The following is a 56,954-nucleotide window of genomic DNA, read 5'->3' as shown; positions in this document are numbered from 1 at the left end:
CCGATTTGGGCGGTTGTGGGACTATGGGCCCGCGAAACCCGCGCGGGTGCTGCCTAGCCTTGACTCAAGTGTTTGGCGAAGGAGGTCCACCGATGAACTCGGGTGAACTCATGAGCGAAACCATGCTGACACCGGGCGAGGTCGCTCGGCTGTTTCGCGTCCGCGCAAAAACCGTGGCACGGTGGGCGGACGAAGGAAAACTCGGCGTCATTCGGACTGCCGGGGGTCATCGCAGGTTTCGCTTAAGCGAGGTTGAAGAACTTATGCGGCGATGTGGCTCGCTGCGCGAGGACGAGCACCTCGATTTTCCCCACTAGCCACGCCAGCCTCCATCCAGCTGCCCCGATAAACGGTGATCGCCCCGACGAATCCTCGTCGGGGCGATGCCGTATCAGGGGTGTCGGGCGCTACTTCTTGAACGCCAACCCGATCAGCGCTGCCGCGCCGGCGACCACGACGCCCGCGAGTGCGATCGTCTTCGGATCCCCACGCTTGACGTCTTCGACGAAGACCTTGGCGTGCATCGAGGCGTCCTCGGCGAGCAGCTTGGCCTGCCGGCTGGCGTCATCGGTAAGGGAGACCGCAGCCTTGGAGGCATCGTTCGCAACCGACATGATGCCGGCCTTCGCGCTCTCAATGCCGGCGCGCGGGCTCACACGGTCCGCGAGGGCGTTGACGGAGTCGGAGAGTTCTTTGCGGCGCTTTTCCAGATCAGCCTTGATCTGATCCGCGGAGCGCTTGTCCTCGCTCATGAGTGCAGTCCCTTCTTCACAGCTTCGACGTTCTTCTTCATCCCGCCCACGGGATCGGGGCTCGTGACATCTTTTGCATCTTGCAGCTTCTTGTAGCCAATGAAACCGATGATGGCAGCGATGATCACGAGGATGAGGCCAATGATCAGTGCCGAGAGCCACAGCGGCACCGCGTTCGCCAGGCCGTGGATCGCCGAGTAGAGCAGGACCGGCACGGCATACAGCGCGATTAGGACGCCCGCTGCTGCGAGCATTCCGCCACCGGCACCGAGCTTGGAGACCTTCTCGGTGAGCTGGGTCTGCGCTAGTTTGATCTCGTCTCTCACGAGCGTGGAAAAGTTCTCGGAAATATCTGCGACGAGCTCCCCGATGGACTTCTTTGCCTCCGGGCGAGGTGCGGCGCTCGATGTACCGACTGCAGGATCTGTTCCCTTAACACTCACGTGGGCCACTCCTATGTTCGGGTCGCGAAAGCTGTGCTCTTCCTATCTTTGCCGGTTTGGGCCTCGGATGCACGTTCAATGGTGGGCTGAGACCTTTCGCCCACTTACCAGGCAGAGTCATCGGGTTCACCCAAAGTTTGATTCCGTGTGTTTACAATCGGCAAGAGGTTCGTCAATGACGTCTACTCACGTGAGAACGGCATTTTCCTCTCGTACCAGTCCGATCCTCAGGAGTTACCACCCGTGAGACACCACCGAACTGCGCTCGCGCTTGCCGCGGCCGCCTCACTTGCCCTCCCTGTGGGCTTGGCGACCGTTCCCGCGACTGCAGCCCCCTCCTCTGACCTCATTATTTCTGAGGTGTATGCCCGCGGCGGTTCAACGAATCAGCCCTACAAGAACAAATTCATCGAGCTCTACAATGCCGGCGACAGCGCCATTGACCTGTCCGGCAAGTCGGTGCAGTACCGCTCCGCCACCGGGACGAGCGTTTCCGGAGTGACCGCGCTGTCGGGCGTCATTCAGCCCGGCGGCGTTTTCGTTGTTGGGGCCGGCTCGAATGCCGCCAACGGCGAAGAAACTCCGGTGGATCTGCCCGGCACGCTCAATCTGAGTGGCACCAATGGCGTCGTCATTCTTGCCGAAGGCACCGAGCGGGTTAACGTGCCCGCCGGATCCGTGGTCGTCGATGAGAACATCATTGATCTCGTCGGCTACGGAACTGCCAACGCCTTCGAAACAGCGGCCGCGACCTACACCGGCTCGAATTCCACCCCGGGCGCGATTGCGCGCACGAATTCGACGGATACCGACGATAACTCCGCTGACTTCACCTTTACCGCCGACGTGACCCCCGGCACCGTGCCGTGGGGCGATCCGGTTGACCCCACCGATCCGCCGGTTGACCCGACGGACCCGCCGGTCGATCCGACTGACCCGCCGGTCGACCCCGAGGTCCCGGAAGTGAAGATCTCCGAGATTCAGGGCACCGGTTCGGTGACTCCGCTGGATGGCAAGGTCGTGAAGACCTCCGGTGTTGTGACGGGAACGCACTTCACTGGCGGTTTCAACGGCTTCTACCTCATGGATGAGAACGCCAAGACCGAGGCTCGCACCGCGGGTGACGCGTCCGATGGCATCTTCGTTTACACCGGTCCCAAGGGTCTGGACGTCACGATCGGTGATCGCATCACGCTGACCGGTACGGCAGGGGAGTACTACGAGCTGACCCAGCTGTCGAACCCAACCCTCGTGGAAAAGACCGCGGGTCAGCCGCTTAATCCGATCCCGTTCACCTTCACGGACAACACTGATGTGCGCGAAGCCTACGAGTCGATGCTCGTGGCGCCGCAGGGCGACTACGTGGTCTCCGATAACTACACGAACCTCACCAACTACGGTTCGCTGAAGCTCGCCTACGGCACCTCCCCGATCGTCCACCCGGGTGAGCTGTACAACCCCGTCGCGAACCCCGACGAGTGGGCCAAGCAAAACGCGTTGAAGGACATGCTGACCATCACGCTGGATGACGGCAAGTCGACGGACTTCTCGCGTCAAACCGACCAGCCCATTTCGTACATCGAGGTGGGTGGCGACGCCCGCATCGGCGCCCCGGTTGCGTTCAAGGACTCTGGAGTCCTGCTGGACTACCGCTTCAACGCGTGGAACTATCAGCCGACGCAGCCGATTGACGGCAACGACCGCTCCACCGAGCCCGTGACGTTTGCCAACACCCGCGCCGCGGCCCCGGAAGAGGTCGGCGGGAAGGTGAAGCTCGCTTCGTTCAACGTGCTGAACTACTTCAACGACCTCGGTGAGGACGAGGCCGGATGTGCGTTCTACCGCGACCGGGAAGGCAACCCGACGACGGCGAACCGCTGCACCGTGCGTGGTGCCTACTCGGCGGCGGCGTTTGAGCGTCAGCAGGTCAAGATCGTTGCGGCGATCAACAAGCTGGGCGCGGACGTTATCGCGCTGGAAGAGATCGAAGCGAACTCGGCGGTTGATTCCGCCAAGGATCGCGACGATGCACTTGCCAACCTGGTGGCCGCGCTGAACGCGGATGCGGGCGCTGGCACGTGGGCATTCGTTCCTTCCCCGGCCACCGTGCCGGCAGGCGACGACGTCATTCGCACGGCCTACATCTACAAGCCGGCCGCAGTAAAGCCGGTGGGAGAGTCCAGGATTCTTGATGACGGAGCGTTCCACAACGCGCGCGATCCGCTTGCACAGGACTGGAAGATCCTCAACGTTGAAGCCGGAGAGAACGACACCGTCAAGGACACGTTCACGACGGTCGTCAACCACTTCAAGTCCAAGGGCTCGGGCGTCGATGATGGCACCAACCAGGGCAACGCCAACCCGGACCGCGTGGCACAGGCCAAGGCTCTCGCCACGTGGATGAAGGACAGCGAGCTCCCCGTGTTCCTGCTGGGTGACTTCAACGCCTACACCAAGGAAGATCCGATGCAGGTGCTCTACGAGGCGGGTTACACCGACCTTGGCGATCACTTCGATCTTTCCAAGACCTACCTCTTCGGTGGTCAGGTCGGTTCCCTCGACCACGTCCTCGCTGATGCTGATGCACTGGCGATGGTCGAAGGCGCAACGGTCTGGAACATCAACTCGGTCGAGTCGATCCTGCTTGAGTACTCGCGCCACAACGCGAACATTAAGGATCTGTACGCACCCGACCAGTACCGTTCGTCGGACCACGACCCGGTGATCGTTGGCATCAACCCGATTGTCATCAAGGGAGAGGATCCCGATCCGGAGCCCACGCCTGGCCCGACCGAGCCCACACCTGGCCCGACCGATCCCACGCCTGGCCCGACCGAGCCGACGCCCGGTCCCACGGACCCGACGCCTGGCCCGACCGAGCCGACCGCGCAGCCAACCGATCCGGGCGACAAGCCCACGGTTGAGCCTCCGGATGCGGGTAAGCCGGGAGAACCGGGCCTACCTGGTAAGCCGGGGCTGCCGATCACGGGCGCCGAGATCGTTGGAATCGCGCTGCTTGCACTGGTCCTCATCGGTGCCGGCATCGTACTCATCCGCCGTCGCACCCGTTAAGGACGCGGCGTAGGAGAAACGAGAAGAGGCGGCCACGGATTGATTCCGTGGCCGCCTCCTTTCCATTCCAAGCGCGTTTTCATGTCCCCGAGCGTGAGAAGACCTCCGTCCCACACATTTTTGCGGTTGCTAGGGGAGGAATGGAGAGAACGGGAAAAGGCGATTGCACCGATGTCTCCGTAACGTCACCGATAGCTCAGTTAGCTAGTTGACACAATGGGCGCATGGCAATTTCGAGACGACGCCCACTCCTGGCGATAGCGGTCGCCGCGGGCACGATCGCCCTCGCCTCCTGCTCGGCGCCCAGAAGCCAGCCGGGCAGCGAGGCCACGTCGGAAAGGACTCCATCAGCTATGAGTGCGAAAAGCGCTAGCACCGAACCCCTGCTAACTGCGGCGGAGAGTGGTGATGTGGCGAGCGTCGCGGACCTTATCGCGAGCGGAGCCGATCTAGAGGTACGAGATTCGGCAGGGCGCACGCCGCTGCTGCTTGCTGCCACCAATGACCACGTTGACGTCGCCAAGCAGCTCATCGCCGCCGGAGCCGATCCGAACGCCGTTGACGATCAACGCGATACGCCCTGGCTGGTGACGGGCGTGACCGGCTCGGTCGAGATGGCCGAGGTGCTCGCCGCGGCCGGCGCCGATCTCTCGCTGACGAACCGCTATGGGGGAGTCTCGGTGATTCCCGCGAGCGAGCGCGGGCACCTCGACTACGTTCGCTGGGTCCTCGCTAATACCGAGATCGACGTCAACCACGTGAACAATCTCGGGTGGACGGCGCTGCTGGAAGCCGTGATCCTGGGCGACGGTAGCGAGACCTATCTCGAGGTGGTCCGAGCGCTGCTGGCGGGCGGCGCCGATCCGGCGCTGGCCGACCGCGACGGCGTCACGCCGCTGCAGCACGCGTCATCGCGCGGGTATGAGGAGATCGCCGCGGCGCTGAAGGCGGCCGGGCAGTAAGCCGGCGCCAATAGGCAAAGCGAAACGCCCCTGGAAAGCCAGGGGCGTTAGGCGTGGCTCCGACCGGCGTCGATCCGGTGACCTTCCGATTTTCAGTCGGACGCTCTACCAACTGAGCTACAGAGCCCGTGAACACAATCACCCGGTGCATGACCGGGTGAATCGTGATCGCGACCCCGACGGGACTTGAACCCGCGACCTCCGCCGTGACAGGGCGGCGCGCTAACCAACTGCGCTACGGGGCCTCATGGTGGTGAGACCTATAGTACTCGTACCCCCAACGGGATTCGAACCCGTGTTACCGCCGTGAAAGGGCGGCGTCCTAGGCCACTAGACGATGGGGGCCAGTTCGGGTCCGACGCTCGCTAGCGGGCTCCGAGACCTCGATTAGCATACGCGGAAACTGCCGGTGAATGCAAAATCGGTAGGGGGGTGTTTCCCCTCACACCTCGCGTGCGGCGCGGTAGCCTGGCAGCCAGGTACACCCCGCAGGCGACAAGGAGAGCGATGGCCATCGAGGACGATCTCACCGACGAAGAATTTGAGGCGCTCGTCGAGGACGGGTTGCAGCTCATCCCGGGCGAACTGCTCGATCTGCTCGATAACGTCGCCATCATCGTCGAGGATCACCCGCCCGCCGATCTGCGGCCCGACACCCTCGGGCTCTATGAGGGTGTGCCGCTGACCGAACGCGATGATGGCTGGGCCGCCGGCGCGCTGCCCGATCGCATCTTCATCTATCAGCGGCCCCTGCTCGCCATGTGTGATTCGCGCGCGGAGCTGGTCGACGAGGTGGCGATCACGGTCATCCACGAGATCGCGCATCATTTCGGGATCGACGACGAGGCGCTGGCCGCACTGGGGTGGGACTAGCGCGGGCGGCTAGCCTTAGAGGCATGGTTGTGTTCGAAACTCCGACGCCGACGGAAGAAGCGACCGAGGCCGCGATCGATATTTTGACGCTCCTCGGCTTCGCCGGGATCGGCGCCGCTGCGGCGGTGCTCGTCGCGATCCTCGTAGGGGTCATCGTCCGCGTCGTTGCTAAACGCCGGCCGGGACTGTCCGCGCTGTCCAAGCACGCGCGCCGCCCCTTCCAGGCGGCACTGCTCGTCATCGGCATCTGGTTTGGTGTCCTCATCCCGACGACGGGCTCCGCCGGCAAAGTCTGGCGCCTGCTGTTCAACCACGTCTGCATCCTGCTGCTGATCGCCGCCCTCGCGTGGCTGCTGATCTCGGTGATCGCCGCGATCGAAGACATGGTCGTGAGCCACCAGGCACGTTCCTCCTCCCCGCGCCACACCGCGCGCGTCAAGACGCAAATGCAGGTGCTGCGGCGCGTGGGCTCCGCCATCATCGTGATCTGTGCGCTCGCGGGCGCGCTGCTGACCTTCGATGGGGCGCGCGCGATCGGGGCCTCGCTGTTCGCCTCCGCCGGCATCATCTCCGTCGTCGCCGGTCTTGCCGCCCAATCGAGCCTCACGAACGTTTTCGCCGGCATGCAGATCGCGTTCTCCGACGCCATCCGCGTCGATGACCTCGTCTCGATCAACGGCCAGCTCGCCACGATCGAGGAGATCACGCTCACCTACGTCGTCGCGCGCACCTGGGATGACCGGCGGCTCATCCTGCCCTCGACGCGCTTTACGACCGAGCCGTTCGAAAACTGGACGCGGCTCGAACCCAAACTGCTCGGCACGGTTGAGCTCGACGTCGATTGGCTCGTGCCCGTGGAGGCGCTGCGCGCCGAACTCATGCGGATCGTCAGCGAATCCGACCTGTGGGACGGCCGCTCCTGCGGCCTGCAGGTCACCGACGCCACGGAGGCGCGCATCCGGCTGCGGGCCGTCGTCTCGGCCGACAGCTCCGGCGCGCTGTGGGACCTGCGCTGCACCGTGCGCGAGCAGCTCGTGCACTGGCTCGTCGCCGAAGCCCCCTACTCCCTGCCGCGCACGCGCATCGAGCCCGAGCCCTATCAGGCCCCGAGCTTTGAGGAACGCGAGAAGTTCAACGAGCAGATGCGCAAAGCCTGGGAGGCGGAGAAAAAGAAGCGCGAGCGCGACAAGGACGACACCCTGGAGCTGCTCGATTTCGCCGTCAAGACCGAGGACGAGCACAAGCGCAAGCTGCGCCAGGAGGCGGCTCGGCGGGCCCGGCGCCGCGCCGAGAAGGCGGACCGGCGAGCCGCCAAGCTCGACCTGCGCAAGCTCGGGCCGACGGTCTGGCGCGAGCCCGTGCCCAGTGCGGATGCGACGCGCGTGTTAACAGAGGACGATGTGAAGTCCCTGCACGATGCGCTCGGCGAGGCTCAACCCACGACGGCCAACGACCGGCTGTATTCCGGTTCGAAGGACGCCGAGGAGCGCGCCGAGCGCATGAAGGGCCCCTCCAAGGAGGAGATGGCCGAGCGGGAAGAGACGGCAGAGCGCCGTCGCAAGGAAGGACACGAGCATGACTGATCCCGTCAATAAGACCGATGAGCAGTGGCGCCAGGAGCTGAGCGACCTGGAATACCACGTCCTGCGCGAGGCCGGCACCGAGCGGCCCGGCACCGGCGAGCTGCTGCACGAAAAGCGCGAGGGCATCTACTCCTGCCGCGCGTGCGGCGCCGAGCTCTTCCGCTCCGATACGAAGTTCGACGCACACTGCGGCTGGCCCTCCTTCTACGATCCGATCAACTCCGCGGCCGTCACGACGCGCGAGGACCGCTCCCACGGCATGGTCCGCACCGAGGTCACCTGCGCGCGCTGCGGCTCCCACCTCGGCCACGTCTTTCCCGACGCGCCGCACACCCCCACCGGCGAGCGCTACTGCATGAACTCGGTCTCGCTGCGCTTCGAGGCGGAATAAGTGCGGATCGCGACGTGGAACATCCAGGCCGGGCGCGGCGCTCGCGGCAGCATCTATGCCGGCGGCGACGTCACGCGCGATAGCCTGGTGCGCCTCGCTGAGACGATCGCCGAACACGAGATCGACGTCATCGCGTTGCAGGAGGTCGATCGCTTCCAGGAGCGCACCTCGCGCCTGGACCAGACCGCGATCATCGCCGAGGCGCTCGGCGCGGCCGACGCGCGCTTCGTGCCGCACTACGTCGGCCAGGCGGGCTCGCTGCGCCTGCCACCGCCGCGGCTATTTTCGGATACGCCCGGCTTCGGCGTCGCGATCATCTCGCGCCTGCCGGTCGTTTCTTGGCATGCCCGGCGCTTCCCGCTGCGGCTGCCCAAGATCCAGCTCTCCTCCGTCGACGAGCACCTGTGGAACCGGCTGCGCATCTACGACACGACGCGCTCGCTGCTCGCCGCCACGATCCGCGAGGGCGACGCGCTCGTCTCGCTCGCCAACCTGCACGCCCCCGCGGCCGCCGATGTCGCGCGCGCCCAGCAGATCCAGGCCGCGCACTCGTTGCGCTCCCTGCCCGGCACGCGCATCCTCGCGGGCGACTTCAACGTCGGCCCATCCGACGTCGCCGCCACCCTGCCGGGCACCAACCTCGTGACCGCGCCAACGTTCCCCAATCCGAACGCCGCGAGCCAGATCGATCACCTCATCGCCGACACGCCCGTGACCTGCGGCGGCGCCCACGTGTGTCAGATGCCGTTTTCCGATCACTGCCTCGCGTGGGCCGATATCGCCCCGAGTCAGGCAGCCGAGCAATGAAGCGCGCGCGGGCTGCCGGCGCATCGGGGGCGCTCGCACCCGCGCTCTTCATCGCCCAGGGCTTCACCCAGTACATCGGCGCTTCGCTCGCCGTTGTCCTGTTCGCCCTCATGCCCGCCACGACGGTCGCGTGGTGGCGCCTCGCCGTCGCCGCCGCCGTCCTGCTTGCCTGGCGCCGCCCGTTCGGCGCGCGCGTGAGATGGTCCCGACGCGATATCGGCCATGCCGCCCTGTTCGGATTCTTCCTCGCGACGATGAATATCCTGTTCTACCTCGCGATCGCCCGAATCCCGATGGGCCCCGCCGTCGCCCTCGAGTTCACCGGTCCTGTCCTCGTTGCGGCGCTCGCGGGCCGCGGCTGGCGCGATCGAACCGCCATCGCCCTGGCCGCGCTCGGGGTCCTGGCGATCGGAGGGCTCGGACTGGACCGCAGCGAGCCGGGCGTCATCGGCGGCATCCTGTTCGCGCTCGCCGCCGGGGTGGCCTGGGCGCTGTACATCGTCATCGGCCGCTCGCTCGCGACCTCGCGGCAGGCCGCGGCCCCCAATGGGCCAACGGGCATCGATTCGCTCGCCCTGGCCATGGCCGTCGGCGCGCTGATCTATCTACCGATGGCCGCCACGACGATGTCGCCCGCGCTCGGCAGCTGGCGGACTTTCCTTGCCGTCGTCGGGGTCGCGATCCTGTCCTCCGTCTTTCCCTATGCCATCGATCAGGTCAACTTCGGGCGGTTGTCGGCCTCCGCCTTTGCCATCCTCACGGCCCTGTTGCCGGCTACCTCGGTCATCGTCGGGGCCATCATGCTGTCCCAGATCCCGAACGTCTTTGAACTGATTGGTCTCTTTTTCATCTCAATTGCCGTCGCACTTACCGGTAAACGCCGCGAAAACTCGGCATCCTAGCCATTTGAAGTGATCTGTTTAACTCCCTAGCGCGTGCAAAGCTGAACAACCTGTGCAACGGTTGTAGTGTCAACAAACCCTCAGTTAGGAGAATCCATTATGATGCATCTTCTGTGGACCCTCATCATCGGCGCCATTTTCGGTGCCCTCGCTCGACTGTTCATGAAGGGTGACCAGGGCCTCTCGGTTCTCTGGACGGTCATCCTCGGCGCCCTGGGTGGCGTCGCCGGCGGCTGGCTCGCCAGCGAAGTCTTCGGATGGGACGGCAACTTTGCCTACATCCTGTTCGGAATCCTGATGTCGATCCTGTTCATCTCGATCTTCCTCATGGTGACCCGTGGCTCCAAGCGCGTCTAAGACACGCAGCCGAAAACACGTCACGCGGCCCGTCTGCCCTTCGGGGGAGGCGGGCCGTTTGGCATATTCGATGCGCCTAACGACATCCCGCGCCGCGGGCTTTGCGGCACGATAGAACCATGGCAACGACGCAGCGAATCTGGTTCAACGGCTCCCTCGTTACTGACCCGACGCAGGGAATCATTTCTCCCATCGACCATGGCCTGGTGGTTGGCGACGGGGTGTTCGAAGCGCTCAAGGTGGAGGCCGCTGGACCGTTCGCGGTTACCCGACACCTGGAGCGTCTGTCGCGCTCGGCCGCTGCGCTGGGGCTCCCCGAGCCCGACCACGACGCTTGCCGGGCCGGAATTGATGCGGTGCTTGCGGGGCGCGAGTGGGAACTCGGCAAGATTCGCATCACGCTGACCGGGGGAGCGGGACCGCTGGGTTCCGGCGCGGCCTGGGGGCCCGGCACCCTCATCGTCGCGGCCGAAGCCGTCGACCCGCCCGCACCCGAGACGAGGATCATCACCCTGCCGTGGACGCGGAATCTATCGGGCGCGATGACGGGGGTGAAAACGACGTCCTACGGCGAAAACGTGCGAGGCCTCGCCTTCGCCGAGGAGCGCGGCGCCTCCGAAGGCATCTTCGCCAATACCTCCGGCTACCTCGCGGAGGGGACCGGCTCGAACATTTTCCTCGTCTTCGGCGAGCAGGTGGTCACCCCGCCGCTCACCGCCGGGATCCTCGATGGTGTGACGCGCGCGCTCGTGATCCGCTGGTGGAATGAGCAGGCCGCGCTCGAGGTAGTCGAGCGCGACCTGAGTGTGGCCGAGGCGCAGCAGGCCGACGAAGTCTTCATCACCTCCTCCACCCGCGACGTGCAAGCGGTCACGAGCTGGGACGATCACGACTTCCCGGCCGGGGACGTCACCCGCGCCGTAGCGCAGTGCTTTGCGGCCGGCTGGCAGGCCGAGCTGGATCCGCGCTAGCTGCCGCGGCGTGCTGTGAATCGGTGAGCGTCGGGCGCAGCAGCGCCATCGCGATGAGGAGCACGAGGAGGACCGAGCCCTCGTGCACGAGCATGCCGAGCGACATCGTCACGCCCCCAAGGATTACGCCCGCCACGAGGAGCGCGACGGTCACGAGTGCGATCGCGATGTTGACGCGCATCGTTGTCACGGTGCGTCGTGCCAGGCCGAACGCATAGGCCAGCCGTGGCAGCCGGTCGGCCATGAGCGCGATATCGGCGGTTTCGATCGCTGCGGGGGAGCCGGCGGCGCCCATCGCGACCCCGATGTCGGAGGCCGCGAGCGCGGGCGTATCGTTCACGCCATCGCCGATCATCGCCACGGTGTGTCCCGCAGCCTGCAGCTCGGCGACGATCGCCAGCTTGTCCTCGGGTAGCAGCTCCGCTCGAACCTCGTCGATACCGAGGCTCGCGGCGACGCTGTGCGCCACGCGCTGCGCATCGCCCGTCGCCATGACGACGCGGATACCGCGATCATGCAGGGCCGCGATCGCTGCCGGGGCATCGCTGCGAATAGTATCCGCGACGGCGATGACACCGACCGCGCGACCCTGCAGGCCGACGAACATCGCCGTCTTTCCCTCCCGGTGAAAGTGCTGCAGCTGCGCGCCATCGGCCGCCTCGGTGAGCAGCGCGGCGGAGCCGACGCTCACGCGGGCGCCATCAACCGTCGCGATAATGCCCTTGCCCGTGATGGTCTCGGCGGAATCCACGAGCGCGACTGCAAGGCCGCGCTCGCGGGCCCCGGCGATGATGGCCTCGGCGAGCGGATGCTCCGAGGCGGTCTCGGCGCGCGCCGCGAGTAGCAGGATCTCATCGCTCGACAGCGCCGGATCGAGCGAGACGACGTCGGTCAGCACGGGCCGGCCGTTCGTCAGCGTCCCGGTCTTATCGACGACGACGGTATCGACGCGCGCGGCCGTCTCCAGGTATTCGCCGCCCTTGATGAGCACACCGTCCTTGGCCGCGCGGCCAATTCCCGCGACGATCGAGACCGGAATCGAGATAACGAGCGCCCCTGGGCAGGCGATGACGAGCAACGTGAGCGCGAGCTCGATATCGTGCGTGATCACGCCGGCAAGGAGCGCGGCCACGATGACGCCGGGGGTGTACCAGCGCGAGAACCGCTCCAGAAAGGTCTGCGTCTTCGCTTTATCGTCCTGGGCCTCTTCCACCCGGTGGATGATCGAGGCGAGCGTCGAATCCGAGCCGATCGCGAGCGCCTCGACCTGCAGCACGCCGCTGCGCAGCCACGTTCCGGCATAGACCTGCGCCTCGGGCGCTTTCTCGGCCGGGAGCGACTCCCCGGTGATGCTCGCTTCGTCGACGCCCCCGCGCCCGGAGATCACGCGCCCATCGACGGGGATCTGCTCGCCATTACGCACGAGCACCGTATCGCCGACGCGAAGCTCCCACAGCGCACGCGTAACGCTCTCGCCGCCCTGCAGCACCGTCGCGGTCTCGGGCGCCGATTCCACGAGGTCGCTCAGCGCCCGGCGCGTGCGGCTCATCGTCGTGCGCTCCAGGGCCTTGCCGAGCGCGAACAGGAACGTTACGGCCGCCGCTTCCCAATAGTTATGGATGACCAGGGCGCCGGTAGCGGCGACGACGACGAGCAGGTCGATCGAGATCATCCGGACGCGCAGCGCCTGCAGCGCCGAGAGCGCAATCTGCCAGCCGGCGACGATCGCCGCCGCGATCATGAGCGCATCGCCCACGCCGCTTGGCGCGAGGAAGGACAGGATAATCAGGGCGCCCGCCACCCCCGTCGTGCCCCAGGTTGTCCACTTCCGCATCTCGATCCTCCGATCCGTGTCGCGCTCTTAGATCGCCGACGGTTTGGCGCTGTAGCCGATCTCCGCGACGGCGTTCAGCAGGTCGCGCACTTCGACGCGCTGCGGGTCGTGCGTCACGAGGATCCGGCCGGAGGAGAATTTCACTTCCGCCTCGCTCACACCATCGAGCGAGGTCAGCTTGGTTTCGATTTTCGCGATGCAGCTGGGGCAGGAGAGTTCATCGGAGCGAAGAGTCGTTGTCGTGGAGGCCATGTCAGCCACGTCCTTTCGGGTGAGTGCGCCGCCACCGTGGCGGCTCACTTCGACGATAGGAAGGGCGGGCGCAGGCGTCCTTGACCTAGATCAATGAGCGGCGAATTGCTTAGGAGGCGGCCAACCCGGCAAGGGCGTTGCGGTCGGTGATGGCGACCCACTCGCGGCCAGAATCGATCGTGCCGGCGGCTTTCATCTTCGCGAGCGTGCGGGAGGCAGACTCGATCGTCGTGCCGGCCATGCCCGCAATGTCCTCGCGCCGCAGCCGCACCTGCAGCAGCCGCGAGCCGTCGTGCCGGCTGTCCCCGAACTTCGCATCGAGGTGGGCGAGCGTCGCGGCGACCCGCTGCTCGACGCTCGTCGTGGCCTGCGCGGTTTTGCGGGCGCGCGAGCGAGCCAGCTGCTCCTGCTGCATCCGCATGATGGCGAGCGCGATCGTCGGATAGCGCTGCACGACGGTCTCGAGCGCCGTCGCCGGCAGGTAGAGGGTGCACGAGGTCTCCATTGCCCACGCCGACTCCGTCGCGGGACTCGCGAAGGTGTGCAGCGGGCCGATGATGTCGCCGGGGCCAGCAATGTCGACGGTGACCTCGCGGCCATCAATCGTGTCCTTCGTGATCCGCACTCGCCCGGCGACGACCATGAGCGTGCCGTGAGCTTGCTCGCCCGCCAAGATGAGCGGATCGCCGGCGGCCCAGCCGAGCGCCGTGAGGTAGCGGTCGAGATCGAGATGGTCCGTTCGGCTCAGCGCGCTCGTGAGGGGCGAGCGGGCAAGGACCTTCAGCCGGACGTCCAGGGAGCACTCGTGCGGGTGCGCGCAGCTGGAGCGGACGGGGTTGCGGGCCATGCCCTCATGCTAGCCCCGGCGGCTATGGTGGAGCGTAGAAGGAAGGCTGGGCAGATGAGCGAGCAACCGCTAATGGAGTTCGATAGCCACATTGCGGGAAAGAACGCGATGGTGCGGGTTTTCCCGACCGCGTGGAGTGGAAGAAAACGGGCGTGATGTCGACGGGCGCGAAGGCGGCGCTCGGCACCGTGACCGCGGGGATGTCGCTGCTTGCGACGGGCATCCGCGGCAAGTCCGACACCCAGGTCGTCCTCATCGACGCCATCACCTCGGTGACGAGCCAGAAGTCGGGAATGCTCAAGTACGTCGTCGGCATTCATACCGCCGCCGGCGAGATTACGATGCGCTGCAGCAAGGCCGAGGCCGCGCAATTCAAGGACCTCATCGTGCGCCTGAAGGCGGGCGAGCGCCCCCACATCCCGCCGGCCCCACCCCAGCCGGCTCCCCCTACCGATGTGATGGATCAACTGCGAAAACTCGGTGAGCTTCGCGACGCAGGCGTCCTCACCGAGGCGGAGTTTGAAGCGAAAAAAGCCGACCTGCTCGGCCGACTTTAGCGAGGAGAATCAGTGAACGAACGCGTCGCCCTGCTCGATGTCGATGGCACGTTGCGCGTCAAGGACGCGTGGAATCCGGGCGCACTCGAACTCATCGACGACCTGCATCGCGCGGGCATCCACGTCGCGCTGTGCTCGGGCCGCACCACCGGATCGCTGACCTCGATCGTTAAGGACGTTCCGCACGTGGAATTCCTTGCCAGCAGTAGCGGCGCGACGGTCCTGCAGCGCCGCGGCGGACAATGGCACGTCCTGCAGCACACGCCGGTCCCACGGCCCGCGGTGGACCAGGCACTGGCGCTCGCGACGGAGCAGGGCATCGAGGTTTGGGGTTTTACCCCGCGCGAATGGCTGATCGAGCGGTGGTCGCCACGCTCGCGAAACGAGATCCGTCACATCAACGACGAGGCCCGCACTGCGACGCTGGCCGAGTTCGCCGACGACTTCGGCAAAATACTGCTGCTGCCACGAACCCAGCGGGAAGAGGCAGCCGTGCGCGAACTCGGACGGATTAAGGGAGCGGTCGTCGTGAACTCCGGCGGCGACTACACCGACCTCATCTCCGAAAGCGCCCACGAGACCAAGGGCGGTGCAGCGATCCTGCCCGCCCTGAACGCCGAGTGGGATGACGTCATCTCGATGGGGGACAGCGAAAACGATCACGGCATGTTGCAGCGGGCGGGCCTCGCGGTGTGCATGGCACCCCTGACACTCGAGGCGCTCGGCGAGAATCGCGATGACGCGATCCGCCTCAATGCGGCCACAACCGAACAGGCGCGCGAGCTGCTAGCACGCTATATTTAAGCAATCTCACACTTTCTTGCCCAAAGTGGTTGCCTTTGTGCGAATTGTGTTGATAAGGTGCGCTTAGTTAGTTATCCAGTCCGGGAGTAACTGTCCGCAGGCTTTACCGGTTCGGCATCGCTTGGCATGCCGTGAACCGCTCAGTGAGGAGTACCTGTGGAACGGACACCACGCCGCGTGCTTCGCGTCTTGAGCAATAACGCAGTTCTCACTCGCGATTCCGGTGGAGAGATCGTTCTTGTTGGACGCGGCATAGGATTTGGTCGCCAGGTTGGCGACCTCATTGACGAGTCCGCGATCCAGCAAAGCTACGTCGAGCTCGATCCCGAGCGCGTCCAAATGATCAGCTGGATTTCCTCGCTCGGTCCGACCGCCGCCGATGCCATCTCCCGGTCGATTGACCTTGCCACCGATGAGCTCGGGGAGCTTCACCCAGCCGCCTACGTGCTCCTCATGGACCACATCGCCTTCGCTGTCCAGCGCGCCGAAGGTGGCGAGACGATCGAGAACCCGCTGCTACCGCAGATCAGGGAGATGTTTCCCGAAGAGTTCGCCACCGCCCAACTCCTCGTGCGTGATCTGAATGAGGCCTTCACCGTCCAGCTACCCGACGCCGAAGCGGCCTATATTGCCCTGCACCTGAATGCGGCCCGCGCCGGTGAGCCCGTCAAACAGCCGCTGCAGCGCGCGAACCGCCTCGCGGGCATCGTGAACGATGTCGCTCGAATGCTCTCGGTAGGCGATGAGTCCACGCTGGAAGTGATGACCCATGATCTAGTGGCGCTGCATCGGCGCCTGAATACCACGCAGCCGCGCGGGAACGACGTGGCCGCCGTGATCCGTCGGATGCTCGGCCCCGATTACGAGATCGCGGCCCATATTCTTACTCGCCTCCTCGGCGAGAAGTCTGTACCGAGGGCCTTTGAGGGCGAAGCCGCCTACCTCGCAGTACAGGTACATGGTTGGCGAATGGAGCGCCAATCATCATCAGGGAAGGAAACAAGATGAGCATCATGCAGGGCCTGCAACGGCTCGGAAGGGCTCTTATGGGCGCGGTGGCAGTCATGCCGGTCGCCGCGATCCTCATGGGCATTGGATACTGGATCGATCCGACGGGATGGGGCGCCGACAACATTGCGGCCGCAATCCTCATCACCTCCGGAGGTGCGGTCCTCGATAACCTCGGCTGGATCTTCGCGATCGCGATTGCCTTCGGCCTGGCCAAGGATTCCAACGGTGCTGCGGCGCTGTCAGGCTTCATCGGCTACGCCACCGTCACGAAGCTCATTGGTGAAAAGGCCGTTGCCGGCTACCAGGGCGTCGACTACGAAAACCTCGAAGGCGCCGCAAAGCTCGAATGGGTTTCCCATGGTTGGGGAGCTGTCAACGATAAGAACGTCCTCATCGGTATCCTCGTCGGTATTCTCGCCGCCTGGGTCTACAACCGTTTCCACAAGACGAAGCTGCCCGATGCACTGGCATTCTTCTCCGGCCGCCGCCTCGTGCCGATCATGACCGCCCTGCTGTCGATCGTCCTTGCCGGCATCCTGTACTTCGTGTGGCCCTTGCTGTACAACGGCCTGTTCAACTTCGGTCAGTGGATCCAGGGCATGGGCGCCCTTGGTGCAGGCATCTACGGTGTCGTGAACCGCCTGCTCATCCCGACCGGCCTGCACCACGCACTGAACTCGATCTTCTGGTTCGATGTCATCGGCATCGATGACATCGGCAACTTCCTGCGCGGTGGCGAAACCATTGCTGCTGCTCAAGCTGCCACCGACGCCGCCAGCTGCCCCGGCAACTGGACCGGCACCTCCTGTGACGTCGTTGGCGTGGTTGGCCGCTACCAGGCCGGCTTCTTCCCGATCATGATGTTCGGCCTGCCGGCCGCTGCCCTCGCGATGTTCCTGCGCGCCGATTCCAAGCGCAAGAAGACCGTTGGTTCCCTCATGTTCGCGGGCGCCCTGGCCTCCTTCTTCACCGGCGTGACGGAGCCCCTCGAATTCGCCTTCATGTTCGTTGCCCCGCTGCTGTACGTCGTGCACGCGATCCTGACCGGTATCTCGGTTGCTATCGCCGCTGCGATGAACTGGACCGCCGGCTTCGGCTTCTCGGCGGGCTTTGTCGACATGTTCCTGTCGGCTCAGAACCCGCTGGCGAACAAGTGGTGGATGCTGCTCGTTCAGGGTCTCGTCTTCGCTGCGATTTACTTCGCTGTCTTCTACTTCCTCATTCCGCTGTTCAACCTCAAGACCCCGGGTCGCGGCGACGAGGTGGAGGCCTCCGATGACGGAACCGTTGCCGATGACGATTCTTCGGCAGTTGCCCGTCAGGTCATCGCTGGCCTGGGTGGCGCGCAGAACATCGACACCCTCGATTACTGTGCGACCCGCCTGCGCACCGTCGTGAAGGATCCTTCGCTCGTCAATGAAGCGGAGATCAAGAAGGCCAAGGTTGCGGGTCTCATCCGTCCGTCGAACAAGGCTGTCCAGGTCGTTATTGGCCCCCACGTCCAGTTCGTCTACGACGCGGCCGCCGACCAGCTGAAGGGCAGCGGGGTATCGCTGCACGGTGAGCAGGAAATCTGATGGTATTCGGATTTGGTAAGAAGAAGGTCGAACTGCGCGCACCGTTTGCGGGCGAGCTCGTCGCACTAGTCGACGTGCCGGATCAGCTCTTCTCCGAGAAAATGCTGGGAGACGGGTTTGCCATTCGGCCGGCCAAGGACGTTGAAGTCGTCGAGGTGGTTGCTCCCTGTGTGGGCAAGCTCAGCCGCGTCTTCAACACCAAGCACGCGTTCGCGATGGTCTCCGATGAAGGTCTGGAGATCCTCGTGCACATCGGTTTGGAGACCGTCGAGCTGGCGGGCGAGGGCTTCGAGGCCCTCGCCGCCACCGGCGATCACGTCGAGGCTGGCCAGCCGGTAATCCGGATGGACGTCGCCGCCGTGCGCGCCAAGGGGCTCGACCCGGTCACCCCGGTCGTGTGCACCAAGGCCGCCCAGGTCGCCAAGATGACCGTCGACGAAAGCGGTGACGTGCCGGTGTGCATCGTCACCCTCAAGTGAGAGGATCACTCCTATGATCAGCAGAACCGCAACGATTGGAGCCAAGTCGGGGCTCCACGCGCGCCCTGCCGCGCTCTTCGTGAACGCCGTGAACGACTCCGGAGCAGAGGTGACGATTAGCTTCGATGGCAACGAGGCTGACGCCTCCAGCCTGCTCGAGGTCATCACGCTCGGCGCGGAACGGGGCGATGAAGTCACCCTGATGGCAGAGGACTCCGCGGCCAGCGTGCTCGATGAGCTCGTTGAACTGCTGAGCCGGAGTGAGGCATGAGCTCCTCGCTCACCCTGCACGGGATCGGCGTGTCCGTAGGCTCGGCCTACGGGACCGCCGTCCCGGTGCGGCCGGCCCCCGGAATCGATGAGAGCGAACCCGGCTCGAGAGACCCGCAGGCCGATGGGCAGCGCATTCGCGACGCCCTGCGGAAAGTCTCCGATGAACTCATGTCGCGCGCTGAAAACGCGAGCGGCGAAGCCAAGGACGTCCTGCTCATTACGGCGCAGCTTGCCACGGACAAGGGCCTTGTGAAGTCGGTTGACAAGCTTCTTGCTCAGGGCCGAGGCGTCACCGCGACAGTGCACGAGGCGATCGAGTCCTACGTGGACAAGCTCGCCCTACTCGGCGGGTACATGGCGCAGCGAGCGACCGACCTAAAGGACGTACGCGATCGCATCATCGCGGTCTTGCGCGATCTGCCCGCGCCGGGTGTCCCGACGATGACCGAACCCGGCATCATCGTCGCGAACGATCTGGCGCCGGCCGAGACTGCCGTGCTGAAACCGGAACTCGTTCAGGGCATCGTCATCTCCGGTGGCGGTCCCACGAGCCACACGGCAATCATCGCCGCGAGCCTCGGTATTCCCGCAGTCGTTCAGGCCGCGGGCATCGAGGACTTGAAAAGCGGCGAGCTCATCGCACTCGATGGCGGCACCGGCGAGGTGATTCTGCGGCCGAGCGAGGCCCAGCAGGCTGAGTTTGCTGACCGGCAAGAGCGCCGCCTCGCGGCTGCCGCCGCGTATTCCGGCCCGGGCGCCACCTCCGATGGCCACCCGGTCGCGTTGCTCGCGAACATCGGAAACCCCGATCAAGCGCTGCTTGCCGCGGGTCACGACGTCGAAGGAGTGGGCCTGTTCCGCACGGAATTCATGTTCCTGGACCGGCAGGATCCGCCGAGCCGCGAGGAGCAGGCCAAGGCCTACACCAGCGTGCTCGAAGCCTTCGAGGGGCGACGCGTCGTCATTCGCACGCTCGATGCGGGCGCCGATAAGCCGCTCGCCTTCGCTGATCTCGGCGAGGAAGACAACCCCGCGCTCGGTCGTCGTGGCATCCGCCTGACGCGCGTGCGCGAGGAACTCCTCGACACCCAGCTCGATGCGCTTGCCGATGCGTACCAGGCGACCAATGCCGATGTGCGCATTATGGCCCCGATGGTGGCAACGCCCGAGGAAGCCGAGTGGTTCGCGGCCAAGGTTCGCGAGCGCGGCCTACCCAGCGTCGGAATCATGATCGAAACGCCGGCCTCCGCGCTGTGCGCTAGCGACGTCCTTGCCGGTCTCGATTTCGCGTCGATCGGCACGAACGATCTCACCCAGTACACGATGGCGGCCGACCGGATGCAGGGCGAGCTCGGAGACCTCCTCAGCGCCTGGCAACCTGCCGTCCTGCGGATGATACAGCTCGCATGCGAAGGTGCCGACGATGCCGGTGCCACGATCGGGGTATGCGGCGAAGCGGCGGGTGACCCGCTGCTCGCGCTCGTTCTCGTGGGCCTTGGCGTCTCCTCGCTGTCGATGGCTCTCACGCGCGTGCCCGAGGTTCGCGCGGCCCTCGCCCAGCACACGCTCGCCGGCTGCCAAGCCATCGCCGCGGCCGCGCTCGCGACCACCAGCGCGACGGCGGCCCGGCAGGTCGTATCCGAGCACGCATCGATCTGACCCCGCTGTTCGCAGTTGGTCTAGCGCCCAGGCGCGGCTGCGCGTGCTCGGGTCGTTGATGGCCTGCACCAAGGTCATATCGCCCACGACCGTCACCCCGGTTTTCACCTGCCGGAGTTCGCCGTAGCCGGGCGTGGATTCCATATCCTGCGTGGTGCCTTCGCGGGGATAGATAAGCATGAAATCTGCCTCGAGTGTGGCGATATTCTCCGCCGAGACGATGGCCCGCCCAGAGCGCTGCGGGAGCTGCGCAACGGCGTCGGGAACACTCATCCCAAGGTCATAGAAGACCGAGTTTCCGGGCTCTTTGGGGTCGACGACGACGCCGATACCACGAGACTTGATGTACTGCGCGAGGACGCCGCTCGCGCCCGCAAGCTGGGGCATCTCGCGCTTCGCGCTTTCAAACAGGGCGGCGTCCTCAGCGATGACCCGTCTCCGCCTCGGCGCTCTTGTCAAAGACCTTGCCTTTGACCTCGCTGCGTTTGTGACGGTCGATCCGGTCACGAATGGGCCACTAATCGTTCCGCAGTTGCGCTTGCAGTGAAAAACCCCGAACCGGGCAGTTTGGGGTTTGTGGATATGGCGGAGAATTAGATGGTGGGCCCCGTGGGGATCGAACCCACGACCCGCGACTTAAAAGGACGCTGCTCTGCCAACTGAGCTAGAGGCCCGCGATATGACAGTGTAGCGAGCGGGCGGGAAAAAATCAGATTGCTATCCTGCTCGGGGAGTCAGGTCGCGCGAAGGGCACGGCCGACGGACAATGGAATTGCCACGAATACGTGCAAAATTGCGCGTATCGGGAAGGAATGTGTGACACATCGAACCCCGCCCCGGCGGCCCGCAATGTGGGAGCCGACCTACCTCGACCGTGTCGAAGGTGGGGTCGACCCAGAGGCCGCCTTTACCGCCGCATACGAGTCTGCTCGGGTGCTTGTCAGCTACGGCCGTGACACGCAAGACCCCGACGTGCACGCTCGTCTCATGCGCCTGGTCGAAACCGAAGGGATCGAAATCGTCGCAAACCTGTGGGCGCACACCTCCGCAGCATCCCTTCCCGGAGCACTGTGGCGGCTATACGTTGTGCGGGAGTGGATCGTGCGCTCCGATGCCGAAGTCGCGCGCCTGTACAACCGGGGGCTAGAGGCCTCCGAGGTCAACCACGCCGTCGCCGGCGTCCCACCGCTGCACGGCCCCGACGAGGTCCGCGCAACGATCGACCAAATCTTTGGGGGCGTGTTCACCGGCGATATCGACGTCGCTTTCGACCGAAGTGCTGCCCTCATCAGAGTCGTCCTCGCGGGCGCCGACGACAGGACCGAGGGGATCGACCGAGACAAGCTTGAGACGACAGCATCCGACTTGGAGCTGGCAGCCCACCGGCATCGCGCCGGCGTGCTGCTACAGGGGGAAGAATCATGAAATCACTAGCCGACCTCGACCCCATCATCGCGACCAAACTGGTCGCACTCGCCGAGGAAATCGCCGAGCACGATGGCATCGCCGCCTTCGGAGCAACGGCGCTCGCGGACCTGCGACGTCCGCAGCCGAGAGATGAATACGCCGTCCTCATGGAGGGCGAGGAACCGGTCGCATTCGCCTGGTGCGACGGCACGAGTGCGGAGTTCGGCGTTCGCCCCGACCACCGCGGCAAGGGCCTTGGTCAACTTCTGCTGCGCGCCGTGCACAAGCGCTACCCGACGGCCGCCGTGTGGGCCCACGGCAACCTACCGGGAGCCGAGGCCGTTGCGCGCGACGCGGGCCTGCGCCCCGTTCGCGAGCTGTGGTACATGGAATGCGAGCTCGGCCCGATCGAAGAACTCATGGAGCACAACGCCGACGAGATGGCGGCCTCTCTGAAGCCGCCCGCCGGCATGGTGCTGCGCGGCTTCAGGGAGGGCGACGAAGCCGACTGGGTCCATACGAATCAAGCCGCATTCGCCGACCACCCCGAACAGTCCCAGGTCGACGAAGCCGCGTTTGCCGAGCTGCGCGAAGAAAAATGGTGGCAGCCCCACCTGCTGCGTCTGCTGACGATCAAGAATCCCGCACCGGGGGAGCCCGCCATCGCCGGATTTGTGTGGCTCAAGCCCGCCAAGCCAGGTGTCATGGAGATCTTCGTCGTCGGTGTGCATCCCACCCAGCAGCGCAAGGGGATCGGTTCCCTCTTGATGCGCGAAGCCCTGACGACGGCCGTCAACATGGGGGCCACGCGTGCAGTGCTCTACGTCGATGGAGCGGACAAGGTCGCGATCCACACCTACGAGGTGCAAGGATTCGTTCATAAGGGCACCGACGTGCAATACGTTGGTAGCGAGAGCCTAACGCCTAGCGAGGGTGATGATGATGTCGAGTAATGAGGACCGGGCCGAGGTCGCCGATAATCAGAGCGAACCCGACGATCTACACGAGCACACCCTCGAGGCCGGTGTCGCGCTGAGCTCCGGTGAACTCGCCGAAGATATCGCCGACCAGAGCGAAGATTCCCTCCCGCCCTGGGAACAGCCCCTGCCCGAGGGACGCTTTGCCGACCGCGAACTATCCTGGCTTGCCTTTAACGAGCGCGTCCTGGAACAGGCCGAGGACCAAAGCCTGCCGCTGTTAGAGCGCGCCTGGTTCCTCGCGATCTTCGCCTCCAACCTCGATGAGTTCTACATGGTGCGCGTCGCCGGCCTGAAACGCCGCATCGCCACCGGCATGGCCGTCACCGCAGCCTCCGGCCTTACCCCGCGCCAGGTGTTGGACGGCATCTCGGTGCGCGCCAAGGAACTGTGCGAGCGCCACGCCCGGGTCTTTACCGACGACATTTCACCCAAGCTCGCCGCCGAGGGCATCCGGCTGCTGCATTGGCCGGACCTGGAGGACAAGGAGCAGGAGCGCCTCGAAAAATTCTTCCGCAAGGAGATCTTCCCCGTCCTCACGCCGCTCGCCGTTGACCCAGCCCACCCCTTCCCTTACATCTCCGGTCTATCCCTCAACCTCGCCGTCATGCTGCGCCATCCGGCGACGAACAAGGAGCACTTCGCGCGCGTCAAGGTGCCGCCGCTGCTGCCGCGCTACATCGCCGTCGACGCCTCAGGTAAGCCTCGCCGGCCGGAAGACATCGGCTCCGAGGAACTTGCCGATGCCTCCTTTGTGCCCATCGAGGAGATCATCGGCCAGCACCTCGATCACCTCTTCCCCGGCATGGAGATCATCGAGCATCACACCTTCCGCGTCACTCGCAACGAGGACCTGGAGGTAGAAGAAGACGATGCCGAAAACCTCCTCAAGGCACTCGAAAAGGAGCTCGTGCGCCGCCGCTTCGGCCCCGCCGTCCGCTTGGAGGTCGCCGAGGGCATCTCCAAGAATGTGTTGTCGCTGCTGATCCGCGAGCTTGGCGTCAGCGAACAGGACGTCTTCGTCCTTCCCGCACCGCTGGATCTGCGCGGCCTCAACATCATTCACGACCTGGACCTGCCACAGCTGAAGTTCCCAAAATACGTGGCGGTGACAGCCGAACGGCTCGCGCGCGTCGAATCCGCGACGCCTACCGACTTCTTCACCGCGATCCGCGAAAATGAGATCCTTCTGCACCACCCCTACGAGTCGTTCTCGACTTCGGTCCAGCAGTTCTTGACCCAGGCCGCCGCCGACCCCCAGGTCCTTGCCATCAAGCAGACGCTGTACCGTACCTCCGGCGACTCCCCAATCGTCGATGCCCTCATCGATGCCGCCAACGCCGGCAAGCAGGTTCTCGCCCTGGTGGAGATCAAAGCCCGGTTCGATGAGGAAAACAACATCACCTGGGCCCGCAAACTCGAGCAGGCCGGCGTGCACGTCGTCTACGGCCTCGTCGGCCTGAAGACCCACTGCAAGCTCGCGCTCGTAGTGCGCAAGGAAGAGGGCGGGCTGCGCCGCTACTGCCACGTCGGCACCGGTAACTACAACCCGAAGACGGCGCGCGGGTATGAGGACCTTGGAGTCCTGACCTGCGATCGCAATGTCGGTCAGGACCTGACCCGGCTGTTCAACCAGCTCTCCGGCTACGCGCCCAAGACGAAGTTCCACCGCCTCCTCGTCGCGCCGCGATCCATCCGCACCGGCCTCATCGAACGCATTAACCGCGAAATCGAGAACAAACTCGCCGGCAAGGATGCCTGGATCCGCTTTAAGTGCAACTCTGTGGTCGACGAGGCAACGATCGATGCCCTGTACCGTGCCTCCCAAGCAGGAGTGCGGGTCGACATGGTCGTGCGCGGAATCTGCGCCGTGCGCGCCCAGGTTCCGGGCCTATCGGAGAACATCCACGTGCGCTCCATCCTCGGGCGCTACCTCGAACACGCCCGCATCTACGCCTTCGCCAACGACGGCGAGCCCGATATCTTTATCGGCTCAGCCGACCTCATGCACCGCAACCTCGACCGCCGCGTCGAAGCCCTCATCCGGATCGACGACGAGGAGCACAAGCACAAGCTGCTCGACCTGCTCGAGCTGTCGATGGCTGATACGACGATGAGCTGGCACCTGGAAGAAGACGGCACCTGGACCCGGCACGCGACCGACGCCAACGGCGTGCCACTGGTCGACTCGCAGGTCGTCATTATGGATCAGACGCGCGGAAGGCTCGCTGCCCGGTGACCGGGGTAGTCCACGCCGCCGGAGCAGTTCTGTGGCGCGAACGCCGCGGCAAACTTGAAGTCCTTCTCGTACACCGTCCGACCTACGACGATTGGGCATGGCCCAAAGGCAAGGTAGAAAAAGGCGAATCTCTGCCCGCTGCCGCAGTGCGCGAGGTCGAGGAAGAAACCGGCTACCGCGTCGCGCTCTCGCGCTCCCTTGGCACCGTGCGCTACCGCCTGAAGGACGGACGCCACAAGGAATCGCACTACTGGGCCGCCAATGCCGATGCCCCCGTCGGAATTTGGGATCAGGCCCGCGGCAAGGTCAAGCGTGCCCCGAAAAAAGAAATTGATGAAACCCGCTGGGTCGGCGCCAAGCAGGCGGCCAAGCTGCTGACCTACCCGCACGATCGTGAACCGCTCTTCCAACTTCTGGACGAGTACAACGACGACCGCCTGCGCACCTGGACCGTCCTTATCGTGAGGCACGCGAGAGCCAAGAAGCGTGAAGCATTCGACGGGCCCGAAGAGCGCCGACCGCTGACCGAGAAGCAAGGACGCGATCAAGCCAAGCGGCTCATGCCATTGCTCAGTGCCTATGGCGTCGCCCGCGTCATTACCTCGCCGTGGGAGCGCTGCGCCGCAACGGTCGAGCCCTACGCGAACGTCATCGGCGCCGAACTGGAAACCGCCTCAGAGCTGACGGAAGCGGCCCACGAGAAGAAGCCGAAGAAGGTCACGCGCCTCATCCGCGAGGAGATGTTCACCCCGGGGGAGGCCGTCGCACTGTGCACCCACCGGCCCGTGATGCCCACGATTATCGAGGCCCTGACCGAGCACACGCCCTACCGCATCATGGAACAGCTGCCGGAAACCGACCCGTGGCTCAAGCCCGCTGAGGTCCTCGTTGTCCACCTGGCTGCGCACCACAAGGGCCGCGTGATTGTCACGGCAATCGAGCATCAGCGCCCGATCGGTTAACCCCGCGACCGAATTGTGACCTAAACCAAGTCCGCGTTCACGTCGCGTTTACCTTCTTTGACCATTGCGGTCACTTTGGACTCTTACGGTCGACTCGTCGGCCCACACTGGGCCACGATCATTCGAGACGAAGGACGTATATCCATGCGCAACGGTACCCGTCGCTTGACCGCCGTCACCGCAGCCAGCTTCCTGGCCCTTTCTCTGGCCGCCTGCGGGTCCGACGACGCCGTGAGTGGCTCCACCGGCACCACCGGTGGCTCGGACAACGAGACCACCGACACCACCGAGCCGGCTGCCTCGCTCAAGGGCTCCATCGCCGGTGCGGGTGCTTCCTCCCAGGAATCCGCAATGAAGGCGTGGATCGCTGAGTTCCAGAGCAAGAACACCGAAGCCACGGTCGCCTACGACCCGGTCGGCTCCGGCGCCGGAATCGAACAGTTCATCGGCGAGAAGGTCCTGTGGGCCGGCTCCGATGCGGCTCTGGAAGGCGACGAGATCGCCAGCGCTGAAAAGCGTTGTGGCGCCCCCGCCCTGAACCTGCCCATGTACATCTCCCCGGTTGCCGTCATCTTCAACCTTGAGGGCGTCGAGAACCTCAACATGAAGGCCGAGACCATCGCCAAGGTCTTCGCGGGCGAGATCACCAAGTGGAACGACCCGGCCATCGCTGAGGACAACCCGGATGTCGAGCTGCCGGACCTGGCCATCACGCCGGTCCACCGCGCTGACAAGTCGGGCACCACCGAAAACTTCACCGACTACCTGCACGAAGCCGCTCCGGACGCGTGGCCCCACGAGGCCGACAAGTCCTGGCCGATCTCCGGCGGTGAGTCCGGCGACAAGACCGCTGGTCTCGTCGATGTCGTCAACCGTGCCCAGGGTGCGATCGGCTACGCCGATGCCTCCCAGGCCGGCTCCCTCGGCACCATCGCCCTGGAGACCGCCGACGGCTTCGTGAAGTTCTCCGCTGAGACCGCCGCCAAGGCCGTTGACAACGCGAAGCCCGCGGAAGGCGCGACCGAAACCAACATGCCGCTCGTCCTGGAGCGCAAGCCGGATTCGGCCGACGCCTACCCGCTGGTCCTCGTCGCCTACGAGATCGTCTGCTCCAGCTACCCGGATGCTGAGTCCGGTGAGCTCGTCAAGGGCTTCCTGAACTTCGTTGCCTCCGAAGAGGGCCAGAACGTCGCCGCTAACGCTGCGGGCTCGGCCCCGCTGTCGGCCGAGATGGCCGAAAAGGTCAAGGCCGCGATCGATTCGATCAAGGTCGGCTAACGACTCCGCTGCCGCCGGCTCCGTTTTCCTCACACGCGGAGCCGGCGGCACACCCATGGCTCAATCCATCGGAGAACATGTGACCACCGCTCCCTCTCACCCCCAGAGCACCACACCGAAACCCACCAGCTCGAAGCTCAAGTCAGCTCGCGGTACCGGCAAGCAGGGCAACAAGATCTTCTCGGGTGTCTCCACCGGCGCCGCCCTCATGATCCTTGGCACGCTCGCCGCCGTGGCAGCGTTCCTGATCTACCGGGCTTGGCCCGCGCTGACCGACTCCGAACTTCGGATCCGCACGGTCGGCTCCGCCGATACCGTCTCCCTCGCGGCCTTCACTGGCCCGCAGATCTTCGGTACGCTGCTATCCGCCTTCCTCGCAATGCTCATCGCCGTCCCGGTTTCCGTCGGCATCGCACTGTTCATCTCGCACTACGCACCTCGACGAGTGGCCGCGACCCTCGGCTACCTGGTCGACCTACTCGCTGCGATCCCCTCCGTGCTCTACGGCCTGTGGGGCGGCGTCTGGCTGCTGCCGCGGCTGCTGCCGGTCTACGAATGGCTCTCGGACTACCTCGGGTTCATCCCGCTATTCCGTGGCCCGGTCTCGGCCTCCGGCAAGGTGATGGCCTCCGTCGCCATTATCCTGGCGGTCATGATTCTGCCGATCATCACCGCGGTTGCTCGCGAGGTCTTCCTGCAGACGCCTAAGTTGCACGAAGAAGCCGCGCTCGCCCTGGGTGCGACGCGGTGGGAAATGATCAAGATGGCGGTCCTGCCCTTTGGCCGCTCCGGCATTGTCTCCGCCTCGATGCTGGGCCTTGGCCGCGCCCTCGGTGAAACGATGGCGGTCGTCATGGTCCTTGGTATCGGCTCGACCTATAGCTGGGAGATCCTCAAGGCCGGCCAGCACTCGACGATCGCGGCAAACATCGCCCTGCAGTTCCCCGAGTCCAACGCCGAGATTGCCTCCGCGCTCATCGCGACGGGCCTAGCGCTGTTCGTCATCACCATGGTCGTCAACATGGCGGCACGTGCCATCATCGCGCGTCGCGCCGAGTTCTCAGGAGCCAACTAATGAGCGTGCAAACCGCGCCGGAAGGCGCCACCAAGACCAATCCCTTCCTGCCCGCTAACCCGGCGCTCGAGCGCCGCCGCGCGTGGGAAAACCGATTCGCCACGGGGCTCGTGACCGCGGCCTTCGTCCTCGCGATGATTCCGCTGTTCTCGCTGCTGTGGGTCGCGATCTCGCACGGTATTAAGCGGCTCAGCCCCTACTTCCTGTCGGTGTCGATGAACGGCGTCTACGGCGGTATGGATGCGGGCGGTATCTACCACGCGATCATCGGAACGCTGCTCGTCACCGGTTGGGCGACGATCATTTCGGTACCGATTGGTATCTTCACCGCGATTTACCTCGTCGAGTACGGCAACAATTCCCGCCTGGCGCGGATGACGACATTCTTCGTCGACGTCATGACGGGTATTCCCTCGATCGTCGCGGGCCTGTTCGCCGCCGCCGCTTTCCACCTGCTCGTCGGTCCCGGCTATCGCGCTGGCATCATGGGCGCTGTCGCGCTGTCAGTTCTCATGATCCCGACGGTCGTGCGCTCCAGCGAAGAGATGCTGCGCCTGGTTCCGAACGAACTGCGGGAAGCCTCCTATGCGCTCGGCGTGCCGAAGTGGCTCACGATCGTCAAGGTCGTACTTCGCACTGCCGCGGCCGGTCTGACGACCTCGGTCATGCTCGCCATCGCCCGCGTCATTGGTGAGACGGCACCGCTGCTCATCACGGTCGGCGTGCTGGACAAGATCAACAACAACGTCTTCTCCGGCCGCATGATGACGCTGCCCGTGTTCGTCTACCGGGAATACTCCCAGGGACTCGTGCCCTGCCGCCCGGACCAGGTCGACTGCATTACGACGATCAACTATGACCGCGCCTGGGCTGCCGCCCTCGTGCTCATCATCATCGTCATGGGCTTGAACCTCATTGCCCGGCTCGTCGCCTACCTGTTCGCCCCGAAGGGCCGCGTCTAGCGGCCAGCAATCCTCACCCACTCCCTCCCTCCACGAAAGGCCATCCCTTGTCGAAGCGAATCGATGTTCGTGACCTGAATATCTACTACGGCGATTTCCAGGCCGTGGCCGATGTCAACATGGTGATCGAACCGCGTTCCATTACCGCGCTCATCGGACCCTCCGGCTGCGGTAAGTCCACCTTCCTGCGCACGCTCAACCGGATGCACGAAGTCATCCCCGGCGCCCGCGTCGAAGGTGAAGTCCTCATTGACGACCACAACCTGTACGACCCGAAGGTCGACCCCGTCCAGGTGCGCCGCCTCGTCGGCATGGTCTTCCAGCGCCCCAACCCGTTCCCGACGATGTCGATCGCGGACAACGTGCTCGCGGGCGTCAAGCTCAACAATCGCAAGATGAAGAGCTCGGAAGCATCCGACCTCGTGGAGTCCTCGCTGCGCGGCGCGAACCTGTGGAACGAAGTCAAGGACCGCCTTGACCGTCCCGGCTCCTCGCTGTCCGGTGGACAGCAGCAGCGCCTGTGCATCGCCCGCGCGATCGCGGTGCGCCCCGAGGTTCTCCTCATGGACGAGCCCTGCTCAGCCCTCGACCCCATCTCCACGCTCGCGATCGAAGACCTCATGATCGAGCTCAAGGAGAAGTACACGATCGTCATCGTCACGCACAACATGCAGCAGGCGGCTCGTGTCTCCGATAGGACCGGCTTTTTCAACCTCAAGGCGACGGGCGAGCCCGGCCGCCTGGTCGAAATCGACACCACGGAGACGATGTTCTCCACGCCGTCGCAAAAGGAAACCGAAGACTACATCTCCGGTCGCTTCGGTTAAACCTTCACGTCTTCCGGTGCAAACCGGGGGTGAGGTGTGGCGGCGGGATGGAGGGTCCCGCCGCCACATGTGTGAGCATCGGCGCTACGATGTCACCACCACAATTCATGACCGTGGGGGAGAAATGAAACTGGCACGGACTCTTTCGGCCGCGCTCTTGGCTGGCGCGATCGCACTGGCAGGCTGCGCCGAACAAGGCGGCGGTGCCGGTGACCTCTTCGATCACCGCGTGGACTACATCGGAGATAACTCCAAGGTCACCCAGCTCCTCGATCAGATCGGCTTCGACGATCTCGGCAAATACACCATCGAACTCGATACCGAGAAGGTACCCCACGGCTTGAAGCTCCGCTTTGATGAAATTAAGGGAGCCGTTGCCGACAGCACGGTGATGACTAAGGCGACGGAAGCTCTCGGGCTGATCAAGAACCTCGACTATGTCGAGATCTCCAGCGGCAATGACACGTTCCGGCTGGACGAGAATGAAGCCTCCGAAGCGCTCGGATACTCAGTGAAAAAACTGGGGGAATCAAAAGACGCGCTCGAAAAATTCATTTCCGAACGCGTCTCGCGATGACGAGATCTGTTAGCCGAGAATCGGCGTAAACAGTAAGTACATCAACGCCGCGACGCCGGCAGCTGCCGGGATCGTCAGCACCCACGCGACTGCGATATTGCCCGCGACACCCCAGCGCACCGCCGACAGCCGCTTCGTCGCACCGACACCCATGATCGCCGAGGTGATCGTGTGGGTCGTGGAAACCGGGGCGTGCCACAAGAACGCGGTCGAATAAAGCACACCGGCGGCCACCGTTTCAGCAACGAAGCCACGAGCCGGGTCGAGTTCGATCATCTTGCGTCCGAGGGTCCGCATAATGCGCCAGCCACCGGAGTAGGTGCCAAGCGAGATCGCGGAAGCCGCGGCGAGCTTGACCCACAAGGGGATGCCATCGCCCGGATTCGCCCAGCCATGGGCGACGAGGGCCAGGAAGATCACGCCCATCGTTTTCTGCGCATCCTGCAGGCCGTGGCCTAGGGCCATCGCAGCGGCAGAAATCGTCTGCAGGAGCCGGAAGCGGCGCATCGCTGGGCGGTAGGCCACGTCCTTGAGCCACCACATGAGTCCGACCATCGCGAGATAGGCGAGGCCAAAGCCGACGAGGGGGGAGACCACCATCGGGATCACGACTTTTTCCCCGATGACCGTCCAGTGCACCTGGCTAGCGCTCGCTAGACCGGCGCCGGCAAGGCCACCGATCAGCGCGTGCGAGGACGAGGAAGGCAGCCCGAACCACCAGGTGATGAGGTTCCACACGACCGCACCCACGAGGCCAGAAAAGACAATCGTGAGCCCATGCACCCCTTCGGGAGCGGAGATGATGCCAGAGCCGATGGTCTCGGCCACCCCGGTCCCCAGGAGCGCCCCAATGAGGTTCATGACGGCCGCCATGAGCAACGCCGCACGCGGGGTCAGTGCCCGCGTCGAGACCGAGGTAGCGATCGCATTGGCGGCGTCGTGGAAGCCATTGGTGTAGTCGAAGACGAGGGCTACGACGATGACGAGGATGACAAGCACCCCAGCGAAATCCACCTTAGGACTCCTTCACCGCGATGGTCTCAACGGCGTTGGCGAGCCGCTCGAAGGCGTCGACGCCACGTTCCAGCGACGTGATGATGTCCTTGAGTTTGATGATCCGCTTGGGATCGTCTTCCTTCTCAAAAAGGTCGGCAAGCAGGCGACGGTATTCCCGGTCGGCTTCATTTTCGAGCCGGTTGATCTCCACCCAGTAATCGCGCAGCGAATCCATCGAGCGCAGTCGGGGAGCGGCCTCCGCGGTGAGTTCGGCGCAGCGCTGCAGGACGTTGACCTGGGCAACGACGCGCTTGGGCAGCTCACCGATCTTGTACAACACGATGAGGTCACCGGCCTCATCCATGTAGTCCATGCAGTCATCCATATTGGATGCGAGAAGGTACAGGTCGTCACGATCCAGTGGCGTGACAAACGTTTGGTTCAGCTTCTGGTAGAGCTTGTGGGTGAAGCCATCGGCCTCGTTTTCCACCTCGTGAAGCTTGGCCGCCAGTTCCTTGCGGTCCTTCATGTCAGCGTTCAGAATCTGCACCAAAAGCGCGGATCCACGCACGAGACAGTCAGCTGTCTCGGCCATGATGTCGAAGAATGAACTGTCGTGGGGAGTTACTCGAAATCGCACGGAATCTCCTGAATGGTGACGGGCGGACAGGCGGTCGGCCACATCCGCAACCAGGGTAGATCACGATCGGCGAAAGTCATAGAAAACCTGCAACCAGCCATTAGGGTCCCGTTCACATTTGGGTCACCTCGCGCGCCGACTTAATGCCATCTGGTACTTACGTCCCGACACCGGTGAGAGCGAGACCACCGATGGCATGAAAAAGCCCCGGACCGGCAGGCGCCTGACGGCGCGAGGCCGCTCGAAGCGGCAAATGTTGGAGCCCGGGGCTTGCCGATCCGGGACTGAAGAACTATATGCACAAGGTGCCCAGCCCCGCCATCCAATGTGGACAAGCCCACGCAGTTTCCGCCCGTGTCATGGCGAGGTGATTGACTTCCCACACGTCGATCACGCTGGAGGCATCATGGAACCGGACACCCAACCACCGGAAGACGACTCAGAGTTCCTCGACTTCGAGGTCGAGACGGCCCATGAGGCCTACGTGCGCCACAATCGGGCCAATCACGCGCGCGATACCGAGGTGCGACAGGCGCTTGTCCACAGCTACCAGGTCGTGGAGCGGATGCTCGAGCCCGTGCAAATCCTCGCCGAGTCGCCGGCATGCGATGACGCCAGTGGGATGACTCATATCGTCGCGGCCGGCCAGGTCGCCCGCCTCATCAACCGCGCGCACGCCGCCCTGCTGCGCCACGCCATGCATGCGCAAGCCTCCCGCGCGTTCATGTTCGATGACCCAGCCGGCGGGCTCGACACGACGGGGGAGCAGCTGGCACGCTCGCTTGGCATCTCCACCTACAAGGCCGGCAAACTCTTGGGCGCCGCTGCCCAGATCTATGACCACCTGCCACATACGGCCGCCGCCCTGGATACCGGGGAGCTCTCCCTCGACAAAGCCATCGTCCTGGCCGACGGGCTGCGCGGGGTCCCGCCGCATCTCGCCCACGCGGTCGAAAGCGTGGCACTCAGCCACGCCAGCGTCCGCACGGTGAGCGAAATCCGAAAAGACATCGAGCGGCTCCTGATCGAACTCGATCCTGACACGGCCAATGAACTGCATGCCGATGCCAGCGAGCGCCGCCGGGTCAGTCGGCCGCGCTCGCGTGCCCACGGCATGGCGCTGATGCGGATGGACCTCACCGCCGAGCAGAGTGCCAGTATCGATCACGCCCTCGATGTCGCGGCCCGCGCGGCCCTGACGGCGGGGGACTGCCGTACCTATCATCAGCTGCGCGCCGACGTCCTTGCGAGCTGGGCGATCACAGCCCTGCAAACCGGCGCCCACCTCACGACGACCTGCGGCGACCCGGTCCATATCCCGCCGACCAAGATCGCCGTGACCGTGCCGCTCGAGGTCCTCGCGCGCCTCCTGCCCGGCTGGGATCCGCACCGCGCACCCGCGGCAGTGCTGGCTGATCTATACGACGGCGATGCCGAAACGGCCGAGCGAACCGCTCAGCTCCTCGGCGATGGCCGCCAGATCCTCGAGCTAAGCCGGGACGCGCTCGGGCGGCCAGTCGGGCGGACCGAGGCCGCGTGGGTCGAAGGTTATGGACCGATCGCCCCCGCACTCGGAGCGCTCTTGGCCGCCGGCGGCACGTGGCAGCGGATCATCACCGATGGGCCGAGTGGCGTCCCGCTGGACGTCGGCCGTCACCGGTATCGCCCACCGGCAGCGATCGAAGCGGCCGTGCGGGCACGCGACCTGGCCTGCCAAGGCCCGGGCTGTGATTCGCGCGCTCGCGGTGAGCTCGACCACGTCATCGAGTGGCACGACGGTGGCGGCACGAGCGTTGGCAATCTCCTCGTGCTGTGCAAACGCTGCCATCGCCGAAAGTCCGCCGCCGGGGAATACCTCATTGCGGTGCGCCCCGATGGCTCGCGCGTGTGGCAAACACCCACCGGCACCTATACGAGCTATCCCGCGCGCGCGTTTCGCCGGATCAGCCACGATGCACTCCCGCTGCCATTCCCGGACGCTGCCTAGCGCAAGCAGTCACCTGTCGATAAGGCACAATAGATCCTGACCCGAGAACGGAAATGGAGTTGACGCGCCTTGATGACCGCACCCATGCGCGGGGGAGTCACCGCCGCCGCATCCGCGACTCTCGCGCTCACCGCGTTCATCGGTCATGAGAACAACGCGCAGGGGATCACGATCGCGGCGATCCTTGCCGTCGCCGTCGCCTTCTTCACCGCCGGCTGGCCGCGCCTCCTCGGCATTCCCGCCCAGCGCGGCGCCTCCACCGTCATCGCACTATCCGGCCTCGGAGCCCTCATAATCGCCGTGACCACCCACCAGTTCCGGCTGCTGCCCATCGTGCTCGCGGCCGGCGTCATTGCCTCCTTCGTCCACCAAATGCTGCGCACCGACGGCAGGCCCCGGCTCGTGGAATCCGTCTCCGCGACGGTGACCGGCGTCATCGTCGTCACCCTGGGGGCCAGCTGGGTGACCGTCGTGACCCGCTACGGCGAGACCGACGCCCTGAACCATCCGCTGCCCATGGCGATGATCCTCGTCGGCGCCTGTTCGCTCACCGGCGCGACGATCGGCTCCATCGTCTTTCCCCGCGCCGTCTCGGCCTACTTCGCCACGCTGCTCGCCACCGGCATCGGGACCGGGGTCGGCTGGATCTTCCCCTCGGTCGGCTGGCTTCCCGGCCTCATCACCGGCTTCAGCGTGGGCGTGCTCTATACCGGCATGCACATCCTGTTCGGCATGTTTCCGGCCTCGCGCCGGGTACGCCCCGCGATCGCCGCGGCCCTGCTCCCGGTCCTTGCCTCCGGCATCGTCGTCTATATCGTGGCGCGCGCAATCGCTACGGTAGAGGTATGACGAACAACGGCGAGCCCGGCATCGAGATTGCACCCCTGGCCTGGCTGCTAGGCACCTGGCGCGGCTGGGGAGCCTTCAGCGGCGGCGGAGTCGAACACCAGGTCCTCATCCACGATTTCACCGTCACCCACGATGGCGGCCCCTACCTCATCGCCGTGTCCACGTTCTATACCGCCTCGGCTCCGGCCGGCAGCATCGCCGCCGATGCGAGCGCGCGCGAGGGACTCGCAGCGCTTACGACCGAGGACGTGTGGGGCACCGAGACGCTCTACCTGCGGCTGCGCCCGGACGCCGTCGGCGGTCCCGCGCCGCACGATATCGAGGGGATGCTCGCCGATCCCGCCGGATTTACCGCAGCGCTCGCCGGCCGCGCGAGCGAAAACGTCGCGGCCCTTTCCGCCACCGCCATCGCGGCCACCGCCACCGCGGCACCCGTCACTGAACTGGAGCGCCGCTACCTTCTCACCGATGGCGAGCTCATGTGGTCCGCCGCCATGGCGGCCTTCGGAAACGAGCTCGCCCCCTACCTCACCGTGCGCCTGGTCCGCACCGATCACGAGGAGCCCACCGATGTTTGACCTGTCCCACCTCGACGGCGCCGTCATGTCCGAGGCCGAGCCGGATCTGCTGCTTCACCGCGGCCGCCCTGTCCACGAATACCGCGACTTTCTCGCCGGGTGCGCGATCGTCGTCCGCAATGACCTCGCGGCGATCGAGATCTCCGGCCAGGACCGCCTCACCTGGCTGCATACGCTGTCCAGCCAGCACCTGAACCAGCTGGCTGCCGGAACCCCGACGGAGGCGCTGATCCTCACCGCCAACGGGCACATCACCGCCCAGCTGCGGATCATCGACGACGGCGAGCGTGTCCTCGCTTACGTCGACCGGGCCGGGCTCTCGGCCGCGCTCGAGCACCTGCAGCGCATGGTCTTCGCCGCGCGCGTCACGATCACCCAGGCGCCCGGCACCGTCGTGGTGCTCGCGGGCGCCGCGATTGACGCCCCGCCGCTTGACGTCACCGCCATCTGGCGCGATCCGTGGCCGCACGTGCCCGGCGGCACGACCTTCACTCCGCCGGGCGTCGAACCCGAGGTTGAACCGATCGCCCTCGCGCTCACCACCGAGGAGGCGCTTTCCGACTTCGCGGCAACCCACCCCGAGGCCATCGCCGGCACGTGGGCCAACGAGGCCGCCCGCATCGCCTCCTGGCGGCCGAGCTTCGCGAGCGAAGTCGATGAGCGCGCCATCCCCATGGAACTCGACTGGCTGCGCACCGCCGTGCACCTGAACAAGGGCTGCTATGCCGGCCAGGAGACGATCGCTCGCGTCGTGAACCTTGGCCGTCCACCCCGGCGCCTCACCCTGCTGCACCTCGACGGTGGCGCCGAACACCTCCCGGCCCCCGGCAGCGACGTGAGCCTCGGCGCCAAGCGCGTCGGGCATGTCACGAGCTCGATCCGCCACCCGGAACTCGGCCCCATCGCCCTCGCGTTGCTCAAGCGCAACACGCCCGCGGACGCCGAACTCCTCGTCGATGAGGTCCCCGCCAAGCAGGAGATCATTGTGAGCCCCGAGGGCGTCAGCGCGGCCCGGCCTGAGACTCGCCCGGGCGATGAGTTACGCGGCGTGCGCGATCGCGGCTTGCAGAAGCCCCCGACGCTCGGCGGCCTCGGCAAGTTTTAGGCGACGACGACCTTATCGCCGTCCAGGCGCACCTCGATCGGCGAGAGCGCCTGCGTTGCCGGTCCGCGCTCGACTTCGCCCGACGCGGCATTAAACAGCGAGCCGTGGCACGGGCAGTCGAGCACGCCGTCCTTCATGCGCACGATGCACCCGGCGTGGGGGCACGTCGCGGAAAATGCGCGCACCTTTTCGCCGTCGCGCACGACGACGACATCCGCCCCCGCAGCGGTGCGCGTGACGAAGGCGTCGTCGGTGAAATCCGCCGTCGTGCCAAGGACTTCGCCCGCCTCACCGGCCGGTTGTGAGGAGCCGGAACAGGCGACGAGGACGCCCCCGAGTCCGGCAGCGGAAGCGGCAATGGCGGCGCGGCGAGTGATGGCAGAGGTCATAGTTCTATTATGCGCCGCAATTGGGCCCACTAGACTGCCTGCCATGAGAGGTGTGTTGCAGCGCGTCACGCGCGCGAGCGTTGAAGTAGATTCGAGGATCGTCGGCGAGATCACCCGCCCGGGCCTGCTGGTCCTGCTCGGCGCCACGCACGATGACGGCGAGGAGCAATGCCAGTGGATGGCGCGCAAGATTCACGATCTGCGCATCCTGGGCGACGAAGAATCCGTCGGCGATCTTCGCGCCCCCGTCCTCATCGTCTCCCAGTTCACGCTGTATGCCGACGTGAAAAAGGGCCGCCGACCCTCCTGCTCGAAGGCCGCCCCCGGCGACGTCGCCGAACCCCTGATCGAACGCGTCGCGCAGCTGTTGCGCGAGCGCGGCATCGAGGTCGCCACCGGCGTCTTCGGAGCTGACATGGCGGTCAGCCTCATCAACGACGGGCCCGTCACCCTGATCGTGGAAAGCCCGTAACCCTCACGCCTGTGGCGAACAGATGAGCAGCCGGCTGGCTGGCCTGGATACCATCGAACAACGCCCCTAGCACCCAAGGAGAGCAGATGTTCGAACGGTTTACCGATCGCGCCCGCCGCGTCGTCGTCCTCGCGCAGGAAGAAGCGCGGATGCTCAACCACAACTACATCGGGACCGAGCACGTGCTCCTCGGCCTCATCCACGAGGGCGAGGGAGTCGCTGCCCGCGCGCTGCAGGCCCTCGACATCTCGCTGGAGGCCGTCCGCGAGCAGGTCATCAACATGATCGGGGAGGGCCAGCAAGCGCCCTCCGGCCACATCCCGTTCACCCCGCGCGCCAAGCGCGTCCTCGAACTTTCGCTGCGCGAAGCCCTGCAACTCGGCCACGGCTACATCGGAACCGAGCACATCCTGCTGGGCCTCATCCGCGAGGGCGAATCCGTCGCGGCCCAGGTGCTGCAAAAGCTCGGCGCCGATCTGCAGGCCGTGCGCCAGCAGGTCATGATGCTGCTCAGCGGTTACGAGGGCAAGGAACCCGTCGCCTCCGGTGGCCCCGCCGCCGATCAGCCCGCGGGCTCGGCCGTGCTCGACCAGTTCGGCCGCAACCTCACGACGGCCGCCCGCGAGGGCAAACTCGATCCGGTCATCGGCCGCGATAACGAGATCGAGCGCGTCATGCAGGTTCTGTCGCGCCGCACCAAGAACAACCCCGTCCTCATCGGCGAGCCCGGCGTCGGCAAGACCGCCGTCGTCGAAGGCCTCGCGCAGGACATCGTCGCCGGCAACGTGCCCGAGACGCTGAAGAACAAGCAGCTTTACACGCTGGACCTCGGCTCGCTCGTCGCAGGATCGCGCTACCGCGGCGATTTCGAAGAGCGCCTGAAGAAGGTCCTCAAAGAAATCCGCACCCGCGGCGATATCGTGCTGTTCATCGACGAGATCCACACCCTCGTTGGGGCGGGCGCCGCCGAGGGCGCCATCGACGCGGCCTCGATCCTGAAGCCCATGCTGGCCCGCGGCGAGCTCCAGACGATCGGCGCGACGACGATCGATGAGTACCGCAAGCACATCGAAAAGGACGCGGCCCTGGAGCGTCGCTTCCAGCCGATCCAGGTCCAGGAGCCCACGGTTGCCCATACCGTCGAGATCCTCAAGGGTCTGCGCGATCGCTACGAGGCGCATCACCGCGTGTCCATCACCGACGACGCGCTGAAGGCCGCGGCCGCCCTTGCCGATCGCTACGTCCAGGATCGTCACCTGCCCGATAAGGCCATCGACCTCATCGACGAAGCCGGCGCCCGCCTGCGCATCCGCCGCCTGACCGCGCCGCCGGAGCTGCGCGAGATGGAAGCCCAAATCCAGGAGGTCAAGCGCCAAAAGGAGTCCGCGATCGATGATCAGGACTTCGAGCGCGCCGCCGCCCTGCGCGATGAAGAAGGCCGTCTCATTGCCGCGCGCAACGAGAAGGAAAACAAGTGGCGCTCGGGCGATATGGACGAGATCGCCGAGGTCAATGAGGAACTCATTGCCGAGGTGCTCGCCCAGTCCACCGGCATCCCCGTCTTCAAGCTCACCGAGGCCGAGTCCACCAAGCTGCTGCACATGGAAGACGAGCTGCACAAGCGCATCATCGGTCAGGACATCGCTGTGAAGGCCCTGTCCCAGGCGATCCGACGCACCCGCGCGGGCCTGAAGGATCCGAAGCGCCCCGGCGGCTCCTTCATCTTCGCCGGACCCACCGGCGTCGGTAAGACCGAGCTGGCCAAAGCGCTGGCCGAATTCCTGTTCGGCGATGAGGACGCCCTCATCCAGCTCGACATGTCCGAGTTCGGCGAGAAGCACACCGCCTCGCGCCTGTTCGGTTCGCCTCCCGGCTACGTCGGCTACGACGAGGGCGGCCAGCTGACCGAAAAGGTCCGCCGCCGGCCGTTCTCCGTCGTCCTGTTCGACGAGGTCGAAAAGGCCCACCCGGATATCTTCAACTCGCTGCTCCAGATTCTGGAAGACGGCCGCCTGACCGACTCGCAGGGTCGCCTCGTGGACTTTAAGAACACCGTCATCATCATGACGACGAACCTCGGCACCCGCGATATCGCCAAGGGCGTCATGACGGGCTTCCAGGCCCACGGTGAACTCGCCACCGACTACGAGCGCATGAAGTCCAAGGTCAACGAAGAGCTCAAGCAGCACTTCCGGCCCGAGTTCTTGAACCGTGTCGATGAGATCGTCGTCTTCCCGCAGCTGAAGAAGGACGAGATCCGCCGCATCGTCGATCTCATGATCGCGCGCCTGGACGAGCGACTGCGCGAGCAGGAGATGACGATCGAGCTGACGGACGCCGCCCGCGATCTGCTGGCCGAACGCGGCTACGATCCGGTCCTCGGCGCCCGGCCGCTGCGCCGCGCCATCCAGCGCGATATCGAAGACGTCCTGTCGGAAAAGATCCTCTTCGGAGAGATCAAGGCCGGCCAGAAGGTCATCGTGGATGCGCAGGGTGAAGGTGTGCTCGGCGAGTTCATCTTCCGCGGCGAAGATGTCGACGAGCTGCCGCCGGTGCGGGCCCCCCACATCGGGGATCCGGACATCGCCGCGCAGCGCTCCATGCTGGTCGAACACGGCTCGGGTTCGGATCACGAGCCGGCAACCGACGGCCAGCCCGAAGACGCCCGCCCGAGCTCCGGGCCCGCCGTCGGGTAAAAAGATGCGAAGGCGGCCGCCTGGGGCTAGCGTGAAAGTACTGTCACCGACGAAAGGAGAACCTTATGGGTCTGGGAGACAAGATTAAGAACGCGGCTCAGGAAGCCAAGGGCAAGGTTAAGGAAGGCGTCGGCGACGCCACCGATAACAAGTCCATGGAAGCCGAAGGCCTGAAGGACCAGGCTGCGGCCAACGCCAAGCAGGCCGGCGAGAACGTCAAGGACGCGTTCAAGTAAGCCAACTGTTCCTACTCACACGGCGCCCCGCTTCACGAATTCGTGAGGCGGGGCGCCGCCGTTTATCCGTCCCACACCGATTGCGCCTAGCACGTTTTTTCGATCGCCCGTGGGTCACTGGTCCTGCCACGGTCAAAGCGGTCACTGGGTAGGCTGGGGGGCGTGACGCGCAACGAGGTTCGTCACTACCCCGAAAGGCGCTGGAGGCTTTCACCATGCCGAAGTACGTTTACATGTTCAGCGAGGGCGACAAAGAGCAGAAAGACCTGCTCGGTGGCAAGGGTGCAAACCTTGCCGAGATGACCAACCTGGGCCTGCCCGTTCCGCCCGGTTTCACCATCACGACCGACGCGTGCCGCTCCTATATGGACACCCGCTCGATGCCCGAAGAGCTCGAAGTCCAGGTCACGACCGCGCTGCGCGAGGTGGAGGCCGCCATTGGCCGCGGCTTTGGCGACAACGACAATCCGCTGCTCGTCTCGGTGCGCTCGGGCGCGAAATTCTCGATGCCCGGCATGATGGAGACGGTGCTCAACATCGGGCTCAACGACCAGAGCGTCGAGGGGCTTGCCAAGCTGTCGGGCAACGAGCGCTTCGCGTGGGACTCCTACCGTCGCCTCATCCAGATGTTCGGCAAGACGGTTCTCGACATCGACGGCGACCTGTTCGCTAACGCGCTCGATGACCTGAAGGAGGCGCGCGGCATCGCAAGCGACCCGGAGCTCAGCGCCGAGGACCTGAAGGAACTCGTCGCGACGTTCAAGCAGATCACCAAGGAGCACTCCGGCGCGGACTTCCCGCAGGATCCGCGCGAACAGCTCGATAAGTCCGTCGAGGCCGTCTTCAACTCCTGGAACACCGAGCGCGCGGTCCTCTACCGCCGCCGCGAGCGCATCCCGCACGACCTGGGCACGGCCGTGAACGTGTGCACCATGGTCTTCGGCAACCTCGGCGAAGGCTCCGGCACGGGCGTGTGCTTCACGCGCGACCCCGCGACGGGCCACTCGGGCGTCTACGGCGACTACCTGGAAGACGCCCAGGGCGAGGACGTCGTCGCCGGTATCCGCAACACGCTGCCGCTGGCCGAGCTTGAGAAGCTCGACAAGAAGTCCTATGACGAACTGCGCGCCGCGATGCGCCGCCTCGAGACGCACTACCGCGACCTGTGTGACATCGAGTTCACGGTCGAAAAGGGCAAGCTGTGGCTGCTGCAGACCCGCGTCGGAAAGCGCACCGCGGCGGCGGCCTTCCGCGTCGCCACCCAGCTCGTGGGCGAAAAACTCATCACCGTCGACGAATCGATCGAGCGCGTCACGGGCGCCCAGCTCAGCCAGCTGATGTTCCCGCAGTTCGATGAGGACGCCGACAAGACGCTGCTCGCCAAGGGCATGGCCGCCTCCCCGGGCGCGGCCGTCGGCGAGATCGCCTTCGACTCGGTGCAGGCTCAAGAAGCGCGGGCCGCGGGGCGCGATGCGATCCTCGTGCGCCGCGAGACCAACCCGGACGACCTGCCCGGCATGATCGCCGCGATCGGCGTGCTGACCTCGCGCGGCGGCAAGACTTCGCACGCGGCCGTCGTCGCGCGCGGCATGGGCACGACGTGTGTCGTCGGCGCCGAAGCCGTGACGATCGACGCCGCCAAGCAGGAGCTGCGCGTCGGCGATACCGTCCTCACCCGCGGCGACATCATCGCGATCGACGGCACGAGCGGCGAGATCTTCGTCGGTGATGTGCCCGTCGTGCCCTCGCCCGTCATGACCTACATCGCCGACGGCCTGGACGCGGCGCTCGAGCAGGCCCACGACGAGGAGACCAAGGAGCTCGTCCACGCCGTGGACCGCATCCTCACGCACGCCGATAAGGTACGGCGCCTGCGGGTGCGCGCGAACTCCGATACGCCCGAGGACTCCATCGCGGCGCGCAAGCGCGGCGCGGAGGGCATCGGGCTGTGCCGCACCGAGCACATGTTCCTCGGCGATCGGCGCACCTACGTCGAGCGCGTCATCCTGGCCGAAACGGCCGAGGAGCAGGACGCGGCGCTCGAGGCGCTCGTGCCGCTGCAGCGCGGGGACTTCATCGAGATCTTCGAGGCGATGGACGGCCTGCCTACGACGGTGCGCCTCATCGACCCGCCGCTGCACGAATTCCTGCCGGACCTGACCGACCTGTCGGTCAAGGTCGCGCTGGGCAAGGAACGCGGCGAGGACGTTTCCCGCGAGGAAAAGCTGCTGGAGGCCGTGCTCCGCATGCACGAAGCCAACCCGATGCTCGGCCTTCGCGGCGTGCGCCTGGGCGTGAAGATCCCGGGCATGTTCGGGCTGCAGATCCGCGCCATCGCCGAGGCCTACGTCGAACGCAAGAAGGCCGGCGGCGATCCGAAGCCGGAGATCATGGTGCCGCTCGTCGGCTCCGTTCGTGAGCTGCAGATCGTGCGCGAACGCGCAGAAAAAATCCTCGCGGAAGTGGCCGAAGAGGCCGGCATCGAGGTCGATCTACCGATCGGCGCCATGATCGAGCTGCCGCGCGCGGCCGTGACGATCGAGTCGATCACCGACGAGTCGGACTTCTTCTCCTTCGGCACGAACGACTTGACGCAGACGGTGTGGGGCTTTAGCCGCGACGACGTCGAGTCCGCGTTCTTCGACGAGTACCAGGAAGCCTCGATCTTCGGCGTCTCGCCGTTCGAATCGATCGACGAGCGGGGCGTTGGCACCCTCGTGAAGATGGGCGTGGACGGGGCCCGCGCCGTCAAGCCGAACATCCACCTCGGGGTGTGCGGCGAGCACGGCGGTGATCCGGACTCGATCCACTTCTTCCACCGCGTGGGCCTGGACTACGTGTCCTGCTCGCCCTTCCGGGTGCCGGTAGCGCGCCTGGAAGCGGGCCGTGCCGCCGTCGAATCCGGAGGCGATGCGACCGCCTAAGTCGCCCCCGACCGCCGCCCGGCCTCTCCGCTCCAGCGCCTGGAGAGGCCGGGCGGTTTTTGTGTGTGCCGCCTGTAGGACCAAAGCCCTTTCGCCTAAGGCAAGGATGGCCTTACCTTAATAAGGTGACACTTGCTCAGCTCATTGCCGCCGCACCGCGGCGCGGCCTGCACCGCCGGCTGCCCGCCGGCTCGCTGCGCATCACCGACATCGACGTGGTGCCCGCAGCGCGATTGCGCGTGCGCGAGATGGGGCTGCGCGTCGGGCAGGTCATCCGGATCGCCCAGCGGGGCGCCTTCGGCGGCCTCGTCCTTGCCATCGGCACCTCGCGCGTAGCCATCGACCGCGCCACCGCCCAGCACATCAGCGTCGAGGAGATCCAGCCATGACGCTCGAGAGCGCGCCGAAGAACAAGACCGCGAGCCTTATGCTCGTCGGCAACCCGAACACGGGCAAGTCGACGCTGTTTAACCGCATGACGGGCTCCCACCAGGACGTGCGCAACGCGCCCGGCACGACGGTAGAAATGTTCAGCGGCACGTGGGGCGCGCTCGGGGCCCGCGTCATCGACCTGCCCGGCACCTACTCGCTGCTCGCCAAATCGCCCGACGAGCAGGTGACGGCCGACGCGATTGCCGCGCCCGGCACCGATCTCGCGCTCGTCATGCTCGACGCGACGGCGCTGGCCCGCTCGCTCTATCTGCTCGGCCAGGTGGCCCAGTTCGCCACGCCCGTCGTCGGCATCCTCACCATGGGCGATATTGCCGAGGCCTCCGGCGAACCCGTGGCCGCCGAGCGCCTCGCGGCCGCCCTCGCGATCCCCGTCGTCGCGGTCAATCCGCGCACGGGCGCCGGCATGAGCGAGCTGGCCGCCGTCGTTGCCGATGCGCTCGCGAGCCCGTCATTCGTCTGCGGTTTCACGCCCGCCCCGCGCGAGACGCCCGAGATCCCCGTACTAACCGAGCCCGGCTGCCGGTGCGCGGGCACGTCCTCGTGCTGCACCCCGCCGGCAACCGCGGCCCCCGACGTCCCGCGCGAGGGCGCTGCCCCGCTCGCCGAGGAACTCGCCGAGGCCGAGCACCTGTTCGCGTGGGTGGAATCGATCATGGGCGCGATCGGGGCCGATGGCGGCCGCGGCTCCGCCACCCGCTCGGACCGGATCGATCGCTTCCTGCTGCATCCGCTCATCGGCATCCCCGTCTTCCTCTTCCTCATGTGGACGCTCTTCCAGCTCACGACGGCCGTCGCCGAGCCGATCATGGACTGGGCCGAATCGCTCGTCACCGGCCCGGTCACCTCCGGCGTCGTCGCCGTCCTTGGCGGGCTGGGGATCGACGTGCCGTGGCTGCACGGCTTCCTGATCGACGGCATCCTCGCGGGCGTGGGAACCGTGCTGTCCTTCGTCCCGCTTATGGCGATCATGTTCGCCGCGATCGCGATCCTGGAAGACTCCGGCTATCTCGCGCGCGCGGCCTTTACCGCCGACCGCGCCATGCGTCTCATTGGGCTCGACGGGCGCGCCATCATGCCGCTCATCGTCGGGTTTGGCTGCAACCTGCCGGCGCTGGCCGCCACCCGCACCCTGCCAAACGCTCGCCAGCGCCTCATCACGGCGATCCTCGTGCCCTATGCCTCGTGCGCCGCGCGCCTGACCGTCTACATCCTGCTCGCCACCGCGTTCTTCGGCTCCGCGGCCGGCAACGTCATCTTCGCGATGTACCTCGTCTCGATCCTCCTCATCGTCCTTGGTGGCCTCGTCATGCGCGCCATCGTGGGGGAGGCCAAGAGCCGCAACGAGCCGCTGCTGCTCGTGCTGCCCGCCTACCAGCTGCCGCGCCTGGCCGCGCTCGCCGCCTCGACCTGGCGGCGAGTCAAAGCGTTCATCACCGGCGCCGGCAGCGTCATCATCGCGACGCTCACGCTCGTCTGGCTGCTGCAAGCCATCCCGGTTACGGGCGGCCACCGCATCGCCGACGTTCCCGTCGAAGACTCGCTGTACGGCACCGTCGCCGAAGGCATCGCCCCCGCCTTCGCGCCCGCCGGCTACGGCTCCTGGCAGGCGTCCTCCGCGCTCATCACCGGCTTCGTCGCGAAGGAGGTCGTCGTCGGAAACATGGCGCAGTCCTTCGCCGTCGACGAACCCGAGGACCCGCACGAGGCCGGCACGCTGGGGGAGAAGATCCGCGCGAACTTCGATCAGTCCTCCGGCGGCCACGGCAAGGCGGCGGCGCTCGCGTTCCTCGTCTTCGTCCTGGCCTACACCCCGTGCCTGGCAACGCTCGCCGAACAGCGCCGCATGCTGGGCTTCAAGATCACGGGCGCCGCGCTCCTCGTCCAACTCGCGCTCGCCTGGGTGCTGTCGGTGGGCATCTTTAACGTCGCAAGGCTCTGGTGGTAGCCGTGGCCTCGATGCTGAGCGCGTTTCGACGCGGCGCGACGATCGCCCAGGCCGGCCGCGAAGCCGGCTACTCGCCCGAGGTCGCCGCGCTCGCCGCCGAACACTATGAGCGCCTCGGCTTGATCGAGGTTCGCGAGCCCGGTGCGCCCGGCTGCAGCTCCTGCCCCGGGGCGAATCCCGAGGCCGAGATGCGCCCCGGCTGCGCCGGCTGTTTCTTCGCCCCCAAGCGCTAGCCTCCGCAGTCCACTACCCGGCCCGGGGCGCATCGGCCCGCCCGGCGGTGCCACACTAGGAGCATGATCCAGCAGCGCGAGTGGCGAGTCGAGCTCGCGGCCCGGCTGCGCCCGCAGCTGTCCGGGACGGTCGAGACGCACCCCCGCCGGCGCGCCGAGTACACCTCCGACGCGGGCAACTATCGGCTGCTGCCCGCCGCCGTCATCTATCCGAGGGACGTGGCGGACATCGTCGCGACGATCCAGTTCGCGCGCGAACACGGCGTCCCGATCGCGATGCGAGGCGCCGGCACGTCGATCGCGGGCAACGCCATTTCGGACGGCTTCGTGCTCGATACCTCCCGCCATCTCACGACGATTCACGGCCTCGATCCACACGAGCGCGTCGCCGACGTCGATGCGGGCGTCGTCATGGGCAGCCTGCAGATACTGGCGGCGCCCCACGGCTTGCGGTTCGGGCCCGATCCTTCGACGTGGACGCGCGCAACCTTCGGCGGCATGATCGGCAATAACGCGTGCGGGCCGCGGGCTGTCGCCTACGGCAAGACGGCCGATAACATCCTGGAGCTGGACTGCATCGACGGCACGGGCCGGACGTTTACCGCGCGCGCTGGAGAACTCGGCAGCGTTGCCGGACTCGATCAGATCGTGCGGCGCTACCTCGCCGAAATCCGCACCGAACTCGGAACGTTTCCGCGGCAGGTCTCGGGCTACAGCCTCGACTACCTGCTACCGGAGCGGGGCGCTGACCTGCCGAAGATGCTCGTCGGCACCGAGGCGAGTCTCGTCGTCGTCACGCGGGCGCGCTTGGCGCTCGTGACGGCGCCGCGCCAGCCGCAGTTGCTCGTGCTCGGCTACCCGGACATGATAGCCGCGGCCGATGACGTGCCGCGCCTGCTCGATACGGCGGTCACGGCGATCGAGGGCTTTGACGCGCGGCTCGTCGACTACGTCATTGCCGCCAAGGGCGCATCCGCCGTGCCCGCGATGCCGAAGGGCGGCGGCTGGCTGCTCGTCGAGGTCGCCGATCCGACGGGAGACCCGGCCCGGGCCCGCGCCCGAGCGCGCGAACTCGCGGAGAATTCGCACGCCATCGACTCCGCGCTCTACCCGCCGGGCGCCGCGGCGGCGGCGCTGTGGAAGATCCGCGCCGACGGTGCCGGCCTCGGCGGCCGCACCCCGGAGGGCAAGCCCGCCTGGCCCGGGCTAGAGGATGCGGCCGTCCCGCCGGAAAACCTCGGCGCCTACCTGCGCGATTTCACCGCGGAGCTCGGCCGCTTCGGCCTCGACGGGCTCATCTACGGCCATTTCGGCGATGGCTGCGTCCACGTGCGGATCGACTTCCCCCTCGATGAGCCGGATGGCGCGCGCATCATGGACGACTTCATGCACGCGATGGCCCCCATCATCGCGCGCCACGGCGGCTCCATCTCCGGCGAGCACGGCGACGGCCGCGCACGCAGCGAGGTGCTCGCCGCGATGTACAGCCCGGCGCTGCTGACCGCCTTCGCCGAGGTCAAGCGCCTGTTCGACCCGGACGCCATCCTCAACCCGGGCGTCATCACCGATCCCGCGCCGCTGGCAAAGGACCTGCGCCTGCCGCAGGGGCAGCCGCTTATCTCCCGCAGTTTCACGCTCGGCTCCGACGGCTATGATCTGGGCCGCGCCGTGCACCGCTGCACGGGGGTCGGCAAATGTCGCGTCACCTCGCCCGGGCACGTCATGTGTCCCTCGTTTCGGGCCACCGGCGACGAAAAGGATACGACGCGCGCCCGCGCCCGGATCCTGCAGGAGGTCGCCAACGGCTCCTTCGTCCACGCCCTGGATTCGGACGCGGTGCGCGAATCGCTCGACCTGTGCCTGGCGTGCAAGGCTTGCAGCTCGGATTGCCCCACCGGCATCGACATGGCGCGCTACAAGTCCGAGGTGCTCTCCCAGATCTACGCCGGGCGGCGTCGCCCGCGCACCCACTACACGCTCGGCTGGCTGCCGCGCCTCATCCGGCTGCTGACCGCCACCCCTCTCGGGCCGCCGGTCGCGGCCGCCGCGGCTCGCGCCGTGCGCCGGATCCGGCCGCTCGAACGCCTCGTGCTGCGCGCGGCCGGGATGGCCGATTCCCGCGAGCTCATCGACCTCGAATCCGTCTCCCTGACGCGCTGGTTCCGTCACCGCGCCGCCCGGCGCCAGCGCACCGAACGCTTCGTCATCGTATGGGCCGACACGTTTTCCCACCTGCTCGATTCCGATGGCGCGAAACCAACGATCGAGCTCCTTTCCGACCTCGGCTACACCGTCCTGCTCGCGCCCGAGGACGCCTGCTGCGGGCTGACCTACGTCACGACGGGCCAGCTCGAGCGGGCTCGCGCGAGCCAGCAGCGCCTGCTGCAAACCCTGGCACCGCTCGCGCTCGATGGCGTGCCCATCGTTGGCGTCGAACCCAGCTGCCTAGCGACCCTTCGCGATGACCTACCGGCGCTCAATCCCGAGGACCCGCGCGCGAGCGCCGTCGCCGCTATGACCTTCACCCTTGCCGAGTTCCTCACCCACCCGCAGTTGGGGCCGACGGATTTCACGCCGCCGGACCTCACCGGCGTTCGAATCCTCGCCCAGCCGCACTGCCACCACTATGCGGTGATGGGCTGGCAGGCCGACCACGAGCTCCTCGCCGACGCCGGCGCCGAAGTTACCACGATAACCGGATGCTGCGGGATGGCGGGCAATTTCGGCATGGAGGCCGACCACGCCGAGGTCTCGCGAGCCGTCGCCGAAACCGCGCTGCTACCCGCGCTGCGCGAGCACGAGGATGCGCTCGTGCTGGCCGACGGGTTCTCCTGCCGAACCCAGATCGCGCAGCTCTCGGATCGCCGCGCAATTCACCTCGCTGCACTTCTGCAAGGCTCGCGCGGCATGACACAATAGAACAACGATTCCAATAGCAGCAGGGTTGTGAAGATGTCTCTTTTCGAGTTCGACTCCGGTCACCTCATTCCCGCCCGCTTTGGGCATACGAGCAGCGCGCGGCTCGATTCTCAGATGCTGCGAGCGGTCAAGGATCAGGTCCTCGAGCTCGTCGGCCGGCCGCTGTTTCCAGTCGTCTGGGAAGAGCGCCAGCAGGCACAGTTGCTCAGCATGGACGCCTCCGGCCAGGTCGTCACCGTCGAGGTCCTGGAGGAACTCAATGCTGCAAGCCTCGTTGCTGCGCTTTCGCGCGCCGGTAACTGGGCCGCCCTCGGCTGGCTCGACCTGGCCGCCATGTATCCCGCGGGGCAGGGCGCCTTTCGGAGGGATTGGAACGAGTTCCGCGAATCGCTGCCGCCACGCACCCCGGCGGGTCCGCGCGTCGTCATCGTCGCCGATCACATCACCGACGATGTTCGCCCCGCGCTCGAATTGCTGTCCGGCTCGGGCGTTGACGTCTACGAACTGAGCCTGCGCGAGTTCGGCGATGGTCGTCGCCTCATCGATGTGGCGCCCGTGCGCGGGCCGCTCGCTGCCCGCTCGCAGATGGTCATGTTGGGGCGCGCGACCAAGGAGGTCGAGCTGCTGGCCTCCGCGCAGGAGTTCGCGCCCGTCGCGCCCGAAGAAGACGAGGCCGACGGCGACGTCGAAGCGACCGGGACGATGGAAACCGAACCGGAGGAATCGGCGGCAGAGCCCAGCCAGCCGAGCTATACCGCCCCGATGGATGAGGCGGCCCGTACGTTGCTCGCGATCGCGAAGTACCTGGGGGAGGACACCCGATTGACGTGGCTGCAGCTACGCAAGGGCGTCAGCCACGAGGCGACGCTGCGAGTGACGGGCGAGCTCGTGCTTGAAAACGGCGATGAGTACCGCGACCCGTCGGCGGCGGCGTGCGCGGTCTCGGGCCGCGATGATGTGGATGGCTGGCGCGTGTGGCGTTTTGGTGAGGCGGGCCCGAACCTGGATGACGCCCGCTATGAGCTCGACGAGGCCGACGAGCTAGACGTACGCCCCTAGCCAGCGGCGCAGTTCCCCGGAGGCGAAGGCGCGAACGTCCTCGCGCGAGAGGAATACGTCGTGGATCGCCCCCTCGAATCGAGCGACCGTAACGAGCGGCCCGAGCTTGAGGGCGGCAAGGCCGATCTCTTTGACGTCGAGGACGGTATCGGAGCCGAGCAGCGCTTCGGACCATGACAGCGAAAAATCGGTCGCGCCGGAGGTCATGACGAGGACGGGGCAAGAAATATCCAGCCCCTCTGCGACGGCCGCGTGCCCGGCCAGGATCGCCGAAAGCCAACCCGCGCGCACCGGAGCCGAGGGCATCGTGCGCCACTGGTCATTGGTTTGCCAGCCGAGTTCCTGCAGGCTGCGGTAGTAAAACCCGTTATCCGGCAGCGGGAAAATGCGTTTGGGGTTGCGCCGGCCGACGACATCGGCGACGGGCTGTGAGACGAGCTTCAGCAGCGCTGAACCCTGCAGCGCGAGCCACGGGGAGTTCAAGACGAGCGCGCGCAGCGCGCCGGGATGCCGGTCCGCCCACAGCGAGGCGGTGAGTCCCCCGGTGGAATGGCCCATCATGACGACGTCCATGCCGAAACCGTGTTCGGCGCGGATGACCTTCATGGCTTCGTGGATGTCCTCGTCGTAGGTAGCGAGGTCCGTAATGAAGCCGCGGGTTTGATGGCTGCGCAGCGAGCGGCCGTATTTACGCAGATCGAGGGCGTAAAACGCGCCGCCCGCGCGCGCCACGTCACGGGCGAGGTGCGGATGGTAGAAGTAGTCGTTCCAGCCGTGCACGTAGAGCATCGCGAAGTGCGGGCTCGACGGCGTCCCCGGCAGCGCCTTGCTGTCCTCCGCGGCGACGTGCCGCACGAGGGTTGCCACGCAGGCGCCCTCATCGTCGTCGAGCAGCGGCAGGGTACGGGCTTGGAAACCGCACCCGAGTAGGTCGCTACCCCAGGCGTCGACGGGAGCTTCGGCAGGCTGAATACTCACCTAGCCATTGTCGCGTGCCGGGGCCGGGACCGGAATCGCCTCCGGGTGTGACACTAATCCAGCACGCATTGACCTTGCTCACGTTTCGCCGCCACCGGTGTCAGGAGCCGAGCCAATTGGGTGGCGACGGCGTCCGTCTCGATGAGGAAGCCATCGTGCCCGTAGTCGGAGGTGATGAGGGCGAGCGGGAAGGCGTCGGGAATCGCCTCGGCGAGCAGCTGGGATTCGGCCAGCGGGAACAGCCGGTCGGAATCGATCGCGATCACGAGGGTGCGCGCGGTGATCTGGGATAGGGCCTCACGCACGCCCCCGCGATCGCGCCCCACGTCGTGCGTGAGCATGGCTCGCGTCAGGGTGATGTAGGAGTTCGCATCGAAGCGGCGGGCGAGCTTGGCACCGTGGTGGTCGAGGTAGGACTGGACGGCGAAGCGCCCACCCGCGAGGGGTTCCTCGCTGCCCTGGGAAATCCGCCCGAAGCGCTGATCGAGCTCGTAGGCGCTGCGGTAGGAGATGTGCGCGATGCGGCGGGCGAGGCCGAGCCCGTACCAGGGCCCGGTTCCCGGCGAGCGGTCGTAGTAGTTGCCGTGAACGAAATTCGGGTCGCCATAGATGGCCAGCAGCTGCGTATGACCTAGTGAGATTTGATCTGCCGTCGTGCGCGCTCCCGAAGCGATCACCGCCAATCGCGCGACACGCTCCGGCCTGGAGATCGCCCATTCCAGGGCGCGGTGGCCTCCCATGGAGGCGCCAACAACAAGGGTGAAGCGCGCGATGCCGAGCTGATCGGCAAGGAGCGATTCGGCAAGGACCTGATCGCGCGCGGTGATCTGCGGGAAACGTGCGCCCCACGGCTGTCCGTCGGGGGCTAACGACGCGGGCCCCGTGGAGCCCTGGCAGCCGCCCAGGATGTTTGGTGCGAGCACGAAGTAGCGATCGGTGTCGATGATCTTGCCCGGACCGACGATGCCGGGCCACCAGGTGGGCACGTCCGTATCGCCGGTGAGTGCGTGCAAGATGAGGACCGCGTTATCGCGCGCGGCATTCAGCTGGCCGAAGGTTTGGAAAGCGAGCGTCACCGGCAGGGACTCGCCCGATTCGAGCAGCACTGTGCCGAGGTCGGCAAAGCGCCGCTCGCCCGGGTCATCGCCGGTGCGCCAGGCCCCGGTCGCGGGGATCGTAGCGGTGTTTTCTGGTTCGTGCATGACCGGGCCTACGCAATCGCCTGAATGGAGGGCTGCGTAGTGGCGCGCGCGGCCGCTAGGCCCGCATCGAGATCGGCGAGGATATCGTCGATGTGCTCGAGCCCGACCGACAGTCGCACCGTGCCGGGCTTGATGCTGGCGGCAGCGAGGCCCTCGTCGGGAACCTGCGAATGCGTCGTCGAAGCGGGGTGGACGGCCAGCGAGCGAACGTCGCCGATGTTGGCGACGTGGGAGTGCAAGGTGAGCGCGTCGATGAAGGCCTTGCCGGCTTCGCGGCCGCCCTCGAGGTCGATGGCCACGATGCTGCCCGCACCCTTGGGCGTGTATTTTTGGGCGCGTTCGTAGTACGGCGAGGACGGTAGGGAGGACCAACGTACGGCCTCGACGCCGTCGGCGCCTTCGAGATACTCGGCGACCTTGCGCGCGTTGTCGATGTGCCGGTCAAGCCGCAGGGAGAGCGTTTCGATGCCCTGGGCGATGAGGAAGGCGTTGAACGGTGAGATGGCAAAGCCGAAGTCTCGCTGGCCCTCGATCCGGCACTTGAAGATGAAGGAGACGTTCGCGCCAAAGGGGCTGTCCGGGCCGAGGTCGCGGGCGTAGACGAGGCCGCCATAGGACGGATCCGGATCGTTGAAGCGCGGGAAGCGCGCCGGGTCCGCGCCAAAGTCGAACGTTCCGGCGTCGACGATTGCGCCGGCGATGGCGGTGCCGTGACCGCCAAGGAACTTCGTCGCGGAATGCACGACGATGTCGGCGCCCCACTCGATGGGCCTCAGCAGGTAGGGGGTGGCAACAGTGTTGTCGACGATGAGTGGTACGCCGACGCGGTGGGCAGCGTCGGCCACGGCCTCGATGTCGAGAATGTCGCCCTTGGGGTTGGGGATGGTCTCGCCGAAGAAGGCCACCGTACGCTCATCGGCCAAGGCTTCCCAGGCGGCGGGATCATCGGGATTGTCGACGAAGCGGATCTCGATGCCGAAGCGCGGCAAGGTGTTGGCGAAGAGGTTCCGGGTGCCGCCGTAGAGCGAGGGCGAGGAGATGATGTTGTCGCCCTGCTGGGCAATCGTGAGGATAGCGAGGGTTTCGGCGGCCTGGCCGGAGGCGACGAGGAGCGCGCCGACGCCGCCTTCGAGGCTGGCGATCCGGTTTTCGACGACCTCGTTGGTCGGGTTGTTCAGGCGGGTGTAGATCGGGCCGAGTTCGGCGAGCGCGAACCGGTTGGCGGCCTGGTCGGCCGAGTCGAAGACGTAGGAGGTGGTCTGGTAGATCGGAAGGGCACGGGCGCCGGTATCGCCGTCGGGGCTCTGGCCGGCGTGGATCTGGCGGGTTTCAAAGTTCCAAGTCATGGTGGGTCCTCAGTTCGGATGAGCGGGGGGGCTGGGGGGCCGGGCTGGACCGGGTTACGGTCCGGCCGCTCCCGATCCTGGGGTGACACGGTCGATCAAGAATCCAGATATAGCTATGCCCGAGGGGGTGTGGATTCTTTGCTGCAGGCCCAGGCCGTTAAAGAACTGACGGCGGGCAGGCGAAAGACCGCGTCAGCGGCACATTCGACGGTTGCAGAACATGTGTGTGACTCTAGCCGCAGTGACGCTCAGTGAGCCAATGCCGGTTCACCATGTGAGATATGCCGGAGCGCTCGGCTAGAAGGGGATGGGCGCGTCGGGATCGTATTCCGCGAGTTTCTCGCGTGCCTGCGCCTGGGTGAGCTCGCTGAGCTCGAGGTGGTGGTGCTTGCGCCGAGGCGCAGCTGGAATCGTGAAGGTCCCCGATTTTGTCTCCCACGTCCGGGTGCCATCGTCGTTGACTTCGAGGATGCGTGCCGCGCCCATCGTCTTGGTGCGGTGGCACCGGCCGCAGAGCAGCCAGAGGTTGGAGACCGAGGTGGTCCCGCCCTCGCTGAAGGCCTTGACATGATCGATCTCGCAGTGGGCTGCTGCCCGTGCGCATCCCGGCCGGCGGCACATCCGATCCCGCGTCCGCACAGCCGCGGTGATCGCGGCTGGGGGACGGTAGCGTTCCCGGCCGATATCGAGCGGGGCGCCCGTGAGGGTGTCAGTGACGATGCGTCGCCACTGGCCGCCCTGCGCGAGGATGAGCGCGAGCGTGGGGGAGATGTAGCCGTAGCCCTCGATCCAGGCGGCCTGGGTCAGTCCCGATACGGGGCGTATCGGGTTGCTGGTCCATGACTCGGGTTCGGGCGGCGGCGGGGGACTTGGTGGCGCCGCGATGAGTGCGGGCGCCGCCCCCTGGGTGGGTGGATCGCTGCCCTCGAGGCGCGTGGGGGAGGTTGGGGTGGTCGTGACAGCCGGGGATGCCTCGAGATCATCGTCGTCATCGTCGCCGAGGACGTCATGGACGAAGGCTTCAACGTAGCTTGGCGGCGGGGTGAAGCCTGGCAGGGCGCGTAGCAGGACCTCGAAAGGGATGGTGACGTTGATCTTCGTTGGCGGTACCTCGACCGGCTCGCCGCAATCGGTCGTGAATGTCCATCCCTCACGCATAGCGAAGATCGCCCAGGAGGCGAGGACATCGGCGCGGAGTTGAGAGCGGGAGCGGCAATCGCCGGCCTTTATCGCAGCGTCGACCGCGGCTTCGAGGGCCGTGTCAAAGCTGGCGGCCTGTTCATCGGGCATTGCGATGCGGATGAAGGAGATGCCATCGTTTCCTCGCTGCGGGCGAGTGACTCGGCGGCTCGCGGCCGCGCGCGCATGACGATCGTCAGCGTCGTCTGGATCGATCTCGATGAGGATCTTGTCGATCAGATGACGCAACTCGCTGCAGGACATCACGTCGACGACGTCGATGATCTGCTGTTCAACCTCAAAGGTGATGGGCGCTGGGAGATCGCACAGCTTGTTGGTGATCATGGTGACCTTGTCGGGCGATATGCGGCCTTCGTTGAGCGCCTCGACAAGGATGGGCAGGTGGTCAAAGAACGTCGTGCCCCGTTTGATGAAGTGCTTCATCTGGGTGGCGGAGATGCCAAGGACGAGACCAAGATCCTCTGCGGCGGTGCAGATCATGCCGTGGCGGTCAGCGTAGTGATACTCATTCGACTGGGCCGCTAGGTACGCATGGTGGAGTTCGACGGCATGGAGGCGGTTCTTGGCGCGGGACGCCTCGGCAAGAGCTTTAATGTGCAGTCCGGGATCAGCCTCGGAATACGACATCGTCTCGGTCAGGATCTGCGCGCCGTCGATCATCGTATTGACAGTGGCAAAAGAGCGCACAGAAATCTCCGCGAACTGACGCAATTGGTCAGCCGGCTCCGGTGCTTCACCCGGAGTCTGAGGAACTTCTGTGGTCATAAAACTATTGGATCATCGACCACTGACACGCCCACGTCAGGTACGTGGCCTGCGTTCGAACAGTGGGGCAACTGTGACAACTGAGGTTTGTGTGACAAAAGAGAAGATCGTGTAGTGTGTGACTAGCGAGACAGGTGTTCCCCTTGCGTCCAGTCTCGCATACGCTTAGAAGCGTACTTAGTTGTCGGTCGTCAAGACGACGCGCCGAGAGACCCTCAATCCCCTCGGAGGACGTGTGGCCGTGCGAATCACGCTAACCCGCTCTCTGGCCAGCATTTGCGGGCTAACCCTTGCGATTTCAGGCCTCGCCGTGCCCATGGCGGTCGCGGCGCCCCCGTCGAACGACGATATTGATCAATCCCGGCAGGCGGAACGTTCCACCGAGTCGCAAATTGCCGAGCTCGAGATTGCGCTCGCCGAGCTATCAAGCACCACCGAGAACACGGGCATCGATGCCCAGATCGCGACCGAAGAGTACCTGCTGGCTGACGATGGCCGACTCGCTGCCGAAGCGCGCGCCACCGAGGCGGCCAAGGTTGCTGCAGCGGCCCGCGCGGCTGTCGAGGAAGCTCGCGGTGAACTCGGAGTCAAAGCACGCGATCTGTATCGCAAGGGCTCGGTGCCCGTCAGTGGCGCTGCACCGTATGTTGCCGAGACGACATTCCAAGAGCTTGCGACGCTTAAGCACCTCACCCGAACGCTCACGAGCCGTACGAGCGACGTGCTTCAGTCCTTCCTCGGCGTTGAAGCCGTGGCCGACATGCTCGAAGCTCAGGCGTCTCAGGCGCGCGATGAAGCCCGGGCGGCCGCCGACCTCGCCGAACAGCGTCGACTCGAAGCCTCCGCAGCTCTTGACCGGGCAAACTCGCAGGAGCGCGAATATACCCAGCGTCGCGATGAGTTGATCGCGCAGCTTGCCCAGCAGCGCCAAACGACCATCGAGCTGGAGCGCGAACGCCAGGATCAGCTCGATGAGCAGCGCCGAGAGCGAGAATCACAGGTGGCCTACGCGCGGATCCAGGAGCAGACCCGCGAGGATCAGCTCAATGCGGCGTCGCGCGATGCCGGGACCCGCCCGGTCCCGCGGGTGACGACGGCCCCGCGTCCCGAAATCACCTACACGCCGGCACCGGTTCCGTCGACGGCTCCCGCTCCGACGACCCCCGCACCGGCCCCGACGACGGCGGCTCCCACCACCCCTGCTCCCGCCCCGACGACAGCGGCTCCGACACCGGCCCCGCGTCCGACCACGCCGGCCCCGCGTCCCACGAC

At 65.9% G+C, this 56,954-nt stretch carries 52 protein-coding genes and 4 tRNA genes; 40 read left to right on the top strand and 16 right to left on the bottom strand.

Annotated elements, in window-relative coordinates; genetic code table 11:
- Positions 1-92 precede the first annotated feature (92 nt).
- Entirely contained in the window at positions 93-317 is a 225-nt protein-coding gene (locus MUN85_RS10340) for a BldC family transcriptional regulator (protein WP_092561754.1), read from the top strand.
- 90 nt (positions 318-407) lie between these two features.
- Here the strand turns inward: MUN85_RS10340 and MUN85_RS10335 are convergent, their stop codons facing one another.
- Together MUN85_RS10335 and MUN85_RS10330 are read right to left on the bottom strand one after the other, a co-directional pair.
- Positions 408-752 carry a DUF3618 domain-containing protein gene (locus MUN85_RS10335; RefSeq protein ID WP_092561757.1) on the bottom strand — a complete coding sequence of 115 codons (345 nt, stop codon included), beginning with the start codon at positions 750-752 and terminating at the stop codon, positions 408-410.
- Positions 749-1,195 carry a phage holin family protein gene (locus tag MUN85_RS10330; RefSeq protein WP_092561760.1) on the bottom strand — a complete coding sequence of 149 codons (447 nt, stop codon included), beginning with the start codon at positions 1,193-1,195 and terminating at the stop codon, positions 749-751. The genes MUN85_RS10335 and MUN85_RS10330 overlap by 4 nt, the downstream gene beginning before the upstream one ends.
- A 243-nt stretch (positions 1,196-1,438) precedes the next feature.
- On the opposite strand from MUN85_RS10330, the gene MUN85_RS10325 reads away from it, so the two are divergent.
- Positions 1,439-4,267 carry an ExeM/NucH family extracellular endonuclease gene (locus MUN85_RS10325; protein WP_250506627.1) on the top strand — a complete coding sequence of 943 codons (2,829 nt, stop codon included), beginning with the start codon at positions 1,439-1,441 and terminating at the stop codon, positions 4,265-4,267.
- Between the two features lie 353 nt (positions 4,268-4,620).
- A complete protein-coding gene (locus tag MUN85_RS10320) occupies positions 4,621-5,229 on the top strand; it encodes an ankyrin repeat domain-containing protein (protein ID WP_250506626.1) in 609 nt (202 codons plus the stop codon).
- Between the two features lie 54 nt (positions 5,230-5,283).
- Here the strand turns inward: MUN85_RS10320 and MUN85_RS10315 are convergent.
- The 3 genes from MUN85_RS10315 to MUN85_RS10305 form a co-directional block, all read right to left on the bottom strand.
- Positions 5,284-5,356 (bottom strand) — tRNA-Phe (locus tag MUN85_RS10315).
- 44 nt (positions 5,357-5,400) lie between these two features.
- Positions 5,401-5,474, bottom strand: a tRNA-Asp gene (locus tag MUN85_RS10310).
- Positions 5,475-5,501: 27 nt separating this feature from the next.
- Positions 5,502-5,574: transfer RNA gene (locus MUN85_RS10305), tRNA-Glu, on the bottom strand.
- Between the two features lie 162 nt (positions 5,575-5,736).
- On the opposite strand from MUN85_RS10305, the gene MUN85_RS10300 reads away from it, so the two are divergent.
- From MUN85_RS10300 to MUN85_RS10270, 7 genes are all read left to right on the top strand, one after another.
- A complete protein-coding gene (locus MUN85_RS10300; protein WP_250506625.1) occupies positions 5,737-6,102 on the top strand; it encodes a metallopeptidase family protein in 366 nt (121 codons plus the stop codon).
- A gap of 23 nt (positions 6,103-6,125) precedes the next feature.
- Positions 6,126-7,685, top strand: a complete 1,560-nt coding sequence (locus MUN85_RS10295) for a mechanosensitive ion channel family protein (RefSeq protein WP_250506624.1) — start codon at positions 6,126-6,128, stop codon at positions 7,683-7,685.
- The gene (gene msrB, locus MUN85_RS10290; RefSeq protein ID WP_250506623.1) at positions 7,678-8,076 is read left to right on the top strand and encodes a peptide-methionine (R)-S-oxide reductase MsrB; all 399 of its coding nucleotides are present in this window, start codon (positions 7,678-7,680) and stop codon (positions 8,074-8,076) included. The genes MUN85_RS10295 and msrB overlap by 8 nt, the downstream gene beginning before the upstream one ends.
- Positions 8,077-8,883 (top strand): endonuclease/exonuclease/phosphatase family protein, encoded by an 807-nt coding sequence (locus MUN85_RS10285; RefSeq protein WP_250506622.1) that lies wholly within the window; start codon positions 8,077-8,079, stop codon positions 8,881-8,883.
- Entirely contained in the window at positions 8,880-9,785 is a 906-nt protein-coding gene (locus tag MUN85_RS10280; protein WP_250506621.1) for an EamA family transporter, read from the top strand. Before MUN85_RS10285 ends, MUN85_RS10280 begins: the two co-directional genes overlap by 4 nt.
- A 99-nt stretch (positions 9,786-9,884) precedes the next feature.
- Positions 9,885-10,142 carry a GlsB/YeaQ/YmgE family stress response membrane protein gene (locus tag MUN85_RS10275; protein WP_250506620.1) on the top strand — a complete coding sequence of 86 codons (258 nt, stop codon included), beginning with the start codon at positions 9,885-9,887 and terminating at the stop codon, positions 10,140-10,142.
- A gap of 119 nt (positions 10,143-10,261) precedes the next feature.
- Entirely contained in the window at positions 10,262-11,113 is an 852-nt protein-coding gene (locus MUN85_RS10270; protein ID WP_250506619.1) for an aminotransferase class IV, read from the top strand.
- Here MUN85_RS10270 and MUN85_RS10265 read toward each other — a convergent pair.
- From MUN85_RS10265 to MUN85_RS10255, 3 genes are all read right to left on the bottom strand, one after another.
- Complete coding sequence (locus MUN85_RS10265; RefSeq protein WP_250506618.1) at positions 11,052-12,947, bottom strand: heavy metal translocating P-type ATPase; 1,896 nt, start codon at positions 12,945-12,947, stop codon at positions 11,052-11,054. The genes MUN85_RS10270 and MUN85_RS10265 overlap by 62 nt on opposite strands.
- A gap of 27 nt (positions 12,948-12,974) precedes the next feature.
- On the bottom strand, positions 12,975-13,199 hold the full coding sequence (locus MUN85_RS10260) for a heavy-metal-associated domain-containing protein (protein WP_092561790.1): 225 nt from the start codon (positions 13,197-13,199) through the stop codon (positions 12,975-12,977).
- Positions 13,200-13,308: 109 nt separating this feature from the next.
- A complete protein-coding gene (locus MUN85_RS10255) occupies positions 13,309-14,046 on the bottom strand; it encodes a Crp/Fnr family transcriptional regulator (RefSeq protein ID WP_250506617.1) in 738 nt (245 codons plus the stop codon).
- A 131-nt stretch (positions 14,047-14,177) separates the two neighbouring features.
- Between MUN85_RS10255 and MUN85_RS12960 the strand changes: the two genes are divergently transcribed.
- From MUN85_RS12960 to ptsP, 7 genes are all read left to right on the top strand, one after another.
- Positions 14,178-14,603 (top strand): SHOCT domain-containing protein, encoded by a 426-nt coding sequence (locus tag MUN85_RS12960; RefSeq protein ID WP_250506616.1) that lies wholly within the window; start codon positions 14,178-14,180, stop codon positions 14,601-14,603.
- A gap of 12 nt (positions 14,604-14,615) precedes the next feature.
- Positions 14,616-15,407 (top strand): HAD hydrolase family protein, encoded by a 792-nt coding sequence (locus MUN85_RS10245; RefSeq protein ID WP_250506615.1) that lies wholly within the window; start codon positions 14,616-14,618, stop codon positions 15,405-15,407.
- A gap of 156 nt (positions 15,408-15,563) precedes the next feature.
- On the top strand, positions 15,564-16,415 hold the full coding sequence (locus MUN85_RS10240) for a PRD domain-containing protein (RefSeq protein WP_250506614.1): 852 nt from the start codon (positions 15,564-15,566) through the stop codon (positions 16,413-16,415).
- Entirely contained in the window at positions 16,412-17,995 is a 1,584-nt protein-coding gene (gene nagE / locus MUN85_RS10235) for an N-acetylglucosamine-specific PTS transporter subunit IIBC (protein ID WP_250506613.1), read from the top strand. Before MUN85_RS10240 ends, nagE begins: the two co-directional genes overlap by 4 nt.
- Positions 17,995-18,474, top strand: a complete 480-nt coding sequence (locus MUN85_RS10230; protein WP_250506612.1) for a PTS sugar transporter subunit IIA — start codon at positions 17,995-17,997, stop codon at positions 18,472-18,474. The genes nagE and MUN85_RS10230 overlap by 1 nt, the downstream gene beginning before the upstream one ends.
- Positions 18,475-18,487: 13 nt before the next feature.
- Entirely contained in the window at positions 18,488-18,745 is a 258-nt protein-coding gene (locus tag MUN85_RS10225; protein WP_092561808.1) for an HPr family phosphocarrier protein, read from the top strand.
- A complete protein-coding gene (gene ptsP / locus MUN85_RS10220) occupies positions 18,742-20,406 on the top strand; it encodes a phosphoenolpyruvate--protein phosphotransferase (protein ID WP_250506611.1) in 1,665 nt (554 codons plus the stop codon). Before MUN85_RS10225 ends, ptsP begins: the two co-directional genes overlap by 4 nt.
- A gap of 598 nt (positions 20,407-21,004) precedes the next feature.
- Here ptsP and MUN85_RS10215 read toward each other — a convergent pair.
- Positions 21,005-21,080, bottom strand: a tRNA-Lys gene (locus tag MUN85_RS10215).
- Positions 21,081-21,222: 142 nt separating this feature from the next.
- Here MUN85_RS10215 and MUN85_RS10210 point away from each other — a divergent pair.
- The 9 genes from MUN85_RS10210 to MUN85_RS10170 all read left to right on the top strand — a co-directional run bounded on the left by MUN85_RS10210 (position 21,223) and on the right by MUN85_RS10170 (position 30,710).
- The gene (locus tag MUN85_RS10210; protein ID WP_092561816.1) at positions 21,223-21,831 is read left to right on the top strand and encodes a hypothetical protein; all 609 of its coding nucleotides are present in this window, start codon (positions 21,223-21,225) and stop codon (positions 21,829-21,831) included.
- Positions 21,828-22,766, top strand: a complete 939-nt coding sequence (mshD, locus tag MUN85_RS10205; RefSeq protein WP_250506610.1) for a mycothiol synthase — start codon at positions 21,828-21,830, stop codon at positions 22,764-22,766. Before MUN85_RS10210 ends, mshD begins: the two co-directional genes overlap by 4 nt.
- Positions 22,756-25,029, top strand: a complete 2,274-nt coding sequence (locus tag MUN85_RS10200; RefSeq protein ID WP_250506609.1) for an RNA degradosome polyphosphate kinase — start codon at positions 22,756-22,758, stop codon at positions 25,027-25,029. Before mshD ends, MUN85_RS10200 begins: the two co-directional genes overlap by 11 nt.
- Positions 25,026-25,991 (top strand): NUDIX hydrolase, encoded by a 966-nt coding sequence (locus MUN85_RS10195; RefSeq protein WP_250506608.1) that lies wholly within the window; start codon positions 25,026-25,028, stop codon positions 25,989-25,991. The genes MUN85_RS10200 and MUN85_RS10195 overlap by 4 nt, the downstream gene beginning before the upstream one ends.
- Positions 25,992-26,135: 144 nt before the next feature.
- The gene (gene pstS / locus MUN85_RS10190) at positions 26,136-27,269 is read left to right on the top strand and encodes a phosphate ABC transporter substrate-binding protein PstS (protein ID WP_250506607.1); all 1,134 of its coding nucleotides are present in this window, start codon (positions 26,136-26,138) and stop codon (positions 27,267-27,269) included.
- Between the two features lie 55 nt (positions 27,270-27,324).
- Positions 27,325-28,344, top strand: a complete 1,020-nt coding sequence (gene pstC, locus MUN85_RS10185) for a phosphate ABC transporter permease subunit PstC (protein WP_092561831.1) — start codon at positions 27,325-27,327, stop codon at positions 28,342-28,344.
- Entirely contained in the window at positions 28,344-29,306 is a 963-nt protein-coding gene (gene pstA / locus MUN85_RS10180) for a phosphate ABC transporter permease PstA (protein ID WP_250506605.1), read from the top strand. Before pstC ends, pstA begins: the two co-directional genes overlap by 1 nt.
- Before the next feature lie 47 nt (positions 29,307-29,353).
- Positions 29,354-30,133 carry a phosphate ABC transporter ATP-binding protein PstB gene (pstB, locus tag MUN85_RS10175; protein WP_092561838.1) on the top strand — a complete coding sequence of 260 codons (780 nt, stop codon included), beginning with the start codon at positions 29,354-29,356 and terminating at the stop codon, positions 30,131-30,133.
- Positions 30,134-30,257: 124 nt separating this feature from the next.
- Complete coding sequence (locus MUN85_RS10170) at positions 30,258-30,710, top strand: DUF4825 domain-containing protein (RefSeq protein WP_250506604.1); 453 nt, start codon at positions 30,258-30,260, stop codon at positions 30,708-30,710.
- A gap of 9 nt (positions 30,711-30,719) precedes the next feature.
- Here the strand turns inward: MUN85_RS10170 and MUN85_RS10165 are convergent, their stop codons facing one another.
- Both MUN85_RS10165 and MUN85_RS10160 read right to left on the bottom strand, forming a co-directional pair.
- Entirely contained in the window at positions 30,720-31,724 is a 1,005-nt protein-coding gene (locus tag MUN85_RS10165; protein ID WP_250506603.1) for an inorganic phosphate transporter, read from the bottom strand.
- A gap of 1 nt (position 31,725) precedes the next feature.
- Positions 31,726-32,346 carry a DUF47 domain-containing protein gene (locus MUN85_RS10160; protein ID WP_092561844.1) on the bottom strand — a complete coding sequence of 207 codons (621 nt, stop codon included), beginning with the start codon at positions 32,344-32,346 and terminating at the stop codon, positions 31,726-31,728.
- 406 nt (positions 32,347-32,752) lie between these two features.
- On the opposite strand from MUN85_RS10160, the gene MUN85_RS10155 reads away from it, so the two are divergent.
- The 4 genes from MUN85_RS10155 (at position 32,753) to ygfZ (ending at position 36,865) form a co-directional block, all read left to right on the top strand.
- The gene (locus MUN85_RS10155) at positions 32,753-34,333 is read left to right on the top strand and encodes an HNH endonuclease signature motif containing protein (RefSeq protein WP_250506602.1); all 1,581 of its coding nucleotides are present in this window, start codon (positions 32,753-32,755) and stop codon (positions 34,331-34,333) included.
- A 72-nt stretch (positions 34,334-34,405) separates the two neighbouring features.
- Complete coding sequence (locus tag MUN85_RS10150) at positions 34,406-35,182, top strand: hypothetical protein (protein WP_250506601.1); 777 nt, start codon at positions 34,406-34,408, stop codon at positions 35,180-35,182.
- Complete coding sequence (locus tag MUN85_RS10145; protein ID WP_250506600.1) at positions 35,179-35,760, top strand: heme-binding beta-barrel domain-containing protein; 582 nt, start codon at positions 35,179-35,181, stop codon at positions 35,758-35,760. Before MUN85_RS10150 ends, MUN85_RS10145 begins: the two co-directional genes overlap by 4 nt.
- Entirely contained in the window at positions 35,753-36,865 is a 1,113-nt protein-coding gene (ygfZ, locus tag MUN85_RS10140) for a CAF17-like 4Fe-4S cluster assembly/insertion protein YgfZ (protein ID WP_250506599.1), read from the top strand. Before MUN85_RS10145 ends, ygfZ begins: the two co-directional genes overlap by 8 nt.
- Here ygfZ and MUN85_RS10135 read toward each other — a convergent pair.
- Positions 36,862-37,254 (bottom strand): Rieske (2Fe-2S) protein, encoded by a 393-nt coding sequence (locus MUN85_RS10135; RefSeq protein WP_250506598.1) that lies wholly within the window; start codon positions 37,252-37,254, stop codon positions 36,862-36,864. The genes ygfZ and MUN85_RS10135 overlap by 4 nt on opposite strands.
- A 43-nt stretch (positions 37,255-37,297) precedes the next feature.
- Here MUN85_RS10135 and dtd point away from each other — a divergent pair, with 43 nt between their 5' ends.
- From dtd to MUN85_RS10090, 9 genes are all read left to right on the top strand, one after another.
- The gene (dtd, locus tag MUN85_RS10130; RefSeq protein ID WP_250506597.1) at positions 37,298-37,726 is read left to right on the top strand and encodes a D-aminoacyl-tRNA deacylase; all 429 of its coding nucleotides are present in this window, start codon (positions 37,298-37,300) and stop codon (positions 37,724-37,726) included.
- 86 nt (positions 37,727-37,812) lie between these two features.
- On the top strand, positions 37,813-40,422 hold the full coding sequence (locus MUN85_RS10125; protein WP_092561860.1) for an ATP-dependent Clp protease ATP-binding subunit: 2,610 nt from the start codon (positions 37,813-37,815) through the stop codon (positions 40,420-40,422).
- A 65-nt stretch (positions 40,423-40,487) separates the two neighbouring features.
- Complete coding sequence (locus MUN85_RS10120) at positions 40,488-40,658, top strand: CsbD family protein (protein WP_250506596.1); 171 nt, start codon at positions 40,488-40,490, stop codon at positions 40,656-40,658.
- Between the two features lie 215 nt (positions 40,659-40,873).
- Positions 40,874-43,582: a pyruvate, phosphate dikinase gene (ppdK, locus tag MUN85_RS10115; RefSeq protein ID WP_250506595.1), complete on the top strand. Its 2,709-nt coding sequence runs from the start codon at positions 40,874-40,876 to the stop codon at positions 43,580-43,582.
- A gap of 125 nt (positions 43,583-43,707) precedes the next feature.
- Entirely contained in the window at positions 43,708-43,971 is a 264-nt protein-coding gene (locus MUN85_RS10110) for a FeoA family protein (RefSeq protein ID WP_250506594.1), read from the top strand.
- Complete coding sequence (gene feoB, locus MUN85_RS10105) at positions 43,968-45,980, top strand: ferrous iron transport protein B (RefSeq protein WP_250506593.1); 2,013 nt, start codon at positions 43,968-43,970, stop codon at positions 45,978-45,980. Before MUN85_RS10110 ends, feoB begins: the two co-directional genes overlap by 4 nt.
- 2 nt (positions 45,981-45,982) lie before the next feature.
- A complete protein-coding gene (locus MUN85_RS10100; protein WP_092561871.1) occupies positions 45,983-46,213 on the top strand; it encodes a hypothetical protein in 231 nt (76 codons plus the stop codon).
- Positions 46,214-46,276: 63 nt separating this feature from the next.
- Complete coding sequence (locus MUN85_RS10095) at positions 46,277-49,132, top strand: FAD-binding and (Fe-S)-binding domain-containing protein (protein ID WP_250506592.1); 2,856 nt, start codon at positions 46,277-46,279, stop codon at positions 49,130-49,132.
- A gap of 33 nt (positions 49,133-49,165) precedes the next feature.
- On the top strand, positions 49,166-50,191 hold the full coding sequence (locus MUN85_RS10090; RefSeq protein ID WP_250506591.1) for a restriction system modified-DNA reader domain-containing protein: 1,026 nt from the start codon (positions 49,166-49,168) through the stop codon (positions 50,189-50,191).
- Here the strand turns inward: MUN85_RS10090 and MUN85_RS10085 are convergent.
- From MUN85_RS10085 to MUN85_RS10070, 4 genes are all read right to left on the bottom strand, one after another.
- On the bottom strand, positions 50,174-51,169 hold the full coding sequence (locus MUN85_RS10085; RefSeq protein WP_250506590.1) for an alpha/beta hydrolase: 996 nt from the start codon (positions 51,167-51,169) through the stop codon (positions 50,174-50,176). The genes MUN85_RS10090 and MUN85_RS10085 overlap by 18 nt on opposite strands.
- A 53-nt stretch (positions 51,170-51,222) precedes the next feature.
- On the bottom strand, positions 51,223-52,371 hold the full coding sequence (gene metX, locus MUN85_RS10080; protein ID WP_250506589.1) for a homoserine O-acetyltransferase MetX: 1,149 nt from the start codon (positions 52,369-52,371) through the stop codon (positions 51,223-51,225).
- Positions 52,372-52,379: 8 nt separating this feature from the next.
- A complete protein-coding gene (locus MUN85_RS10075) occupies positions 52,380-53,717 on the bottom strand; it encodes an O-acetylhomoserine aminocarboxypropyltransferase/cysteine synthase family protein (protein WP_250506588.1) in 1,338 nt (445 codons plus the stop codon).
- 297 nt (positions 53,718-54,014) lie between these two features.
- Positions 54,015-55,682 (bottom strand): HNH endonuclease signature motif containing protein, encoded by a 1,668-nt coding sequence (locus tag MUN85_RS10070; protein ID WP_250506587.1) that lies wholly within the window; start codon positions 55,680-55,682, stop codon positions 54,015-54,017.
- A 241-nt stretch (positions 55,683-55,923) separates the two neighbouring features.
- Between MUN85_RS10070 and MUN85_RS10065 the strand changes: the two genes are divergently transcribed.
- Positions 55,924-56,954 (top strand): hypothetical protein (locus tag MUN85_RS10065; RefSeq protein ID WP_250506586.1); only part of this gene is annotated, 1,031 nt, incomplete at its 3' end.

Source organism: Bowdeniella massiliensis (assembly GCF_023634005.1).
Lineage (GTDB): Bacteria > Actinomycetota > Actinomycetes > Actinomycetales > Actinomycetaceae > Bowdeniella > Bowdeniella massiliensis.
This window is presented reverse-complemented; position numbering and strand designations above follow the sequence as displayed.

Excerpts from the sequence above, each read along its gene's own strand:
- msrB (WP_250506623.1), top strand. The coding sequence starts at position 7,678 with ATGACTGATCCCGTCAATAAGACCGATGAGCAGTGGCGCCAGGAGCTG.
- MUN85_RS10145 (WP_250506600.1), top strand. The coding sequence starts at position 35,179 with ATGACGAACAACGGCGAGCCCGGCATCGAGATTGCACCCCTGGCCTGG.
- feoB (WP_250506593.1), top strand. The coding sequence starts at position 43,968 with ATGACGCTCGAGAGCGCGCCGAAGAACAAGACCGCGAGCCTTATGCTC.
- MUN85_RS10135 (WP_250506598.1), bottom strand. The coding sequence starts at position 37,254 with ATGACCTCTGCCATCACTCGCCGCGCCGCCATTGCCGCTTCCGCTGCC.
- pstS (WP_250506607.1), top strand. The coding sequence starts at position 26,136 with ATGCGCAACGGTACCCGTCGCTTGACCGCCGTCACCGCAGCCAGCTTC.
- MUN85_RS10125 (WP_092561860.1), top strand. The coding sequence starts at position 37,813 with ATGTTCGAACGGTTTACCGATCGCGCCCGCCGCGTCGTCGTCCTCGCG.
- MUN85_RS10155 (WP_250506602.1), top strand. The coding sequence starts at position 32,753 with ATGGAACCGGACACCCAACCACCGGAAGACGACTCAGAGTTCCTCGAC.
- mshD (WP_250506610.1), top strand. The coding sequence starts at position 21,828 with ATGAAATCACTAGCCGACCTCGACCCCATCATCGCGACCAAACTGGTC.
- MUN85_RS10335 (WP_092561757.1), bottom strand. The coding sequence starts at position 752 with ATGAGCGAGGACAAGCGCTCCGCGGATCAGATCAAGGCTGATCTGGAA.
- MUN85_RS10170 (WP_250506604.1), top strand. The coding sequence starts at position 30,258 with ATGAAACTGGCACGGACTCTTTCGGCCGCGCTCTTGGCTGGCGCGATC.
- MUN85_RS10095 (WP_250506592.1), top strand. The coding sequence starts at position 46,277 with ATGATCCAGCAGCGCGAGTGGCGAGTCGAGCTCGCGGCCCGGCTGCGC.
- MUN85_RS10120 (WP_250506596.1), top strand. The coding sequence starts at position 40,488 with ATGGGTCTGGGAGACAAGATTAAGAACGCGGCTCAGGAAGCCAAGGGC.
- MUN85_RS10070 (WP_250506587.1), bottom strand. The coding sequence starts at position 55,682 with ATGACCACAGAAGTTCCTCAGACTCCGGGTGAAGCACCGGAGCCGGCT.
- MUN85_RS10260 (WP_092561790.1), bottom strand. The coding sequence starts at position 13,199 with ATGGCCTCCACGACAACGACTCTTCGCTCCGATGAACTCTCCTGCCCC.
- MUN85_RS10280 (WP_250506621.1), top strand. The coding sequence starts at position 8,880 with ATGAAGCGCGCGCGGGCTGCCGGCGCATCGGGGGCGCTCGCACCCGCG.
- pstC (WP_092561831.1), top strand. The coding sequence starts at position 27,325 with ATGGCTCAATCCATCGGAGAACATGTGACCACCGCTCCCTCTCACCCC.
- MUN85_RS10270 (WP_250506619.1), top strand. The coding sequence starts at position 10,262 with ATGGCAACGACGCAGCGAATCTGGTTCAACGGCTCCCTCGTTACTGAC.
- dtd (WP_250506597.1), top strand. The coding sequence starts at position 37,298 with ATGAGAGGTGTGTTGCAGCGCGTCACGCGCGCGAGCGTTGAAGTAGAT.
- nagE (WP_250506613.1), top strand. The coding sequence starts at position 16,412 with ATGAGCATCATGCAGGGCCTGCAACGGCTCGGAAGGGCTCTTATGGGC.
- ppdK (WP_250506595.1), top strand. The coding sequence starts at position 40,874 with ATGCCGAAGTACGTTTACATGTTCAGCGAGGGCGACAAAGAGCAGAAA.
- MUN85_RS10200 (WP_250506609.1), top strand. The coding sequence starts at position 22,756 with ATGTCGAGTAATGAGGACCGGGCCGAGGTCGCCGATAATCAGAGCGAA.
- MUN85_RS10075 (WP_250506588.1), bottom strand. The coding sequence starts at position 53,717 with ATGACTTGGAACTTTGAAACCCGCCAGATCCACGCCGGCCAGAGCCCC.
- MUN85_RS10265 (WP_250506618.1), bottom strand. The coding sequence starts at position 12,947 with ATGCGGAAGTGGACAACCTGGGGCACGACGGGGGTGGCGGGCGCCCTG.
- MUN85_RS10300 (WP_250506625.1), top strand. The coding sequence starts at position 5,737 with ATGGCCATCGAGGACGATCTCACCGACGAAGAATTTGAGGCGCTCGTC.
- metX (WP_250506589.1), bottom strand. The coding sequence starts at position 52,371 with ATGCACGAACCAGAAAACACCGCTACGATCCCCGCGACCGGGGCCTGG.
- MUN85_RS10225 (WP_092561808.1), top strand. The coding sequence starts at position 18,488 with ATGATCAGCAGAACCGCAACGATTGGAGCCAAGTCGGGGCTCCACGCG.
- MUN85_RS10090 (WP_250506591.1), top strand. The coding sequence starts at position 49,166 with ATGTCTCTTTTCGAGTTCGACTCCGGTCACCTCATTCCCGCCCGCTTT.
- ygfZ (WP_250506599.1), top strand. The coding sequence starts at position 35,753 with ATGTTTGACCTGTCCCACCTCGACGGCGCCGTCATGTCCGAGGCCGAG.
- MUN85_RS10340 (WP_092561754.1), top strand. The coding sequence starts at position 93 with ATGAACTCGGGTGAACTCATGAGCGAAACCATGCTGACACCGGGCGAG.
- MUN85_RS10255 (WP_250506617.1), bottom strand. The coding sequence starts at position 14,046 with ATGGCCCGCAACCCCGTCCGCTCCAGCTGCGCGCACCCGCACGAGTGC.
- pstA (WP_250506605.1), top strand. The coding sequence starts at position 28,344 with ATGAGCGTGCAAACCGCGCCGGAAGGCGCCACCAAGACCAATCCCTTC.
- MUN85_RS10275 (WP_250506620.1), top strand. The coding sequence starts at position 9,885 with ATGATGCATCTTCTGTGGACCCTCATCATCGGCGCCATTTTCGGTGCC.
- ptsP (WP_250506611.1), top strand. The coding sequence starts at position 18,742 with ATGAGCTCCTCGCTCACCCTGCACGGGATCGGCGTGTCCGTAGGCTCG.
- MUN85_RS10150 (WP_250506601.1), top strand. The coding sequence starts at position 34,406 with ATGACCGCACCCATGCGCGGGGGAGTCACCGCCGCCGCATCCGCGACT.
- MUN85_RS10320 (WP_250506626.1), top strand. The coding sequence starts at position 4,621 with ATGAGTGCGAAAAGCGCTAGCACCGAACCCCTGCTAACTGCGGCGGAG.
- MUN85_RS10295 (WP_250506624.1), top strand. The coding sequence starts at position 6,126 with ATGGTTGTGTTCGAAACTCCGACGCCGACGGAAGAAGCGACCGAGGCC.
- MUN85_RS10230 (WP_250506612.1), top strand. The coding sequence starts at position 17,995 with ATGGTATTCGGATTTGGTAAGAAGAAGGTCGAACTGCGCGCACCGTTT.